This window comes from Pantoea sp. EABMAA-21, assembly GCF_030053335.1.
GTDB lineage: Bacteria > Pseudomonadota > Gammaproteobacteria > Enterobacterales > Enterobacteriaceae > Pantoea > Pantoea communis.
The window spans coordinates 57,004-114,674 of the sequence record NZ_JASGBX010000007.1; the positions used below are offsets into that span (position 1 = coordinate 57,004).

Consider the following 57,671-nt stretch of genomic DNA (forward strand, 5'->3'; position numbering starts at 1 on the left):
TAATTTTCTACGGATAACCCACAGCTCGATGGTATTTCTTCTTATCGCCGTTTGAGTATATCGGGCACTTCCCTGGCGCATTCATAAGCGACATTTTATTCCCTTACCCTTCCCTGTTCAGACCTGAAACGGGCGAATCTCAGTTAATTTAAAACCAATAAAAAACAATATCTTATTTCGATTTTAATGCCGAATATTCTCTGCTCCCGGCATTCATTTCAGAAAAAATCATTGACTAGGTAGAACGATCGTTCTACCTTTAAATCACAGACAGGACGCCGCGCGATATCAAAGGGGAATCCCTGAATTTGTTGAAAGGTCTCCTATCAGAACGGTATTGATGCCACCGATGTGAGCCTTCTGGTCAAGGCATCAAAAGTAGCGAAGTTTTTGCTGGAACAGGTCTTTCACTGAGTCCTAAGTCACGAGAACGATCTTTAGACTGAAACTAAATTTACAGGAGTTTTACCATGACTGATTCACAAGTTCGTCCACCGCTCCCGCCTTTCACATTGGAAACGGCCATCGAGAAAGTCCGTCTGGCTGAAGACGGCTGGAATAGCCGCGATGCTGCAAAAGTAGCTCTGGCTTACTCACTGGACACCAAATGGCGTAACCGCGCCGAGTTCGCCAACAATCGTGAAGAAGCGCAGAGCTTCCTCGACCGTAAATGGAAGAAAGAGCACGATTACCGCCTGATTAAGGAACTATGGGCATTTGGCGGTAACCGCATCGCCGTCCGCTACGCTTACGAATGGCACGATGACTCCGGCAATTGGTTCCGCTCCTACGGAAACGAAAACTGGGAGTTTGGCGCTGATGGCCTGATGGAGCGTCGTTTCGCCTGCATCAACGACATGCCGATTAAAGAGAGCGACCGTAAATATTTCTGGCCGCTGGGCCGTCGTCCGGACGATCATCCTGGCCTGTCAGATCTGGGGCTGTAAGTCATTTCGAGAAAACGCTCCCGCTTGGATTAAGCGGGATATCGTCGCCAAAAACGCCGATCCTGTGTTCATTCCTTACCAGAAATTTTGAGATAAGAGTTCTTATAACCAGATGCACCACGCTCAGGTTTAGATTTATTTCACACCCGTTCCGTTTACTTCCCAGGCGCTGTGCCAGGCTTACACCTGAAGACACATCAATGGAGAATGAAATGAATAAGGTCGCCTGGATTGCAGTGATGTTACCTCTGAGCGTCGGTGCATATGCCGAAACGGGAGGATATGAAGCCGGAAAGTCGCCCCCACCTCAGAATAAGGAAGATGCCGGGTATAAGGGGTCGGAAGATACGGCAGAAACACCGGTTACGCTGATCAAAGATTTTCGTCAGGGGGGCTATGTCACGCTTGAGGGCTATATCGTCAAAAAGATCAAAGGCGACACTTATCAGTTCCGTGACAGCTCAGGCACGGTCAACATCGATGCTCCGGCCAGCACTTTCAAAGGCAAAACGTACAGTGCAGAAGACAAGGTCCGCGTAAGCGGGAAAGTCTACGGTAAAGGCGAAAGCGCGCATCTCAAAGTTTCCCGTATCGACGAACCTTAAGGTGCTGTTCAGGGCCCCCGCTAAAGTCACTGCAGGGGGCCGGAATGCTTTATCTTCAAAATCCAAAGGCTAAGCGTTAACTTCATCTCCTCCCGCCCTTAGCAACTTTGCGGCATCTAATGCAAACGCCTTTACCTGCAGGTCTGATGACCCCGCAGCGATGCGTTCAAGTTCAATGATGATACTCACCCTGCTAAGCGGTACTCCTTTTGCGGCCAGTTCGACTACAGCCGATCCGATGGCACATCCAATCATTCCTGCGCGATTTGAATTCATGTCGTTCATATCAAGTAAAGAAAACGCCGGTTTGGTTTAAGTACAAAGTTAGTCGGAAAATATGAACTTTCAAATATACCTAACGTCATAACTTATATGGAGATTATCCCATGTAACGAATTTCGCCCGCCGATGCGGGCCTTTTTTTGCCCGATGAAGTTCAAACGGGTGAAGAATCCGACACGTTCAAAGCGCTCACTTCATGCGTCACCAGCCCCACAACGATCACATCCTCAAGCAAATCATCCTCAAGAAGCAGCCCGTCTTCAGTCAGGATACGGTTTGGATAAAACATCGTCACTCCATTCCAGCCTCCCCGCCACCTTTAGAAGCACGGTGCTATCGTTACCCGGCCGCCGGAGTTCATCCACAATGCAGCATCGCCCTCTTAACTCGACCAGATACCGGCTTACCACGCAGATCAGGCCTGAACACTGTCTCGCAACTGGCGTAAAAAGAGTTCACATCCACCAGGGCAAACATTAACGGCCCATCGTCTTAATGGAGTGCCGGACCACGCCGAAGATTTCAAACTGATCGGCATCGGGGATCGGGATAATGGCGTGCGCGGCGTTCATCGGTTTTAGGTGCAGGAAAGGCCGGGTCATCAGTTGCTTCACGGTGAACTCGCCGGAAATCGCGGCCACGATGATATCCCCATGCTCCGCGGTGACGGAGCTGTCCACCACCAGCATGTCGCCATCATTAATACCACCCTCAATCATCGAATCTCCGCTGACCCGGATGAAGTAGGTTGAGCTGGGATGACTGACCAGCAGATTATTAAGATCCAGCCGCTGTTCGACATAGTCCTGAGCCGGAGACGGAAAGCCACACGGAACTCTGGCAATGAAAAGCGGTAACTCCAGAATGGCGCGGATTTCCGCAGGTCTGAAAAACTCCATGATGATAGCCCTGACAAATACTGTATATATAAACAGCAATCGTAAGCAGTACAATCGATCAAGTCGGGCATGAAGACTTTTTCCAAACGCGTTGTTGGCAAAGGGGATTTAATCTGAGGTGGACATGGCATTTCAGTATGACCGGGCCGGTTGCCATAAGCGCAGGCGTTTTAGATTTGAGCATTTTTAGGCCGACATAAACCAGAAATAATCAGAAGCATTCTCTTGCCGCTTCGGTTAACTCTCTGAAATTTAGTTTATAAATCGTTAATTAATATAACTTACTGGAAATTACTGGAATTTTATCGCTTTTGTTAACACATCCTACCACACAGTAATTATTGGTCTAAGGTATGGGGGTCAGTTGTTGACTGGCAGCACAGCACACAGGATGCGTTTCATACGAGAGAGACATTCCTTAGCCACTGCTTTTTTGCCCGCCTTGAGCGGGCTTTTTTTAGCTTACCTTTCCCCTGAAACGCGCGGTTGAAAACCAACTACTCGTTCGAGTGGCGTTTAGCTGTGAGGCTGCCCGTCAATTTCCGTACCTTATTAAAAACCCCCTGACTTCGCTATACGGCTACGCTTTTGGTCTGTGAAGACCTGCACTACGCTTAATGAGCAAAATGCCTGTGCGGTAACGCTGGGATACATGCTGCGTGCTCAGTCGGTGAATTATCAGCACGGCAGTGTCGGTGATTTCAGCGATGACCAACTGGCCACCAGCCCGATGTCGTGTTTTGCCTGATACCGCTCGTTTACCTGAGGTGACTTATGGATGTTTCACCAGGATTCGTTGTTGTACTGAATATCGTGGCCATTGCGGTGTTGGCGATAGGTTTACCGAAATATCTGAACGGGTTTTAAAGCGCTTAGCCCGGCGCTTTGCAGGCCATTACACGACGTAAGTATCCATCGCTAAACCGCCGATGTCATTGAACGGTCGGTGATGAATAAGGGCGGGTTTTTCATCGTTTCAAATTCTCGTGGTCAGACAGACAGGAGATTGAACATGCGATACCTGATCATACCGGCCGTCACCACTTTACTGGTTCTGGTGATTGTGTTTCTGGTACAAACCCAGTGGGGACCCACGCCCTGGTGACTCGACGCATCAGAGCGGGCAAATAAAAAGAAAACTGAGTAGTCAGCACTCTGCATGAACCGGACTCACGTCTGGTTCATGCTTTTTTTTTGCTGGCGATGAGCCGCTAGTCCCTACCGACAGTTATCAGGATGATTGCTCAGCACCCGTTGGGATTGAACACCTTGAGAGATTACTCATCCACACAGTAGCCATCCCTGAATGTTATCTGGTGCATCTCGATCTACTTTTCCTAAATACCTGCAACTCGTTTCATGTAGCCGAAAGCAGAACCTGAAACAAGTTAAAGCACTCGGGTTGCGTTGACAGGAGAGATACGTTTCTCGCTAACGCTTGTAGGCCGTCCTGCGCGGGCATTTCAAATGGCAATGTCTCGTTTCCATACGACTCCCTCTGCCAGGGTGGAGGTATGTCGTACAGGTGTTGTCATTATTCTGCCGGGGGTTCGAGGCGATCACTGATGACATTGTACCCCTGCTCGATAAAATCATCAGGGTGAACGGGCAGACTTCGGCTTGGCTTGAACCATCCTCCCCCTTCACCATCGGCGAAGTACCAGACTTCAGGTTGAGTCTCGCCCTTCTGGACCCAATAAAAACCCTGTTCCATTTGTTCACTCCCAACGAAATTAATGTTCGTCCAGTCTCAGAAAAAACAGACAATATGTTTCGTCTACGAATAGGTGAATGATTCATGAATGAAGTACGGGAAGATGGAGGTGTCGGAAAGCGACATCAGATCAGAAGTGTCAGTCACCGCGCAATTCGGTGCGCAACAGGTTTTTGACCTTTGAGATTTCATATTTGCCCCTTGTCAGAGGGGGAATGGCCCAGGCATAGCACCGGGGAAGAGATTAAAGCATGCGCTAAAAGGACGTAAAAGGACAGGACGTTTGGGTGTTACTAAACAGAATTGTTATCTGAGCCGCTTAATAATCAGGCATCCACCAACTTATCTTACCGGTCGGTCACCTGAACGCTTTTTGTGTCTGACCTCTGGTGAATCCGTTGCTTTTACCGTGTCATCCTCTACACAGAGAATTTTAAAGAGATTTACGCAAGTACTTTGAGGTGTGCCATGGGTGGCAACAGGATCTGCACAGTAACATGTTCCGCCACTTATGTTCGGGAAAGTATCAACCAGACCAGCTAAATGTATGGATACAAAGATGGACGAGAAGATCATACTTCCTCCTGTTTATGTTTTTCAAAGCAAGGCCGGTATAACTCAACCCGGCCGGCTGTCTGGCTAATTAACTTTCCTCAGTTGCCGCTTTGCGCCTGCGGCTGATTTGTCCGCCCTTGCGACCGGCTTCAACAGCGCGATCTGGACAATTTTTGAAGTTTCCCCCGCTTGCACTTCCTCCTTTACGCCCGGCTTCACGCGCGCGGTCCGCATCCTCAGCAAAATTACCGGCCCCACCTCTTCTTGATGGCATGTATCCCCCTTATATATCAGTCGAATATTAAGCGTGCTAACGTTCCAATGAGAAATAATATGGCTCAATTTTTCGATAAAACCACATTTAAAATACATGTTTACCGCTTCGCTTGTTTCTGTTTAAAACAACGAGTTAACCGTTACGCTTATATTCAATTGCTTTTAAAAGGGAAATTTTTGAAGTTGTACAAAACCAAAACAAGCTGTACATAATTGTTGGATTTGCCTTTTTGTGACATATATCACGGTTTTAAATTTTATAATTATATTGATCTGGATTTTTCATTTATTTCAGAAAGATAGGGAAATTAATGTCTCGCTGTTCATGATTTAGTCCCATTGAAAAACTCATAATCAATTGCCTGCTACGGGGTGTACCCAATTGAGCGTGGCACACGTTGCTCAATTCCTTCCGTTCGGATTAAAGACCTGAAACATGCGTTCTTCACCCTCACTTGTCGAAATATCCCTGAACGTTGTTGTGTACATCTCGATCCATTTGTTGGCGGCGCGTAGCGAGTAGCGCCAGTTCAGGCGATCGAGTTCTTTCACAAAGTCGAGAGTGCTGACGGTGTAGCGACCAGCGGCATCGCGTTTTATCGCCTGCCTGAAGGCAATCATGATTTCATAGTCACGGGGCATATCGGTGCCCTCCCAAAACTAAACTGTATATATATACAGTAATTGCAATCTCTGAGAGTGAGCAAGTGCTTTAAGGGCGTTTTATCAGAACTCATTGGCAGTAAAAAGGATTTACTTTTCCGGCTTCGCTTTCATATGTGGACAGATGTGACCAGGCTTTGTAAGCAACGCTGGGTTGCCTGATTTCTGGAAAGGAATGTTATGAAGAGTTTTTTAGGTGGAATTTTTATCGTTGCAAGTCTGATGACTCTGGCAGGCTGTCAAGAACCCGGTCCTGCAGTAGGGCCGGATGGCCGTCCTCACGCACCAAGCCAGCAATCCGTGCCCGGAGGTCCTCAGGGCCAGGGTCCCATCGGTCAGCCACAGTCATAAAAAAGTCCGGCCGGTGTGCCGGACTGTATTAACTAAGTAACGACATCAACTGTTCAAATTAATGAAATCCACTTCCTTCCCTGTATTATCTCCTCCCACACATTCTATGTCGAATTAAGTCATTTAAGTGAACAACCATTCATTTAACTTGTCCTGCGTCTCTCATGAAAGAGACTTAACTAATTATCCTCATTTTTATTTTACGCCAAGATAAACAATGCCACTCAATCAAGGGGTAAGTTTTTATCCTATTAGTTGTAGAGGGGTGTGAATGGGTCGGCAGGTTTTTTGAATCAGTTTGCATTGAGCGCGGACGCAACTTTTTTATTTCTATCATGCTTCATGAACTGTTTAAGGTATAGAAGCGAACCGTTATAAAAATAAAATATTGTGAGCCATAATGAATAAACGAATCGCCAAATCATCACTTTAAAGGAGAAAACCTTCATTAATTTTTCACCTTTGATTTTAAAACCCAAAGCCCGTTTGAAACTTCCCACTCACTCCTATTCAAGTTAATCCCTTGATTGAAAGCTGTCCGGCTATAATTTATAGAGTACGTTTCTGAGAATCTGGACCGGCTGAACATTTCAGAAGATGAGTTTCTGATGGAGTTACGCCTTAAAGGGGCCGAACACCTTGGTCAGATACGGCTGGGGCTGGTAGAGGTCGATGGCCAGCTCAGCCTCTACTTTTATCCGTACGAAGAAGTGCGGGCCGGGTTATCTGTACTTCCTGAAGCACTTCGTCAATGTTTCACCCAAATCCCTGAAACAGGTTTATATGCCTGTAACCGCTGCGGCACTACTCGAGAGATACCTGGATATGAAGAACCTAGATGTCCTAAATGCGGACGCAATACCTGGTCACTCGCATTGAACAAAAAGCGGGTCTGAAGCCCAAGTGCAGCATATTTTTCGATATCTCATAACATTCTGAACCAGCGTCCAGCCACTCAGGAAACTTCTTTTTCTGGCGCTTTAACCTACCTACCACCATAAAAATTTTATGCATTTGCACCCAACTGAGTCGACTCCAGCTATATATCGGCTCTGCATGTGACTTTGACCGATAAAGAGCGTTGAGACTGTCAGGGACTAACATGGATGTATGCACTGAAGATGTACCTGATATCTTTTTCAAGGTGGTCAGGAAAGCGTCCTTGCATTGCATAACCGAAATCATACGCATTTTGAAGAATTGTTAGGGGAACGTTGATTGCTCCCCGTTTAGATATTAAGCCTGTTTGGGTTGGCCATTAGACGCCGTCAGCCCGCCGTCTACGGGCAGGTTCACTCCTGTGATATAACGCGCATCATCGCTGGCAATAAAGGCGATTGCACTGGCGATATCTTCAGCCTGGCCAGCCCGCTGGAGGGGAATGCGGTCATAGAACTTGTTTAACAGTTCATGATTGTCCTTCATATCTTCGGTAAGATCGGTCAGCGTAAATCCAGGGCAGATGGCATTCACGCGAACACCGTCCGCACCATAATCCATCGCCAGCGCGCGCGTAAAATTGGTCACGCCGCCCTTCGCAGCGTTATAAACGCTCATTCCCCAGTCTCCACCCAGTCCTGAAACCGAAGACGTGTTCACCACATTCCCTTGGGTTTTGAGCAATGAAGGCATGAAGTAATGAACACAATGAAATACCCCATCCAGATCAGCCCCCATCAGCTTTTTCCAGTCTTCAACGGCCACTTCATGTATTTTTCCCTGAACGACACTCCCCGCATTGTTCACCAGGACGTTGACTCTGCCATAGGTTTGTTCGACCAGTTCCGCCAGCTGTTTAACCTGGACGGAATCAGACACATCACAAGGCGCGATAAGATGCTCTCCCTTGGGAAGGGCATGAAGCGTGGTTTCGAGTTTTTCACGGGTTCTTCCCACCAGCACCACCGAAGCACCTTCACTGGCAAAACGCTTTGCTGAGGCCGCCCCAATTCCTGAACCCGCACCGGTGATCACGACAACTTTTTCCAAAAAACGTGACATCGTTATTCTCCTTTAGGCCTTTTTAATGAGTGATAAGCCTGGCAGCCATGAGAGGATGATCAAGCGAAGCAGGATCGCCAGGATGGGACATCAATGGAAGTGGATACCCGCGGGCATACCCGGTAAGCCCTTAACCTTTTGAACAAGGTAAGGGCTTATCGAAAACCTAAAGAGCTGGGTTTATGGTTTAAGAATAACTTTTGTTCAGCCGGGCGCTCGGCTGTCAAAATTTTTATAGCCTTCAGGAGCCTCATCGAGGCTCAGACGATGCGAGATAATCCGGCCAGGGTTGGCTTTATCATGGTGAATAAGCCGTGCGAGCTGCCGGTTATAGGCCTTCACGTTTGCCTGACCAGTGCGGATGGACTGCCCCTTGAACCAGAAGCTGCCAAAATCAAACGGCATTTTCCCCTCTTTTGCCAGGTCGCTTTCCGCTGCAGGATCCTGGGGCACGAAGACCCCCACCACGCCTATTCCGCCTGTCGCCTTGGTGGAGGCGACCAGGCTTTTCATAGTTGCACTGTTGTCTTCATGGCCGTGTTTATTGCAGCACTGGTAACCAACACATTCACAACCGCAGTCTGTACCCCTGCCGTCAGTCAGCTCAAGGATTTTCTGTACGGCTTCATCCCCGGCAGCATTAACCGGTGTGGCACCGAATTGCTCAGCAAGGGCCAGACGATCGCTGTGAGTATCAATAACAAAGACCTGGGAGGCCCCTTTGATGATGGCAGAATGCGCGGCCATCAGTCCCACCGGCCCCGCCCCGTAGATGGCGACGCTTTCTCCCGGACGCAGCCCCGCCAGTTCGGTTGCATGCCAGCCGGTCGGGAAGATATCTGAAAGCATGACGTAATCTTCTTCTTTCTCCGCCGCATCCTCTGGGAGGACCAGACAGTTGAAATCGGCAAAAGGAACCCGCAACAATTCCGCCTGACCACCGTCCCACGGCCCCATTTCAGTAAAACCATAAGCGGCGCCCGCACTCCCCGGGTTAGCTGTCAGACAAAATCCGGTCAGGCCTTTTTCACAGTTTTCACAGAAGCCGCAGCCTACATTGAAGGGCATACATACGCGGTCACCCACTTTGATACGCTCGACTCCCAGGCCAACTTCAACGACCTCGCCCATGTTTTCATGGCCAAAAATCCGTCCTTCTTCGAAGCTGGTACGTCCTTCATACATATGCAGATCCGAACCGCATATATTCGTGGTGGTTATCCGGCTTAATGCATCTTCGGGACGCTCAATTATTGCATCAGGAACATTTTTTACCGTTACGTTAAATGGGCCGTTGTAAATAATTGCTTTCATAAGATCGCCTTAGCCATTATCTGAGTAGTTACAAAGTTAACTGAAGTATTAAATCGTTGCGCTTATATCTTTTTACCTGTCAATTCTCCACAACAAATATGGCACATATTCCAGATTATGATTTAAATGGTGCCGACGCGCTTGCATGAAGTTGATTGTGAATTACGATTAAAATGCTATATGCATATTTTCACTTAATCATCACGATAACAGTTCATGTAGAGGAAATATTATGGCTCAACATAGAGGCGGTTCAGGAAACTTTGCAGAAGACCCCAAAAGAGCATCTGAAGCTGGAAGGAAAGGTGGTCAGGCAAGCGGTGGTAATTTCAAAAATGATCGTGAGAGAGCTTCCACAGCGGGTAAGAAAGGTGGCCAGAACAGACATAAAAGTTCGTGATAATCCTAATAATATCGTTAGGAATCAAAGAAGCCATTTTCAATAATTAAATATTTTAATCTTCGACTTATCAATTCAAACATATTTTGCCCTTTACCTCAGACGGAAATTTCCAATTCGTCAAGAACTCGCTGGAGTTTACCTTATGAAAGTTAAAACACTTCTCGATTTATTTATCCATGACCTGTCCGATGTTTATAGTGCTGAAAAACAAATCACCCGCGCCCTGCCAAAAATGATCCGTGCTGCATCCGAGCCAAAACTTAAAGAGGCCTTTCAGCATCACCTTGAAGAAACCCAGGGTCAGATTGAGCGTCTCGACCAACTTGTGGAAGCACATGAGGAGGTGCGCATAGTGCGTATGAAATGCCATGCGCTTGAAGGCCTGGTTGAAGAAGCGCAGGAATTGATCGAAGCGACTGAACCTGGTCCCGTCAGAGATGCAGGCCTCATTGGAGCCGCCCAGAAAGTGGAACATTACGAAATCGCGACGTACGGCACGCTGATTGCACTGGCCATCAAGCTTCAGCTTGGAGAAGCCTCCTCGCTTTTGAAAGAGACGCTGGATGAAGAAAAAAATACCGATCACAAACTGACATCTATCGCTGAAAGACAGTGATATGAGGTGGGGAGCTACACCAGTCTTATCTGCGCGACCAAGCGCGTCGGCGACACGGCAAGCGTCCCTGTACTGAAGCAAATATGCGAGCAGGAACTGGCGATGTCTGACTGGCTGATCAGTCATTTGCCGGAGTTAACCGAACAGTTCCTGACGCTGAGTGAGGATCCCGACTCAAACGCCAAGCGCTGAAATCCCTGACGTGATAAATGCCATATCTTTAAAGTGAAGCGGGTAAAAATATACCCGCTTTCATTTGGCCCAATCCCCCGTGTAAACGACTTCATCCGCCCCAAACCCAGTTGCGCACTTCAGGCACATCCTCGCCATGCTCTCTTACATAACGATGATGCTCAGCGATTCGCTCCTGCAGGTCGTCGAGGAGTTCCGGATGACGATCAGCTAAGCCCGGCACATGCCAAATGGCCGACTGAGCCAGATGATAGCGATCCAGCTCATTCAGCACCGTCATATCAAATGGTGTGGTGGTAGTACCCTCTTCATTGAAGCCATGAACATGGAAGTTACCGTGATTGTTTCTCTGATAGGTCAGGCGATGCACCAGACTTGGATAACCATGGAAGGCAAAGATGACGGGTTTATCCGTGGTGAAAAGGGCATCGAACTCTTCTTCGGCTTTGCCATGCGGATGCTGCTCCTGCGTCTGCAACGCCAGTAAATCCACCACATTGACGACCCTGATACGCAATTCCGGCAGATAGCCCTTTAGCAAATCGACTGCCGCCAGGGTTTCCATGGTAGGCACGTCCCCCGCGCAGGCCATAACAACATCAGGTTCACCCTCACAACTCGCCCAGTTCCATATACCCATACCCGCCTGACAGTGAGAAATGGCACTCTCTATATCCAGCCACTGGGGTGAAGGTTGTTTACCTGCAACAATAACATTGATCCGGTCCCATGTTCGCAGGCAGTGGTCCCCGACCCACAGCAGCGTATTAGCATCGGGTGGCAGGTATATGCGCACTATGTCGGCTTTCTTGTTCGCGACATGATCAATAAATCCCGGATCCTGATGGCTGTAGCCATTGTGATCCTGACGCCAGACGTGGGACGACAACAGATAGTTCAGCGAGGAGATCGGCTGTCGCCAGCCCAGCTTGCGGGTGACCTTCAGCCATTTAGCGTGCTGGTTAAACATCGAATCGACGATATGAATAAAGGCTTCATAGCAGTTAAACAGCCCGTGACGCCCTGTTAGCAGATAGCCCTCCAGCCAGCCCTGACACTGATGCTCACTGAGGATCTCCATGACACGACCGTCACGTGACAGCTGTTCATCATAATCCTTGATGGGTTCCATCCAGGTGCGGGAGGTGACGTCAAACACGGGTGACAGACGGTTGGATGCCGTTTCATCCGGGCCAAACAGGCGGAAGTTATCAAGATTCTTTTGGAAGACTGCACTCAGGTAACGGCCAAACTGTTCGGTGGCCTGTCCCTGTGTGCTGCCGGGCTGACCGGTCTCGAGCGCAAAGTCGTGAATATCTGGCGTAATTAGTTTACGGCGCAGCCTTCCCCCGTTGGCATAGGGGGTTGCACCCATACGCTTATTACCCTTCGGGGCAAGCGCGCGCAATTCAGGTGCAAGCGCTCCGCTTGGCTCAAACAGTTCCTGCGGCTGATAGCTGCGCAGCCATTGTTCAAGGATCTGGCGATGGCCATCATCCTCACGGCAAGCGGAAACAGGTACCTGATGGGCTCGCCAGAATCCCTCCACTTTTTTGCCATCCACCTCACGCGGGCCGGTCCATCCTTTCGGGCTGCGCAGAATAATCATGGGCCAGCGTGGCACAGCATCAGTTGCATTACCGCTGCGCGCCTGGTGCTGGATATCAGCGATGATGTCAAACGCCGTGTCCAGCGCGGTGGCCATCTGCTGATGCATGGCAAGCGGCTCGTGGCCGCTGACAAAGAGCGGGGTATATCCATAGCCACTAAATAGCTGCTGAAGATCTTCATCACTGCTGCGTCCCAGCAACGTAGGGTTTGCGATTTTATAACCGTTGAGATGGAGAATTGGCAGCACCGCCCCATCTCGTTGGGCGTTCAGAAATTTAATCCCGTGCCAGCTGGCAGCCAGTGGACCCGTCTCCGCTTCACCGTCACCGATGACACAGGGCACCACCAGTTCAGGATTATCGAAGGCCGCGCCAAACGCATGCGACAGCGAATAGCCAAGTTCGCCTCCTTCATTAATCGAGCCCGGCGTTTCAGGGGCAGCGTGGCTCGGTATCCCGCCCGGGAAAGAAAACTGTTTAAAAAGCCTCTGCATTCCCTCTTCGTCTTCACTGACGTGAGGATAAATTTCGCTATAGCTGCCTTCCAGCCAGCTGTTAGCCACCATGCCGGGGCCACCATGTCCGGGCCCGCAGACGTAAAGGAGATCACGGTCGCGCTGGCGAATAATGCGGTTGAGGTGAGCATAGATAAAGTTCAGGCCCGGCGTGGTTCCCCAGTGCCCCAGTAAACGAGGTTTGATATGTTCTGGCTTCAGGGGTCCCCGCAGAAGCGGATTTTCCATGAGATAGATTTGTCCCACAGAGAGGTAATTTGCCGCGCGCCAGTATCTGTCTATCAGAGCAAGTTCATTGGTCCCGGTGACTGTCGTCATACCTGTTCCTCCGATGTTGCGTTCGTCGTTGAGTTGTAAAGATGCGGCCCTCCTTCAGGACCGCCTTTCGTTACCTTTTTTTAGAAAACAGCTGGCTAGCCGTGTCTTTGAGTATCTGCGAGGTGCCATGATCGCCTTTTGCCATCGATGACATAAAGGCTTTAGCCTGTTTAAAGGTGATATGCGGTGGGAGCGGAGCCACTTCCGGGTCAGTTTTGACCTCCAGCAATACGGGGCGATCTGCGCTTAACGCACGTTGCCAGGCGCTGGCCAGCTGTTCCGGGTTGTCGACATAAATGCCCACCAGCCCCAGTGATTCAGCAAACTCAGCATACTTCACATCAGGCAGTTGCTGCGTGGCTTCGAAGCGGGGATTGCCCTCCATGACGCGCTGCTCCCAGGTTACTTGATTCAGATCCTGATTATTGAACACGCAGACAATCAAACGGCCATCCGCCCACTGCTGCCAGTATTTCTGGATGGTTATCAGCTCTGCCATGTTGTTCATCTGCATGGCACCATCCCCCACCAGCGCAACAACCGGACGTTCAGGGTGCGCAAATTTGGCCGCGATCGCATAAGGAACGGCTGCGCCCATGCAGGCCAGCCCGCCTGACAGTGTGGCCCGTTGTCCCTGTTTCACGCGATAATCGCGCGCAAACCAGTTTGCACAGGATCCGGAGTCAGAAGTGACGATAGCGTTATCCGGCAGCTGCGGAGACATCTCCCACACCACTCGCTGGGGATTAACGGGATTGGCTGGTGCCAGCGCTCGCTCTTCCATCTGCTTCCACCAGTCCTGAACCTGCACGGCAATTTCTTCCTGCCAGCTGCGGTCCTCTTTGTGATCCAGCAATGGCAGGAGTGCACGCAGGGTTTCAGCAGCATCGCCGTGAAGATTCACCTCACAGGGATAGCGTAAGCCGAGCATGGCCGGGTCGATATCGATTTGCACGGCACGTGCCTGCCCCTCTTTTGGCAGGAACTCTGTCCAGGGAAAACCGCTGCCAATCATCAGCAGCGTGTCGCAGTTCTGCATCAACTCCCAGGAAGGTTTAGTGCCCAGCAGACCTATCGAGCCGGTTACAAAAGGGGCGTCATCGGGGAGCACATCTTTGCCCAGTAACGCTTTGGCGACGCCTGCACCCAGTTGATTTGCTGCCTGGACGACCTCAACCGCCGCACCGCGTGCGCCAGAGCCAATCAGGATTGCCACTTTACTACCCGCATTAAGCACATCGGCTGCGCGCTGCAAATCGGTTTCGTAGGGGATAATTTTGGGACGCTGATAGCCACTGCCTGAATGGGTAAACCCGTGCAAATGTGGCGGTGACTGCCACTCTTCATCCTGTATATCTTTTGGGATGATTAGCACGGCAACGCCGTTCTGCGCTTTGGCAATACGCACGCCACGATCGACGAGATGGCGAACCTGAGCCGGTGCAGCCGCTTCCTGTACAAAATTCGCCACATCCGCAAACACCCGATCGAGGTTCATTTCCTGCTGATAGCTTGCGCCTCTCGCCGTTACCTCTGCCTGCCCGGCAATGGCCAGTACAGGAGCATGATCCATTTTGGCATCATAAAGCCCGGTTAAAAGGTGGGTTGCCCCCGGCCCGCCCGTGGACAGGCAGACACCCAGCTCGCCGGTAAACTTAGCGTGACCGGCGGCCATAAAGGCCGCCATTTCCTCGTGGCGCACCTGAATAAATTCAATGCCATCGCCCTTTTCATTTGCGCGTTGTATGGCACCCAGCACCCCATTGATTCCGTCCCCCGGGTAACCGTAAATGCGCGTCACGCCCCACTCTTTCAGGCGCTGAACAAAAAAATCGCTGGTCTTGATGCTCATCGTTTTTATCCCTCTTTATTCATGCAATTCGTGAAGAGAGTTAGCAAAAAGTTGTTGGGTTTCCCCAACCATTCAAAGCATTGGATTCGCATTGAAGCGCTAAACTCTGTGAAAGATTTATCTGGCAAACGTTGGCCGGTGTTAACCAGTCTGCTTCGGAAGGGATGTGACCGCTCTGTAAAGCGGCCACCTGACAAATAGAACGATGAAGATGTCTCTCAGGCCGCATTGAGAATGCGCAGCGCTTCCCGATTGAACGCAGGTAGATCATCCGGCGTGCGGCTGGTGACCAGTTTATCGTCATCCACAACGACTTCTTTATCATAAAAGTCAGCACCTGCATTACGCAGATCAATAGCGATGGCTTTTACACTGGTCATTTTGCGGCCGCGTACACCATTAGCGCTGATAAGCAACTGAGGTCCATGGCAGATGGCAAACACTGGTTTGCCACTGGCAACAAACTCTTTGGTGAAATTCACGAAACGATCATCACCGCGCAGTGAGTCAGGTGAGTGACCGCCAGGCAAAAGTAAGGCATCAAACTCTGCAGGGGTAACGTGATCGATGTCCCTGTCGATTTTGACTTCCGCATTACCCTGTTTACCTTTCACAACCTTCCCCGCCTGCATCTCAATGGTCACGACTTCGTGGCCGGCTTTGGCGTAGGCATCGGCGGGTGAGGTGAACTCTGAGTCTTCGAATTCATCGGTGATCAGGACAGCTATTTTCTTACCCATATGTTTCTCCTTGCGGTTAAAAAGGCTCAGCGTTTGGGGCTCAGTTAACCCAATAAGTCTGGTCGCCATGGCATAAAACACAAGCCAGGCGGTTGGTGCTAAGCAGAAGAAATTGAAGGAGAGGAAAATAACAGACACCTAAACACAACGAGTCATCAGATATTTATGCAGGATTTGACAACCCTTTGTATCTAAGGCGAAATTCATCACTAAAAATGTAAACAGCATTTTGATGAGCCGCCTTGTAAGGGTTAGCTCCATTTTCATGTTAAGAGTCGTCAAGGAAAAGAAATTCACGCTCTAGGTATCCCGCCTTGGCGAGATTTTGTTAGATGCGCCTTACAAGATTATTAACCGTCTCGTTTAATGCAGACTAATCCTAAAATAAATTTGGTGAGCTTTTTATTTAGTGACTACGCTAAATCATAACGTCTGTTTCGTGATGTTGGATAATTATCATAAATTACCGGAGAAATATCATGGCTGAGCCTTGGGTAAATGATGGTGCAATCGTCACAGATTCTTATGGTGGCCTGCCGCTAAAACGTATCTCATGGAGCGCGGTATTTGCGGGTGTTATCGCCGCGCTTATTGTTCATATTTTATTAGGATTACTCGGCACTGCGATTGGTGCTTCTGTCATTGACCCTCAACAGGAACGCAATCCACTTGAACATATAGGTACCGGTGCGCTGATATGGACGGGTGTCAGTATGCTTATCGCCATCATTGCCGGCGGTTACGTCGCTGGCAGGCTGGCACAACGCGAGGGCGCACTACACGGTTTACTGATGTTTGGCGTCAGTACGCTTATCACCCTCTGGCTGGCATTTTCACTGGCAACAGGGATTATCGGAGGTGCATTCAATATCCTGGGTGCCGGAGCCAGTGCGATCGGCAGTGGTGTTTCGGCCGTTGCCCCGTCTGTCGGGAACATGGCCAAAGAAAAACTTCAGGAGAATAATATTAATTTAGATTCGCTCCAGAATGAGTTACAGGCCACCCTCCGTCAGACGGGTAAGCCTGAACTTCAGCCGGATAAGCTTCAGCAGGATGTGAACAGTGAGGCAAATAGCGCACAAGATCAGGCTAAGCAAACGGCTCAGAATCCTCAAAATGCGGATAACGATATCGTGAACTGGATCCGTGGGGTTATTAATCGTCATTCTGACACCCTTCAGGCTGCCGACCGGGATGCTCTCAAAAACATCATCAAAGCCCGGACAGGTAAGAGTGATCAGGAAGCTGAGCAGATCGTTAACCAGACGGTTGAGAGTTATCAAAAAGCCGTGGCACAGTTTCAGCAACTGAAACAGCAGGCTGAGCAGAAAGCCCGTGAGGCCGCTGAAAAGGCCGCCGCTGCAACCGCCAGAGCAAGCTGGTTTACCTTCTTCGTATTGATTATTGAGGGCGTGCTGGCTGCTGTATTCGGACGCATTGGCAGACGCACTCAGCCTCATACCGTTCTGGTCGGTGAACGACCTCTCTGACATATTACGGTGAGAGAAATTCTGTTTCGATGATCAGACCCTCTCGCTAAACCCCATGCCGCCCTGTGCATTAAAATCACATGGCGGCAAGCGAGTAAGTTCTATCCCCCTTGAGGTTTAAGTTAAGGAATCTTTTCTAAGGGGTAGTTAAACAATAAAATCCTCGTTTCGGTTTATGTACAGACGAATTTGCAGCTGCTTCGGCCAGCAAGTGAGCATATAACACCGCTGGCTCATCACTTTATCCAAATACTCCAGCGTAAGCTCCAAAAGAACAAACACCACAAAGGATGACGGATAAGACTGCGGCTGACAGCGTGTAGTTCTTCATTTTCTAACCTCATATTTACGTTTAATCATTCAGCCTGGCAGGAAATTCAATGCTGTAAACCTAAAGGCATTTTCCAGGACAAATCTGTATCTTCTTGCGATTAAATTTAATCATTCATAACCCAGGCAGAAGCCTTCTGTCCGCAGTGTCATTAATGTAGGTGCTAACTTGTCTGAACCACCTGTACTTGAGTAGGATAGAAATAATTAACTGATAAATTCTCAATGTGACGAACAATGATGATTGTGACGTCAACAATCTGGATCCTAAGCAATATTCTGAAGTGAATTTTATATAACCTCATTCACTTAAATAAACGTTGAAAATTGTCACAAGTGAACCAGGCTTAAGTCTCAAATCACAGGAGGCCAACAATGCCGTATAAATCACGAGATTCCCTACCAGACAGCGTCAGGCATGTCCTCCCTGCTCATGCGCAGGATATTTATCTGGCAGCATTTAACAGTGCCTGGGATGAGTATAAGGACAAAAAGGACCGTCAGGATGACAGCTCTCGGGAGGAAGTGTCACATAAAGTGGCCTGGGCTGCAGTCAAGCATTCCTACGAAAAAGGCCGCGACGATAAATGGCATAAGAAGTCCTGATGAACTCCTCGCCGATACAGGAGGGAAACGCTCGTGCTTTAACAGAACGACGAGTGAATTTTGCCAGAATTTAAGAATTCATTTTGGGGAGGAGTTTTGGGGGAATGATTCAGGCCGCCCTTGCGGACGGCCTGTGATTCAGACCTGATTAATGCGCGGCCATCTGCGAAGGCAGGCGCAGCAGGGCTCGCTTGTCTGCCACCTCATCCGAGGTCACTGGTTTTGCCGCATTTCCCCAGCTGTTGCGCAGGTAGGTTGCCACGGCTGCCACCTGTTCGTCCGAAAGCTTCCAGGCAAATGAAGGCATCGCACCGCTTGTTGGGTTGCCTGCTGTGACCGCGCCGCGTCCCCCCTGCAGCACCGTCGTGATGATGGAAGAGGCATCATCCGCTAACAGGCCAGGGTTATTCGCCAGGCTCGCCGCGAGGTTGGGAATCCCTTTGCCGTCGCTGTTATGGCAAGCAGTGCAGTTGGCTGAATAGACATTTTCACCCATCTTCATTTGCGCATTGTCCATCGACAACGGTTGCGGCAACGTCGTGGTCGACGCAGGCACTTGCTTGAGATACACCGCAATCGCGCGCAAGTCAGCGTCGGTTAGATGCTGCGTGGAGTTAGTCACAGCTTCCGCCATCGGGCCTGAAGCGACCGCCACATGGTTACTGCCGAGCTTGAGGTAATCCTCCACCTGTTGCTCAGACCAACTTCCGATACCGGTGTGCGGGTTCGGTGTGATGTCGGGGGCATGCCATTCACCCAGATTACCGCCTTGCAGATAATCACTGCTGTCACCGCCAATCAGATTCTTAGCCGTGTGGCAGGCGGCACAGTGTTCTGGACCTTCCACCAAATAAGCACCTCGGTTCCATTCAGCACTTTTACTGCTGTCTGGCTGGAAACCTGCGTTGCGGAAAAACAGCAGGTTCCAGCCCATCATCGCCAGACGAATGTTATACGGGAAGCCCAGGTTGGTTTCCGGCACCTGATAGTGAATTGGCTTAACCGAGCGCAGGTACATCCACAGGTCGTGCATGTCCTGATCCGTCAGCTTCACATAAGCGTTGTAGGGCATCGCAGGATAAAGGTGCTCCCCTTCTTTGCCCTTACCGTGACGCACGGCGCGGAAGAAATCACGCTCTGTCCAGCTACCGATACCGGTTTCGCTATCCGGCGTGATGTTGCTCGCGTAAATACCGCCAAACGGCGTGCTGATGGAGTAGCCCCCGGCCAGCGGTAGTTTGCTTTCCGGCATGGTATGACAAGCCGTGCAGTCACTGGCAATCGCCACATAACGTCCGCGCTCAATTGCGGCACTGTCTGCCGCCGTTGGCGGTTGGCTGGTGAGTACGTTGTTGCTGGCGACATCATCCGCGGAGGTATCGCCGTTCATCCACAGCATGCCCGCTGCCACAGCCGCAGCAATCACCGCTACGCCCGCAATGAGTTTGGTTTTCTTCATCTCACACCTTCACCAACGGACCTGGGTTTTTCAGGTACTGTTCAATAATGGCTTTCGCCGTCCACAGACTCAGCGCGCCAATGGTGCCCGTCGGGTTGTATCCCGCATTGTTTGGGAAGGAAGACGCCCCCAGCACAAACACGTTGTGCGCATCCCAACACTGCTGATAACGGTTGAGCACCGACGTTTTCGGATCGTTGCCCATCACCGCACCGCCAATGGTGTGGTCGCTGGCAAAGTTATACGGCGAGTAAGCCCCCGAAGCAGAGTTGGTGCCGATGACGATTTCCGCGCCCATGGCTTTACCGATCTCGACGCTTTTCTCTTCGATAAATTTCGCTGAACGGCGATCGTTATCGTTGTAGTCGAAGGTGACGCGCAGCAGAGGATTGCCGTTGTCATCCTTGTACTCAGGATCAAGGTCAAGATAGTAATCTTCGTGTGAGAAGCTGGTGCCCTGGCCGAAAATGAAGGTGGTGTTCTGGAACGCGTGGGTATAAGCCTTCTTCCACTCTTTACCCCAGCGTGGCGAGCCCGGCGGCAGTGCATCGGCGTTGCCGATAGGACGCGCGCCACGCGCCACGACCAGAATCCCTGCGCCACCGATAAAGCCCAGACCGGTATGGTCAAAGTTATCGCCGTTCCAGTCGTCCACCTGCGAAGAAAGGGCTCCGGCACCGATATACTGATTCAGATTTTCATCTTTGAAGTGGATCGCTGCACCCGATACCGTCTGGAAGCTGTAGGCACGCCCTACCACGCCGGTTTTGGTCACCGGGTTGTAAGGCACCCCAATTTTGGACAGCAGCAGCAGACGGACGTTTTGCATTTGGAAGGCGGACAAGATCACGATGTCTGCGGGCTGTACCCACTCTTTCTTGTTCTTATCGAGATAGGTCACGCCGGTGGCGGTTTTTCCGTCTTCCGCTTTATTGACGCGAACCACTGCAGAGTCCGTTAACACCGTGAAGTTCTCACGTTGCATTAACGCTGGGATGACACAGGCGTTAGGGCTGGATTTTGAGAAGTTACCGCAGCCGTAATACAGGCAGTAGCCGCAATAGGTACAAGGCCCCATGCGCACACCCAGTGGGTTAACATAAGCGCGTGACGCCTGGCCAGCGGGAACCATGAAGGGTTTCAAGCCGATCTTCTTCGCGCCTTCGGCAAAAATATCCGTTAGACGCATACTCTCCAGCGCTGGCAAAGGGTATTCGCTTGAGCGATTGCCCTCGTAAGGGTTGCCGCCTTCAATGACTTCGCCGTTCAGCTTACCGGCCTTGCCTGACACACCGGCGATCTTTTCAAAGCGATCGTAAAACGGTTCCAGCTCGTCGTAAGTCACTCCCCAGTCTTGTAGAATCACCCCTTTGGCAATCTGCTGTTTTCCATAACGCTTCACGGTCTGGCTGTATGGCTCGAAATCGAACGGCGTAAAACGCCATGCCATCCCAGCCCAGTGGGTGCCCGAGCCTCCCACGTTGTAACCCAGCTCATTCAGGTTCCACTCACGAGTTGGCAGGGCCGTTTGCGTAGTGTTATTACGGAAAGTGGTGGTTTCGACGGCGGGCGGCAGCAGCATACTGCGGCGCGTATCCCAGCGCAGTTCATCGGTATCGACCGAGGGGGGAAAATCTGTCGCGGTTTCAAACCACGGGCCACGTTCAATGGCAACGACATTCAGACCTGCGCGGGTCAGCTCTTCGGCGATCAAAGAGCCGCACCAGCCCAGGCCGACGATGGCGACATCAGCTTTTGGACGGACGTTATTCATAGTTTATTGCTCAGCAAACAAATTAAAGGGTGTTATCAATCAGGCTGGTAGGAATGATGTTGAGCTTCTGTCCTTTTTTAGGCAGCAGATCGCGGAAGTCGTAGCGAGCGCCAGGGAAGCCAATCATTTTCCAGCTGGTCATGTCTTTGTTCCCCCCATAAATCGGGTCAGACAGGAAGCCCTCACGCACGTTCTGCAGCAACAGTTCAAAGAACACTTTGGTTTCGACCTCTTCCCCCAGATCGAGGCGATTATTTTCCATCGCCGTCAGAACCTGATCCTGCTGATCGCCACTCAGTGCGAGGAAGTTTTTGCCGAACTGCTGCTGGATAGCCTTATCCAGTGCGGCAATCCCTAAGCGATAACGTTGCGCCGGAGTGAGCGAGGATTGCGGTCCCTGCTCTGGCGTGCCCTTCACGAATTTGCCAAGGCGATAGATCGCCACTGCGTTGCCGTAATCACCCGCGAGTTGGCGGTCGATAAAGATGGCGCACCCTGCCTCTTTGCCACTGAGACTGGTTTCATCCGCTGGGATAAATCGCTCAGCGATGGCGCCTACCGTGTCAAATTCATGCTGAGTGAGATATTGCAGCCCCCCTTTTCTCGGCGGTGCGGGCGGCGTTTGGATTTTGCCGGGTTCCCAGGGCTGACCACCCTTCACCTCATCGGCCTGCGCCAATGTCGGGATCGTGGAAGCCACTCCCAATGCGGTGATGGAAGTGAGAAATTCTCTGCGTTTCATGTTTTCCCTGCTTTCACATTGCAAACCAGGTCAAATAACAGACGTATTTGTGCCTGGCATTGAGCCATATAAATAAGGTTTATTGGATAAATAATGACGCTGCCCGGTGGGCTTTTATTAGATAAATACTGAGGTAAGTTTTTACATTCAAATCACGTAATTAATTAAATATTAACAACGCAGCAAAGAGTAATGACTCCCCCTGCGCTTTGAAAGGTTTTTGTTGATGGTTTCCCATCATTGAAGTTTTTAATAAGCCGGACTGGACGATGTAGAGTGTGGTTTCGTCTCGCAACATTTAACATCTTGCCAGTCACGAAACGTTGCGCATAATACGGCGAAAATAGACGCCAGGCTGTGACCTGATGCGCACTCTGCGTAGTTGAAATAGTGAACATGAATTTTACTGGGGCTCAGAAACAAATGAAAAAACTCACCCTGATTAAAGTGGCTGAACTGGCCGGGGTTGGGATCGCCACGGTTGACCGGGTGCTGAATGAGCGTGGCGGGGTTCGTCCGGAAACGGTACGCAAAGTGCTGCGCGCCGCGCGTCAGGCTGGGTTGCAGCGTTTACTGCCGGATGACACGCAGCATCCCTGGCAGATTGAAGTTTTCCTCAGCAGTAATGGCACCTGGTTTTTTCAGCAGTTAGCCGATGAATTTGCCAACATTGCCGATCGACTGGGTTATCGTAAAATAAAATTATTTCGTACACTGGTGACGGAAAATCCACCGGAAAAACTGGCGGAAAAGATAAAAAAAAGCGGTGAGTTGCGCGACGGTATTATTGTTTATGGGCATGACTATCCTGTTATTCATGAAGCCTTATCCTGGTGTAAAGATAAAGGTGTCCCGGTGGTTTCGCTGGTTTCAGACTTACCCAATTCACATCGATTCTGCCATGTTGGAATAAATCAATATCAGGCTGGGCGTACCGCAGGCTTATTAATGAGCCAGACTATGCCCCACAAGGGTGACGTGATCATGGTTAGCGGGCGTTTTGATTTCAGCGCACATATTCAACGTATTTCAGGTTTTCGTGATGCCATCACCCAACGCGCCCCCTGGTTACAGTTGCGTGAAGTATTGGCGGGAGAAGATGAACGGCACAAAATCCGAACGCTGCTGAATCACTCGTTACAGCAATCAAGTAATGTGGTCGGTTTGTATAACTCTGGCGACAACAACAGCGATATCAGTGCTGTATTGCAGCAACACCAGTTGTTGGGCCGCTGCTGCTACATCACCCACGAATTGTATGATGTGACGAAAGATCTGCTGCAAAGTGGCACGCTCTCCTACACGCTGGATCAAAACGCCCGTCAGCACGCCGTGCTGGCCACTGACCTGCTGATACGACATCTGGAACAGGGCTTTGAACCCGATCTGTATCAGGACGGCCGCGTTGAGCTGCGCATTGTGACGGCGGAGAATCTGGATTAGTCAGTCATGACGCGTTCAACAAATGCGGCAAACTGACGTGCTTTTGCCGTCGCCATGCGTCCACCAGGAAAAACGGCCCACAGGTCAATATCTGGCAAAGCCCAATCGCTGACCAGACGCTCGACGCTACCGTCAGCTATCTCCTGGGAAAACATCCAATCTGATGCCACCGTGATGCCCATATGCGCCAGCACGGCAGTGCGAATCCCCTCCGCTGCACTGAGATGAAGTCGCCCGTTCAGGACAACATTTTCGACTTCAGCTGCGCGCTTAAACTGCCAGGTATCATTGAGTTGGCTAAAAATCAGCGCTTCATGCTGGCTGAGGTCATGGGGATGCTGCGGATAACCATGGCGCGTCAGATAGTCGGAGGTGGCCAATACAGAACGTCGTGAGGTGGCGATTTTGCGCGCCACCGCGCCGGAATCCTGCAATGTGCCCATGCGCAGGCAAATATCGATCCCTTCGGCAATCAGATCGATGGGGCGATCGTCGAGCCGAATGTCCACCTTGAGTTGCGGGTGCTGCTCCATAAATTGGTCAAGATGTGGAATCACATGTAATCGGGCAAAAGTCGGAGCTGCCGCCACGCGCAGAATACCGGTAAGCCCTTTGTCCGCACCTCGCGCCGCCATCTCCGCTTCATCTGCCTGCTGCAGCGTAATGCGTACACGCTCATAAAATCGCAGCCCTGCTTCTGTGGGCGTGAGTCCATGCGTGGTGCGCAGCAGTAAACGTACATCCAGATGCTTTTCCAACTGGGCGATAGTCTTTGATACCGCCGGTTGCCCGATATCCAAAATGCGCGCTGCTGCCGAAAACGACCCCGCATCAACTACCTGTACATACATCTGCATCGCCTGAAAGCGATCCATGGTATTCCTCCTGGGAATAGTAATTATGGTTTTTGGCCCTCTGCCATTACCAACCGACCTTAGCAGATACTCCTTATCAACAACAGCGGGCAAACGTCACTGCCCAGCTAAACAGTCACTAAGGAGCCGGATGATGTACGAACTTTATGCCTTTGCTACTCCAAACAGTATTAAACCCGCCATCTTGCTGGAAGAACTCGCACAGCCATGGCACCTGCGTGCCGTAAACATCCGCCAGGGTGAACAGCAGGAAGCAGATTTCTTACAGTTAAATCCGAACGGCAAAGTGCCGGTGCTGGTGGATAGCGACAACGGTGAAGTGCTAAGTGAGTCTGCAGCCATTTTGGTTTACCTGGCCGAAAAGCACGGGAGTTTGTTGCCTGCAAACGGACTGAAACGCGCCTGAGTGTTTGAGCAGCTTTTCTTCCACGCCTCAGGGCTATGCCCCGCTTATGGACAAGCCGGATTTTTTACCCGCCTGACGAGTGAACCTCAACCATTGGCGCAGCAGCGCTTTAGCACTGAAGCCAATCGAGTCACCAGCCTGCTGGAACGTCAATTAGAAAAAACGGCGTGGCTAGCAGGGCATGAATACACCATCGCGGATATTGCGCATTTCGGCTGGATGTGGCGACGCGAGTTCGCTGGCGTCAGCTTTGAAACGCTTCCCAACCTCAGCCGATGGTATGCCGCCGTCTCTGCGCGCCCTGCGGTCATGTGTGCCATTACCAAATTAAATGCCTTAATCGAAAACTAATCATTCAAAAGGAAATCACTATGTCTCGCTTCGAAAACTATCGTCACAGCTTTAACAACGCACGCCTTACCCGCTCGCCCACCGGTGTATTGGAAGTGATGTTTCATACTGATGGCGGCTCACTGTTGTTCAATGGGCATACCCACGAAGAGTTTGTTGAACTGTTTCATCAAATTGGCTCCGATCCAGATAATCGCGTGGTGATTCTGACTGGCGCTGGAGAGGCTTTTATGGAGAACATCAGTCCGGAAGGTTTTGATTTCTTCACGCCGCGCGGTTACGACAAAATTTTCCGCGAAGGCAAAAAAGTTCTGATGAATCTGCTGGATATTGAAGTGCCGGTCATCGCTGCTTTAAACGGACCGGTGCGCCTGCACTCGGAATACGCTTTGCTGGCGGACATCGTGTTGGCCACGCCCGATACTGTTTTCCAGGACAAACCCCATTTCGACTTTGGCATCGTCCCAGGGGATGGCGTGAACCTGTTGTGGCCAGAAGTCATCGGTAGCATTCGTGGCCGCTATTTCCTGTTAACGCGTCAGGAATTGGACGCTGAAACCGCCAAAGGTTGGGGTGTGGTGAATGAAATTCTGCCACGCGATACCTTGCTGACACGGGCTCATGAGCTGGCAGAATCGCTCGCGGCGTTACCTCCACTCACCAGCCGCTATACACGCATCGCGCTGACGCAAAAACTGCGGCGCATCATTGATGAAGGTGCGGGGTACGGCCTGGCATTGGAAGGCATTAGTGCAGCCGATGTCGCTCTGCAAGCAGCTTCAGCCTCATAAATCACCTTTAACCGTTTTATCCTCTCCGGCGCAGACATCTGCGCCGGTTTTTGTCGTTAAACGCAGGAGTAAAATATGCAACCGCAAAGAACATTTTTGATTACCGGTGCCAGCAAAGGGATTGGCCTGGCTTTATCCCAGCGTCTGGCTGATGCAGGCCATCTCGTGATCGGTATTGCACGACATCAGCCTGAGCAAAGCTTCCCGGGACACTTTGTCTCACTCGACCTCGCAGATACGCTCGCAACAAAACAGAAGCTGGAGCAAATCAATGCGGAGTTCGATGTAGATGGCATCATTAACAATGTCGGTTTAGTACGTCCGCAATGGTTACCCGAAGTCTCGACGGCAACGCTGGATGAAGTATTACGCGTCAACTTGCATCCTGCCCTGTTAGCAGTGCAAACCGCCTTACCCGGTATGCAAGCCCGTGGCTGGGGAAGAGTCATCAATATTGCTAGCCTGACGGTCCTCGGCGTTCCGCAGCGCACGTCCTATGCTGCTGCAAAGGCAGCTTTGATCAGCTTTACACGTAGCTGGGCGCTGGAACTGGCGACTCAGGGGATTACCGTAAACGCTGTTGCCCCCGGCCCGACAGAGACAGAACTGTTTCGAGCTAGCAACGCACCAGGCAGTGAGGGTGAACAACGTTATCTGGATAGCGTACCCATGAAGCGTTTTGGCAAACCGGAGGAGATTGCCGCCACTATCCAGTTCCTGTTATCTGAGGACGCGGGCTTTATGACCGGACAAACACTGTATGTTGATGGCGGTGCTTCTGTAGGGGTTTCTCAGATTTAAGACGTATTAGCCAGTGCGGAACCGCACTGGCTTGATAGTGGTTTTAGAGCCTGGAGAAAGGTGATTGAGGCGAGCGTTTATTGATCGAGGCAAAAGCGGCCAGACGGCCGCTCTTATAAAGATTAACTCGCCTTGCTACTGCGCATAGGCAGGAAAATCCGTATAGCCTTTAGCATCTCCACCGAAAAATGCGTCACGCTGATAGTGAGCTAACGGATAGCCATGTTGGATCCTTGCAGGTAAATCGGGATTCGAGGTAAACAAACGACCAAATGCGATCAAGTCTGCCTCACCCGCTTCGAGCATTTTCTCCCCCGCCTCAGGTTTAAAGCCTCCCGCCGCGATAAGGGGGCCATGGTAAAACTCGCGCAGATGTCGGCTGGCTACCGGTTCCTCATAATGCCCGCCTTCCCTGTCTTCCGGTCCGACAATGCGCGGCTCAATAATGTGCAGGTACGCCAGCGCCATATCATTGAGCTTGTCGGCCAAATAGCTGAACGTCGCTGCCGGGTCACTATCATGCATATCACCATAAATGCCACTTGGAGAAATTCGGACGCTAACCCGTCCCGGTCCATACACTTCCGTCAGAGCTGCCACCACCTCCAGTAAAAAGCGCGCCCGATTAGCCAGGCTTCCACCCCAGCTGTCCTGACGTTTATTGCTGCCATCCAGCAGAAATTGTTCAGGTAAGTACCCGTTAGCAGCATGCAGCTCAACTCCGTCAAAATCCGCCGACTTTGCCCTTATCGCAGCCTGTCGATACGCTTCAATAAGTTGTGGAATTTCTTCTTCTTGCAATTCACGTGGTTCAGGGAACAACTTTCCTTCATAAATACCATCGGCATTCTTGCCCACGCCGTAGGTCTCTCGCGCAGTCAAAGCCGAAGGTGCAACCGGCTGGTAACCTTCTGACAGTTCTGGCAATGACTGACGCCCTGGGTGCCACAATTGCAGCACTATCTGACCGCCCTGCTTATGCACCGCATCAACCACCTGCTTCCATCCCGCCTGTTGAGCGTCATTGAAAATGCCCGGCGCATCGGCATAGGCATTCGCATGGGGCGAAATCGCGGTGGCTTCCGCAATCAGCAACCCACCGGGACTGGTGCGCTGTCGATAATACTCAACCATCAACTGACCCGGCACGCCGCCATTTTCACTGCGCATACGGGTTGTCGGTGCCATCACGACACGATGCTGAAGACGTAATTGTCCGGCAGTAATAGGCGTAAATAGTGTGTTCATTTGTCGCTCTCTCATTGAATGATGGGAGAAGCATAAACAGGCCCATACCCGGCAGAAATACGTCCAGCCGCATAACCGCTATGCTATGGAGGAATGGGCTTGATATTAAATGCCCCGCAATACTCTTAAAGCGATTAAGAAAATTATCGGATAAGCGAACCGCAACAATTTAATATTCACTTGTTCAGCATGATTATTCTGCACATAAAGGACAGAGCGGTTTACACTGGCAGGCCACCATTCAGGAAGAAGAGGTCATTGTGCTGTCGAAGATCCCCGATTATGAAACCGATCGCGAAGGCTATCTGGAGTTCATGACCCGCAGTAACGTGCTGCGCATGGAGCTACTGATTTTGTCGGAAAAGTTTGTTGAGGTGCACGGCTCTTATGAAGCGGGCATGGCGGAACTCGGAGAATGGCTACTTAATTATGCCGATAATGCCATGATTCAGAAGTTAAGTTCCGGCCCCATCAGCAAAGAATGGTTGTTTGATGAGTTGAAAAGACGCCACAAATAGTCGTCTGGTTCTATAAGTTAACGCCAACATTAACGCAGGGTCTTCAACCTTAGATCTCATTAGCACGGTAATGATCTCCTGCTGTAAATGTAATCTATAGTAATCAGTCAAACCAAAATGTGACAAATTTATGGCAGAAATAAAACTCAAACTGGCGAATCCGCCGCTGCGAAAGAATCAAATAACCTATTGTTTTTAATGATAAAAAAACAAATATCGATTTTATTGCATCTCAAAAATTTCATTTATATGACTAAATTTTGACAGTTCCGTCATAAAGCTTTCATAAATTTTCTATATGTTAGCCGCACATATCGTTGTGCTTATGCTGCTTTAGCGATCTATAGGAAATTTTCACTAATGAGTGATTACGTTACGCCTCAGACTTTACATGTTGCCGCTTCACCGCTGTCTTCCGCGATTCAACTCCCTGCAAAAAACAGTAAGAAACCGCTTTTCCTGTTCGGCATGGTTTTACTCACCGGCATTCTCTTTGCGGGAACGCAATTAATCGGTGATATCCAACAAACCGGGGTCACATTTAGCAGTGTGCTACCGCTGATGCTCCTGGGGTTTGCCTTGTTAGCGGCATTGGGTTTCGAGTTCGTCAATGGTTTCCATGACACGGCCAACGCGATACGACGGTGATCGCCGCGCTGGCTCAGGTCAGTGGCAACATCGGCGCCACGCTGAAGCAATATGGCGCGTTGCAGGCTATCCCGGCCGAGCAGAAACAAGCCGTGCGTAATGAGATGTATCTGGCAGCTGAAACCATCAAACGTCTGCAAGCCGATCACTCGCTGATTTTGCCGTCTGCCACCCAGCAAAATCTGCAGGCGCTGAAAACCGCGCTGAACGGTGCAACGCAATTTATCCCGACCTGGGTCAAAGTCGCGGTGGCACTGGCTTTGGGATTAGGCACCATGGTGGGCTGGCGTCGCATTGTCACCACGCTGGGTGAGAAGATCGGCAAAAGCCAGCTCAACTATGCGCAAGGCATCAGTGCGCAGATGGTGGCGATGGGCACCATTTGCGCAGCGGATGCCTTTGGTCTTCCGGTCTCCACCACACACGTGCTCTCTTCGGGGATTGCGGGCACCATGGCCGCCAATCGCAGCGGCTTATAGTTCGGTACGCTGCGCAATATGGTCTTGGCCTGGGTGCTCACCTTGCCTGCCGCCACGCTGCTCTCTGCCGCCCTCTACTGGATCATGACTTCACTGTAACGCTCGCTTCGACAGGGATAAGACGATGTCTGCACACGAAATGAATAATAACAATATGTTTGATGCGCGCTTTTTACAGGAATTCTATGACAGCTATGACGAATCGCTGGATATGGAGTTAGCGGATTTTGGTCTGGCGGCCAATAACGATCCGCAGGAGATGGCGTGGCGTCGCCGCTATTTTATGGAGTTACTGCATCTTCAGGGCGAATTGGTGAAGCTGCAAAACTGGGTGATTCGCACCGGCCATCGACTGGTGGTGATTTTTGAAGGCCGCGACGCGGCAGGCAAAGGCGGCGTGATTAAACGCATCATGCAGCGACTCAATCCGCGCTATTGCCGCGTGGCGGCACTGCCCGCACCAAATGAACGTGAGCGCACGCAGTGGTATTTTCAACGTTACGTCTCTCATCTGCCGTCAGCGGGAGAGATCGTGTTGTTCGACCGCAGCTGGTACAACCGCGCGGGCGTCGAAAAGGTGATGGGATTTTGCAGCGATGCGGAGTACGAAGAGTTCTTCCACAGCACGCCAGAGTTTGAACGCATGCTGGTGCGCAGCGGCATTCAGATCGTGAAATACTGGATCTCCATCACCGATGAAGAGCAGGAAATGCGTTTCCTCAGCCGCATCCATGACCCGCTGAAGCAGTGGAAGCTGAGTCCGATGGATTTGGAAAGCCGTCGCCGCTGGGAGGATTACACCGCCGCCAAAGAGATGATGCTGGAGCGCACCAACATTTCTGAGGCGCCATGGTGGGTGGTGCAAGGCGTTGATAAGAAGAAAGCGCGTCTGAACTGTATTTCCCATCTCTTGCAACAGGTGCCGTATGAAGCCGCAGATGGCGAGCAGATTTCATTACCTTCCCGCATTCATCATGAAAATTATGCCCGTCACCCGGTGCCGCAGAGCATGATCGTGCCTGATAGCTACTGAACTATACTTTGACCAGTCGATGAATATCTGGAGGGATTATGGCAGGCGGCTGGTCTGAAGATGGTGCAGTGCAAAAGCAGATTGATGCGACCGTGGATGATGCGATTGCGCGCGCCAGGAGTCACCTCAACCACGGCGAAAGTGCAGCGTATTGCGACGAGTGCGGGGAACCGATTCCCGAAGCGCGTCGCAGCGCGTTGCCTGGGGTGCGTTACTGCGTGAAGTGCCAAACTGCGTTAGATAAACAAGAAGCCAGCCACAGCGGGTATAACCGCCGTGGCAGCAAAGATAGTCAGTTACGGTAGGTTTGATGCCTTGAGATAAATCTGCGCCTGGAAGTAATTGCAGACCTGATATTACAGGCGAAAAGAGACCCGTAACGCAGAACCAGACAAAGGCTACAGCTGTAGCCTTATAGAGTAAATAGCGGCTTAAATAGCTTCCGCAATCACCGACTTAAACTGGGCATGCCACATGGCATAGAATTTACCCTGAGTTTTGATCAGTGATTCAAACGTCCCGTCTTCAATGACTTTGCCTCCCGCCATGACAACGATTCTGTCAAATTCTTTAATATTACCCAGTCGGTGAGTCACAGCAATCACCGTGGTGGTTAGAGAAAGGATCTCATTAAACAGTCGGTGTTCTGTTTCCGGATCAAGTGAGGATGAGAACTCATCGAATATAAACAGGCTGGCTTTTCTGTAGAGCGCACGCGCTATCGCCAGTCTCTGCCACTGGCCAATCGACAACTCATCGCCACCAAATTGCTTGCCCAGCCGGGTGTCCTGCGGATAAGGGAATTCGACAGTGTTCAGTAACGCCTCAAGTTTCGCATGCTGGGTCTCCGCATCGTAATGGCTAAGTGCGATGTTTTCCCCGACTGAAAATTCATATTTACCGTAATCCTGAAATACAGTGGCAATTTGCGTACGGTATTGCTCAATATCCAGCGATTCAATCGATTTCCCAGATACGGATATCGATCCCTCGTTAAAGGCATACATGCGTAACATCAGTTTGATAAGGGTGGTTTTACCGCTACCGTTGTCTCCGAGAATAGCGACCTTTTCACCGGGTAATATTCTCAGAGTGACATTATTGAGCGCGTTCTGCTCCCGGCCTTCATAACGGAAACTGAGATTATCGATATTGATTGAGAATGGGCTGTTACCGGCTAGCATCTCCTCGCCATTTTTTACCGACTCGATCTCATCCGTCATGAAAGCGTGGTAGCGATTAAAAAAACCGCTCATGGAGGTTAAATTTCCGCCGTAATTTGCTATCTCATCCAGGTGTGACTTCATCATCACAATCGACTGGAACACCATAACCAGCGCACCTACCGCGATCTCACTGCTGCGCAGGTTGCTCAGGAAAAGATAGACCCCGGCGAAAAGCATCATCAGGCTAAGTATCATTGCAGGAACTGGCGTAATCAGTGCGCGCAGGCGCTGTTGATGCATGCGTTTGTAGGTGTTGGTGGCTGAGTCCGTAAATTTTTTTAACAGATAGCGACCCAACCCATACAACCTGATTTCCTGCAGAAAACTTTTATCCATACTGACGCCATAGGCATAGCGCATCGCAATGGCATCTTTGGAATTTTTAAAAAGCTCCTTGAGGTATTTTCGCTGTATGCGGATATTAATAATTATCATGGGTATGGCGGAGAGTGCACAAATGGCAGCACCGATACCTGAATAAGTAATCAATACCAGCAACAGACTTGCGGCCATAACGGTCGCTCTGAAGGCGTAAATAATGCAGATAATAAAGTTCAGCGGACGATACGCCGCTTCGTTTTTAAGAAATTCCAGCTGCTCATATCGTTCTTTGTTATCAAAGATGCTTAGCGTGGTGGACTCATTCATACGCTGCATAATATTGGCGCTGAAATAATGGGTGGAAATTTCCGTCACATCTCCTCTGATAAGATTGACCAGCGGCTCCATGAGTTGCATGCCCAATAAGGACACACACCAAACACCAATACTTAGCATAAGCGCACTGTCGCTGATTTGTGGCGCGTGGAGCGTATTAATGATTTGCCCTGTCATGAACACGTTAAGTGCCGGAACTAATCCCTGGAGAAGTATGATTGCGGTAAGTGTGGAAATACGAATCGGACAAGATGCAAAGACGTACCTGATTGCCAATAACACTGACTGCCTCCCTTGTTGCAGTTGGAATGGATCATGTTTGTCGCAAGCAATCATAGTTGAGAATGACATTCATTTACAGTTGAGTTGCGCTTTGTTCTCCTTTCGTACATCTCGTCGCGACACATCACCCGAATAATTAGACTCTGTTCTGATTATTCGGGCGCTGAAAGTCTTCGTTAAATGAGTGGCCCCCATTAGCGGGGCCAGTAAACATCAGAAGCTGTAATTCACGCTGACCGAATAGTTTCGTGGCTCGTTGAATGCCACACCGCCTGACGGATTGGTGTTGTATTCACGATCGAACAGGTTTTTGATGTTGCCCTGTACCGATAGCTCTTTCGTCACCTGATAACGGGCAAAGAGGTTCGCCAGCGGATAACTTCCCTGATAAATGCGCTCGGTTTCACCTGACGGATTGGTTGCTTCCTTGTAAGTGCGGTTCTGCCAGTTAATACCGCCACCCACAGTAAGAAGAGGCATAAACGGCAGGTTATAGCTGGTGAAGAGCTTCAGGCTGGTCTGCGGCATGTAAGGGTTGGTACGATCGCCATCGGCGTCCTTCGCCACATAGCGCGTGGCACCAAATGTCACCTTAAGGTTATCAGTCACCGCACCGTTGATTTCGAAATCAACCCCGCGGCTAACCACGCCTTTAGATGCTCTGTAAGCATTTTCGCTGCTGTTGTTCACATAGGTGTTGCTCTGAATCTGACCCAGGTTGTCCTGCTCAATGCGGAACACTGAAAGGCTCGCCGTGATGCGGCTGTTGTCCCAGTCCCCTTTGATCCCCGCTTCGTAATCTTTACCGGTCACGGGCTTCAGGTAGTTACCCTGCTGATCACGATAGGTCTGCGGCTGGAAGATCGAGGTATAGCTCGCAAACGCAGAGTAGTTTTCGTTGATGTCATAAACCAGACCGCCGTATGGCGTGAGGTTGTTTTTCTCCATGTCAGCCGACGTGCCGTGCGCGCTGTACTGGGTATAACGTGCGCCAACGATCAGGGATAGCGGATCGGCTAACGAGAATCGCGCCGCGGCATAGCCCGATTTCTGACGGATGGTATCTTCTGACGATAGCGCCCACGCTGGCCAGTCTGGTTCTGCCACATCACCGTTCCAACTGTTCAGATCACCGAGTTGAGCAGGCGACATAATTGAGGAAGAGTACAGATAGCGGTTGCGCTGACGGCTGTAATCTACCCCGGCAACCAGCTGATGCTGACGCCCGAATAGCTCAAAGGGTCCGCTGGCATAGGCGTCAACCGCAGTTTGGGTGCGCAGGCCTTTGTACCACCCCGCAAAGCCGTACCCGCTGCTGTCCAGAATGCCGGTGGTCTGGTCAGGATAGCCGGTTACGTAAAGCAGCTTGCTGTCAAAATCGGACTCCGTATGCGATCCATTAACGCGGACCTGCCAGCCGTTGTCGAAGTTTGTCGTCAGGTTGGCGAACACCTTACGCGACAGAATGTTGTAATGCGTCCAGTCAGCTGACGGGTTCGCGCTGCGGTCGTATTGAATGCGGTTGCCGTTGCTATACCAGGTTGGCAAACCGCCCCACGTCGGGCCATCGGTGTCGCGAGATTGGTAATCGTATCCCAGATCCAGCGTGGTGTTATCGGTGATATCTGCCGCAACGGTGGCGTAAAGGAACTTCTTACGCTTGTGGTAGCGGTCAACCCAACTGTCCTGATCCTGATATCCCGTGACCACGCGTCCGCGCAGCGTGCCAGAGTCATTCAGCGGCCCGGACAGATCTGCAACATAGCGCTGGTTGTCCCAGCTTCCGTAGCTCGCGGAGAGATTACCGGCGAAGGTTTTGCTGTCTGCCTTTTTGCGGATCATGTTGATAGCCGCGCCCGGGTTACCCGTACCGGTCATCAATCCCGTTGAGCCGCGAACCACATCAATGCGCTCATAAATGGCAGAGTCGCCGTCGGTTTCACCGAAGTTCCAGGCACCTGTCTGAGTAGAAGGGATATCGTCGTAGGTGTAATTGTTGACGTAGAAACCACGGGAGTAGAAATCCACGCGTTCGGAGTCATTCTGTGATGCTGAGATGCCCGTGACATTCGCCAGAGCGTCACCCACGTTCTGAAGGTTCTGGTCTTTAATGCGCTGCTGGGTGAGCACGCTGACCGACTGCGGAATATCCCGCTGCGTCAGGTTCAGTTTAGTCCCGGCGCGCGTAGCCGGAACGGTATAGGACTGAGCCGGATCTGAACCCGTACCATCGCTGGTATCGGCGGTGACCACCAGCGACTGTTCTTTGCTGGTATTCACCGGTGCGGCAACGCTGTCTGCCGCGCTGGCAGCATTAATACTGACGGCATTCGCAATACAAAGCGTCAGTAATGAAAAACAAAACGTCTTACTAACCCCTGACGCACCCGGTATGGCGCTGGCATGATGGCCCGCAACCCTCTTGAAAGACATGCAAATACCTCATCATTTTAATGTTTATGCTTTTAGCTGGCCTGTTATCAATGCGCCTCAAAAGAGAGCGGATAAACGCAGGTAAATCGGCAAATTGAATCCAGCATAGTAAATACAAATGAGATTGATTTCTATTATTATTATCTTTATTGGATTAGTAGATTTTCTTTGTTTCACCTTAAGCGGCCTGTTAAGCATGCTTCACGACCTGTTTTAATAAAGTTAGTAACGGACAGGTTTCCGTGCCGTTCGCCATAACATCCCAGCAGAAAGGTAAGAAATGTGCCCTTCGTGGTTAGACAAAGGTTTGAGAGGAGCAGGAGGGAGCAAAAAAAAGTTTTTAGTGGGAATGGCGGCTGCGTGCCAAAAGCGAACAAATTTACGCCATACGGTGACAAATAATTCCACACAGCTATCATGGCTATACAATGTCAATTTATGGACTATAAGATCATGATAAATATGGAAGTGGGTACCCCAATTGATTACCCGATCTTACTGAAGGTCTGGGAATCATCCGTACGTGCTACGCATGATTTTTTACAGGAGCAGGATATCCAGGCGCTACGCCCCCTTATACTGCATACTTATCTGCCTGGCCTGACTATTACGCTCGCGCGCCTGAGCTGTGACCATTCGATCGTGGGCTTTACTGGGGTAAGCGAAAATCGTATTGAAATGCTCTTTGTAGATGCAGATCAACGCGGTAAGGGCATCGGGAAACGACTTCTGCTGCAAGCTACCAACGAGCAGAGTGCTGATGAACTTGATGTAAACGAACAGAATATTCAGGCTATTAGCTTTTATAAAAAACGTGGTTTTGAAATTGTTGGTCGTTCTGAAGTTGACGGTCAGGGCAAGCCATATCCTTTGTTGCATATGAAGCTACGGGGAACATAATCTTCACATAAAAATCAAGTCTGCTCTTCGCTCACTGCTGTCCTTGGGCTTGACTAAGAATATGGTTTGCCAGAATCAGTCGTTCAACCAGCAATGCCTTAATTGCTAGATCAACCGCGTTTGTTTACGTCAGTTACATGCTCACTCCACAGCTAACCAAAGGACTTAGCCCAGGCAGGTTCATCACCGCAGCGCGCTTAAGCGACGTAAAAAACGTGGCTGCAACTGAACGACGACTACGTTCCTGACGTGCCACTGGCTTCATTTTCCCGTTACGGGGTGCCAGCACGGTTGGCTGGCTGAGAGCTGACTCCGCAATAAATTCAATGGGACACGTTGAACGGAGACATATCGCTTGCGGGCCCGTTATGCGTGGAGGCCGTAAAGTCCAGATCAGCCGGTTTCGCCGCGCAGCCGGTGACGATAATGTTTCAGGACGACGTGTGTCACAATCTGACCGTACACAAAGCCGCCCAGCCCGGCCAAAACTACGATGCCGGCAATACCAAAAAAATACGATCCTACGTAGCCGAAGGCCCCACAGATGGCGAGGCCCGCCCAAGTCTGCCAGTGACGGAAAGCTGATTTATATGCGCTCCGCCACCTTGTTCCGCGCTCCCACAGGGTTAGGCCGGCCAGTTCGGGAATGCTTTTAAGGGTCCAGTAGATTTTCACGTGCTCTCCTTTCACAATTGGTTAAATGATAATAATTATCACCTTCGTGTCAATTTTTACCCACCCACACCCATTCCTGCCCCAAAACCCAATTATTGCTATCACAAACGACGGAAGAATAGTTCCTGTGCGGACGATTGACGTGAATGGGATCTTAAATTGCACCCAGTGAGCAGTAAGGTTGGGAGTTCAAAGAATTTGGATAAAGAAGTGATCGTGAAAATTGGAAATTCAGCAGATACCTGAATCAAACAACGTTTTACTGCCTGACCTTTTATTTACCATCGGACCCACGCCCACTGGCCCGAAATGCATTCTTATACGGTTCAGCGAAGCTTAACGGGGGTTGACCCTGACCCCGAATATGATCCATGCATAATCAGGAATAACCGGCTTCAGGTTGGTTGCTTATTCTGGCAACCGGCAGATTTTTCGGCGAATTCGAATGGGGTCATCCAGCCCAGCGCAGAATGGGGACGACTCTGGTTATAGTGTATGCGCCAGGCCTCGATTTTGCACCGGGCATCCTCCATGGACATAAACCAGTTCTCGTTCAGGCACTCCTGACGCAACCTGCCGTTGAATGATTCCACCGTGGCATTATCCGTGGGCGTACCTTGCCGTGAGAAGTCAATCCGGATATCACGTTCGTACACCCACTTATCCAGCATTTTTCCCGCAAATTCAGAGCCATTGTCTGTTTTCAGGAGCTGTGGTAACGGACGTCTCAACGCGATGATATTCAGCATTTCAGCCACTTCTGAAGAGCGCAGGTTCTGGCCTACGCAGATCCCCAGACATTCGCGCGTGTAGAGATCGATTACCGTCAGAAGGCGAAGCCGGCGACCGTCAAACAGCGCATCGGAGACAAAGTCCATCCCCCATACGTGATTGGGATACAGCCCCTGCGGCTGTGGCTGACGTTTCAGCGCAGATTTATTGCGACGGGGGCGTTTCAGCCGCAGCGATAATCCCTGCTCGCGGTAAAGCCGGTAAATACGCTTGTGATTATCGCGCCAGCCTTCCCGTTTCAGCATGACGTGAACCCTGCGGTAGCCATAGTGGACGCGGGTTTCGGTTATTTCCCTGATGCGCAGCCGCAGTGCGCTGTCGTCAGCCGCAACTGAGCGGTAACGGTATGAACTGCGGCTGATCTTAAGCGCGAAGCAGACCTGTCTTTCACTGGCACCGTAGCGGGTCTGCAAGTCCCTGACCCATTCGCGCAGGCGTGCCAGCGTCAGCTCTTTTTTGCCAGAACGTCCTGCAGCATGGCCTTGTCGAGGCTCAGATCGGCAACCAGCTTCTTCAGGCGTAGGTTTTCCTCCTCGAGCTACCGCATATGCTTCAGTTCTGAAGGAGGAATCCCGCCGTAATTTTTTCGCCAGGTGTAGAACGTGGCATCGGAGATGCCCAGCTTGCAGCAGACTTCCGGTACGGGCGTACCCAGCTCAGCCTGCTTCAGGGCAAAGACAATCTGCTCTTCGGTGAATCGTGACTTTTTCATCGGCACAACCTCCGCTCAGGGGAGTCATTATCATGCCGGAATTCTGTTTCTGAATGGAGCAGGATTTCGGGTCAGGGTCAGGGTCAGGGTCAGGGTCAGGGTCAGGGTCAGGGTCAGCACTAACACACTAACCGTCATACAAGACAGTTAGGAAAGCTTGCCAAATCGATCTTGATCGATCATAAAATTGCATAATCGAGCATAATATATCATTATCAGTCCTCATTTCATGCTGAGGAATTGCTAATGAGCCTTGAACTTCCTGCGACCAGTTTCCTGCACGAACTTGCTGACGCCGCTGAAAAAAGAACCCTTGAGGGTTATCTAAATAACCATGTCATTGATATTGAAACCAAGCCCAAGGACGGCTTTCGGTTTGATCCTGTCACCAGCGTTGACCGCGAAACTGAACGAGTTCTCAGGGACATTATCTCGGAGCGTTTCCCCGAGCACGCCATACTTGGCGAGGAATTTGGTGAAAGCGGCAGGAGTAACCTGCAATGGGTTATTGACCCTATTGATGGTACGCGGCCATTTCTGTGCGGCCTGCCTGTATGGGGCTGCCTGATTGGTTTACTCGAAAACGGCAGAGCCGTTATGGGGATGATGAGTCAGCCTTATACTGGCGACAGATTCTGGTCTGACGGACAGCAGTCATGGTTCTCCGGGCGCTTCGGAAAAAAGGTCATTAAAACCCGCCAGACGCGTGAACTTCACCAGGCGATAGTACATACAACCTCTCCGGAGTCGGTAGCTCTGTATGAAAGGAATAATTTTAGTGAACTCTGCGATCAAGTGCTGATGACCCGATACGGGGGAGAATGCTATGCCATGGCGATGCTTGCTGCAGGCCATATCGACATCTGCGTTGAATATTCACTTCAACCTTACGATATCGTACCGCTAATCCCGGTTATTGAGCAGGCCGGTGGGGTTGTCACAACGCTTGACGGGAAAAGGGCAGAGAACGGCGGTGCCATTTTAGCCAGCGCAAATTCTGTCCTGCACGAAAAAACGCTGACGCTGCTTAACAACCGGCGATAAAGGAAAGCCAGAGATGAACGAAAGACTCGCGACACGGATGATATTTTTTATCGCAGGCCTTGTGACTGCTGCCTGGGCCGTGATTGTGCCCTTTGCACGATTTAATACCGGCGTAGATGAGGGAGTGCTGGGCACATTACTGTTATGCCTTGGCTTTGGCGCGATGATGGCTATGCCGGTAACGGGTGCGCTGACATCCCGCTTTGGCTGCAGGGCGGTCATAGTCGCCGCCGTTGCTGTTATTATCCTTTCATTGCCTTTTCTGGCTTTTGTAAGCACGCCCCTGCTGCTAGGCGTCGCCCTGTTCATTTTTGGCATTGGCATCGGGGTAACCGACTGCGCCATGAACGTCCAGGCAATCCTTGTGGAAAAAAACGCGGACAGGCCGTTGATGTCAGGCTTTCATGGGATGTACAGCGCAGGAGGAATAGCCGGCGCCGGCGCCATGACAGGCTTACTCTCTCTGGGACTCAGTATCGTTTCTTCCACGCTTTTAATCCTGGCGGCGGTCTTTATGATTTTTCTGCTCAGCTACAGAAAGCTGCTCCCCTACGCTAATCCTGCTGAAGGACCGGCTTTTGCCGTGCCTAAAGGAACCGTACTGATACTGGGGCTTATCTGCTTCATCATCTTTATGGCTGAGGGAACTGTACTGGACTGGAGTGCAGTTTATCTTGTGGACAGCCGGGGCATTTCTTCATCGTTGGGCGGGCTCGGTTTTGCGGCGTTTGCCACAGCCATGACCGCAGGGAGGCTAGGTGGAGACTACATCGTTCAGCGGGCAGGCGCGCTTGTGGTCGTGGTAGCTGGTGCAGCCGCGGCCGTAGCGGGATTTCTGATAATCATTTACAGCACTCCGCTGCCGCTGCTGCTCTCCGGATATCTGCTTATCGGCATCGGCTGCGCGAATATCGTTCCGGTCATGTTCTCGCAGATTGGTAAACAGGACAGCATGCCTCAGATGGTGGCGGTTCCGGCTGTCACGACGCTGGGTTACATTGGCGTTCTTGCCGGCCCCGCCGTAATCGGGTATATCGCACATCACGCTTCGCTATCTCACGGTTTTGTTTTTGTCATTGCGTTGCTGCTGATGGCGCTGCTGCTTTCATTCAGTATTCGTCACCTGTTAAGGCCCGAGCGGCAGGCCTGATATTGACCGCAGAATTATCACTACCCTGCATCCAGGCCGCATGGCTTCGTGCAGGGCTCCCACCCTTTGAAAATGAATTATCATGTATTAAGAATCTGGCACCCCACCAAGTCATCATAAATTAACACAATGTCGCACATTCGAGCATGAGATGCTAAAGTCTATTTCGCAGCGTAGCTGCTGCGTCGAAAGAATGCTGTCTGGTGTTGGCAGCGTAGTCATAATCTCTTGAATGAAGGTGGCATGATGATAAAGCTGGTTATCACTGATCTGGACGGCACTTTTCTCAACAGCCAGGGCGACTATGACAGAGCGTTATTTGCCGAAGTCAGGCAACTCATGGCAGACAAGAACGTGCAGTTTGCAGCCTGCACCGGTAAGCAGTGTGAGAGGGTCGAGGAACTGTTTGGCGAACTGAGTGAGGATATCTGGATCGTCGGCGACAGCGCAACGCGCATTAAATACAATGGCGGGTTTATGTTTCAGTTTTTAATCGCCAATGTCCTCGGACTTGCCATCATTAATACACTCAGAAACGTCAGCCAGAGCCATGTTGTTATTGCCTGTACGCCGGAAGGCGCGATCGTGCATGCTGACACGCCCCAGCGGCTGAAAGACAAAATAAGACGATCCTACACGCGACTGACCGAAACCCACGACTTCAGTTCCGTGATAAGCGACTTTGTAAAAATCACGGTATTCGATGAAGAAGGAAACTGTCCCGCCACGCGCCCGCATCTCGCTCCCTTCGAAGAAGAAGTTTACATTGTGGTATCAGAGGCGGCATGGATTGATATTGCTGGTTACGGTATCCATAAAGGCACCACCGTCCGTAAGCTGCAGCAGATGCTGAACGTAACGGCAGAACAGACGATGGCTTTTGGGGACGGTTATAACGATATAGAGCTGCTGGAACAGGCCGGTTACAGCTTCGCCATGCGTAACGCTTTCGACGAGACCAAAGCGAAGGCGCGTTTTATTACCGGTACGAACGATGAGAACGCCGTTCTGGAAACGATAAAACGTATGCTCGCGCTTCAGAGTTAAGCCAGCATAGATTGTGTATTATTCTGCGACCAGCAGCTGCACGTTAATATGAGAAAATGACGACGGGTTCGTTGAGCTGCTGACCACAATAATATCGATGTCATCGCACGGTGCAACCTTGTAGCGCGCTACCTGAGGCATTTTATCTGCGATGACGGCCGCGACAATTTCATTACCCTGCTTCAGCAGTTCTTTTTTGAAACAGGCATCCTCATAGTACACTGCGGTCAGGCCGGCTTCAGGATCGAGGCCGCATACGCCAATGAAAATCTGGTCAAACAAAATGTCCCTGACCTGGCTAATCGGCTCAGCTCCCAGTACGCTTCCCGTCTGCGGATAAACCTTTCCTCCCAAAAGAATAAGCTCAATTTGATCACGGCCGCTAAGTGAAGCTGCAATCTGCGGCGAATTTGTGACAATGGTGAGAGACATCTGCGCCGGAATAAAATCAACCATTGAGAGGTACGTGGAACCCGCATCGATGAAAATGCATGTATCGGATCTGATTAGCCCGGCGCAGCACTGTGCAACATTTGCCTTCTCGTTAACGCTCTGCAGTACACGGGTATCGAAGCTGGCAGATTGTTTGAACTGGCTGACGGCACCGCCATAGACTTTTTTGCACACACCAAGCCTCGCCAGCTCCTGGAGATCCCTGCGTATGGTATGTTCAGACACACCTAACTGTCGGGCAATATCCGCCCCTACCACCCTGCCTGACTCTTCAAGTATGTTTCGGATCAATGCCTGCCGTTGCTCCGGAAATACATCGTAATCGCTCATGTTTTCGCCCTGAAATCGCATGATTTTCCATAAAGTAACATAATCATGCATTCATTGCTGGCAGCCCGCTGGAGTTTACACCTTGAGGTCATTGGTGTCAGGAACCACGCTGTTGATAAATCTAAGTACGGATTTGATAGCCTGTTTGGAAGAGAGCGAGTCTTTTAGATGCGCCTTGCGAATCCACAGTCCATCGATCAGCGCATGGACGTCAAAAGCCAGCCTGCCGGCATGCGCAATAGAATGCTGCTTCCGGTAGTCTCAGGCATGATTCTGGGATATTTAGTCATAACAATTGTCGTTGGGGCGGGCGTCGGAGCAATGTTATCCCGCGTGCCGTTATTCCTGACGGTGCTCACCTACGCCGGAGCGTCCTATCTACTGTGGCTAGGGGTGAGCGTAGTGTGTGATCGTCCGATTACTTCTTTGGCCATTTTATTAGGCATTAAACTGGTTTCGTACGCTGATTAAAGGGTTTGGCATAAGTGGGTTCAATCCGAATGCGCTATTATTTTTCCTGGGGCTTATGCCGCAGTTCACAAGCCGTTACGCGGGCTTCCTGCTGGTGCGCAAATTTTCTTTATGAGGCTAATACAGATATTCAACTGCGCAGTGATCTACAGTGCTGTTGGGATCGGCTCGAAAGCGATTCTGCGCACGAGGCCTGCGGCGGCGCGAAGAGTCAGCCAGTTCTCGGACATAGTCATGATTGTCATTGCCTTCCTGCTCATCGATGATCAGGTCACTATCGCTATGAAATAACAACATCAGAAATTTAAGATTCAACAGAGGTCTGCTTCACGCCCTGAGACATTCGACAAGCTTTTATGGCTTCAGTCAGTCCGCTTTGTGCTGTGAGTTCAATGGCTCGATGCAACGCTATCCTTAATCAAGGGGGACGTTGCCTGAACTCGTTTCGAGTAACGTCGTCAACAGGCAAGCCGCGCAGCGGTACGACAGCAGAATTTAATAGTTACAATGAACTAATGCGATTAAATAACAGGCGCAAGATTAGGCCGGCGAGCCGGCCTGAGGCATTATCAGATGGCGCAATAAACGCGCGCTTCTCGTGGAGTGTAGATACCAAACGTCACCACACTCAGTAAGCCATTAACAAACGTCTGCTGAACTTCAACCCGACTAACTTTTTCCTGGCCGCCGCACACCTGCGCCGCATCAATGCTCTTACGCTGACCGATACCTGAAATAAAGAACGGCTGGCTGGTGGTTTTCGTCGCCGCGCCAACTTGATTCTGTTTCATTACGAAAGTCTGCTGCGCACAGCCGGTTAAACTCAGAGCCAACAACGCCGCAACACAAAGCTTGTTCATAAATATCCTTATCGCCTGAAATGAAAAAATAAATGCTGAGTGAAATCATCACTCAGCCAGCAATCAGGTTATCGACAACGAAAGCGGAAACATGAGAAAGAATTTCAAGTACGCCTAACGGATACGTTTTGCATAATAGTACAGCTATAAAAAAACCTGCACAGCAGGGGGCTTTTTATGTTTACCGCAGCGTTTCCGCTTAGCGAATCAAATGGTAGAAGAACTTTTTGACACCATCGAGAAAGCTTTTGAATGAGGACTGTTCTTCTCACCCGCCGCACCAACAAAGCTCTATTCCAGCTCACGAAGCAGCGACTTATGCTGCTCGCTCACAGCGGTTCTTTCCGTCTCATCCCCACATCTCTTTCACGTCAGACATGCATCCTACGCAATATCTCCGCCCTACACTCTAATGCACCGAAGCAACGGCCAATTCCGGCCGTTCCTCCCAAAATCTCATTCAGTTTGTGGCTGCATCTGGCTAACATCGCCATTCAAAAACGACTCAACTGCTTCGGAAAATCGCTCAGGCTGATCGAGCATAACAAAGTGAAAACTGTCATCGATCCGTTTGAAGTGGATATCGGGTGCAGAAGCATAGGCTTGACGGTACATCGTATCCACGCTGGCTGCAGGTACGCCAAATACAGTGTCATACGCATATACGACCTCAATCGGCGCTTTAATGCGGCCAAGCTCAGGACGCAAATCGGTGATCATCACTTCATACACGGCATCGGCAATGGTTTTACGATCGGAATCAATTCCCGCAGCCACCAGTGCAGGCCTCACCGCCTCGGTCTTCGCTAAACGGGCGATGGATGCTTTCTGAAACTCCGTGAATTGCTCCGGCGACTGCCCCAAAATTAAATTTCGCGTCGCAGTGGCCTGCGGGGCGACCGTTTCGCTGGTCGCCGCTGGATTGAACATCAATGAATAGAACGGCAACGCATCAACGATCATCACGCGCCCCACCAGGTCAGGATGACGAGCAGCCAGCATCAATGCCATTTCTCCCCCAAGGGAATGGCCAATGATCGTCGGGGCTTTGATGTGCTGGACGTGAATATATGCAGCGATGGCGTCAACTGCCGGTGCCATGATTTTCCCGTCCGGGTTGGCAATGGCAGCCGTATTCGCGAAGCCTGCAAGCTCGATAAGATGAATGCGATGGTTCTTGCGTAATTTTGCAGATAAATCGGCCCAAACGTCGCGCGATGACGCCAGCCCCGGAATCAATATGACATCTGTTCCCGTTCCTTGCGTCTCCACGGAGATTCGCTGTGAGTTCGGATGTTCTGGAGGTACAGGCAATGGCTGAGCGGCAGACGCCGATACTAAGCTCGACGCCATTAAAAGCGTTCCACCGATGACGGCACGGATAGTTGCGGCATTCATTAAACCTCCCTGTTTATGTTAAGCGGCGTTAGCAAATTGATAAATCAGTGATCAGACTAACGCTAACCCATCGTGCTGCCAACAATATCAGCGTTCGGCCCCCGTCATCCCATCACCAACCCACCATCAACATACAGCGTTTGCCCGGTGACAAACTCGCTCCATTCTGAGGCTAAAAACATCACCGGACCGGCGACATCCACTGGCTCGGCAATTCGGCGCAGCGGCGTTTGTGCGGTGATAAAATCGCGCACGTCTTCTCGCGTCGCACTGCTGGCATCCGTGGGATAGACCAGACCCGGCGCAACACAGTTCACGCGAATCCCCAGCGGCCCCAGTTCAGCGGCGAGTGAACGGCTAAAGCCTATTAATGCGGATTTCGCCGTGACGTAATCGTGGTAAGGAACAGAGGGACGGGCCACCAGATCGCTGGAAAGATTGATAATGCTGCCGCGTGTGCGTGAGCGCATCAGCGGCAACGCAGCCTGGCAGACGTTGTAGGCCGCGCCGACGGCACCGTCAAACTGGCTTTGGTAGCCCTGCCATGAGGTTTCCCAAAAGCGCTGTCGATTATCAGTATCGAAAACATAGGGTGCGAAAGCATTGTTCACCACCGCATCCAGACGACCCGTGGTGTTAGCGATCTGCTCCATCATCACCGCTACCTGCTCTGCTGAGGTGACATCGGCTCGAAAGGCGATGGCCGAACCGCCCAGTGCTTCACAGCTTTTTACCACTTCCATCGCTGCTGCTTCACTGCGCAGGTAGTTCACCACCACCAGCGCGCCTTCTGCGGCGAACGCTTTTGCGATAGCCGCGCCAATTCCCCGGCTTGCGCCCGTCACCAAAATCGTTTGATCAGCAAATTTCATCGGTTACCTCCTGTAAAATACGTGGGTTCAATCCGCATACGGCGCATAGCGCTCGGCGGCAGTTTCTGCAGATGCCTCTATTTCCGTGATAGTGACCAGATCCAGCAGGCTGAAGCGGCCATCGTGGTGCCATCCGGCGGCGGGCGAGGTCATGCTGCCAAAGGCGGTAATGCGGGTAATGCCTGCTTGCCCTAGCCGCGCGGCGAGATCAAATAGCTCGCGCGGAGTGGCCGCCACCGCCGCGGTTTGCAGATAAATTTTCTGCTGCGAAATCAATGCAATCGCATCCTCAATCTCATCAACGGCCACCACTTTAAGCGTGCGTCCGAGTGCCGACGGCATCAGAGCTTCGGGGCCATCTACTACCACCACCGACCAGCTGTCCGTTGGCTCGCCGAACAGGATGCGATCGTCCTGCAACGCGCGAATCTCTTCACGGCTGCGCCACGCCGCCACGCTGTTCACCTCAGCCGAAGAGAGCGCGCGACGCGGGTATTTGCGCGCCAGCGCACGCAGTTCATGGGCGATATACTCCGCGAATTCCTGCGGCGTAATGCGTCCGCCGCGTTCGACAAACAGCATTTGCGGTGAGTAACAGCCCGCCTGGTCATAACGCATCACGTCATAGGCCGCGCGCTGCGCCAAATCGACGCCCTGCCTTGTATCCAGCGCCGAACGCGCCACCAGTCCCACGCTGATTTTATGGCCGTGCGGCAGAAAACGCGTGGTGACCGGCAGTTGCTGTTTGAGGGCAGCCAGCGCGGCATTACCACCGTAAGCCATCACCACGTCAGGCTGTGTTAACCAGTGTTTTTCTGCTTCGGCTTCGCCGCCTTTCCACCACACTACCGCCAGGCATTCGCCAAGCTGGGGATCGATCTCAGCCAGCAGTTGTGCGAACCAGCCCGCCATCAGCGGTTCAGCACCTGGCAATTTGCCCACGCTGCCCGCTTTCACCAGCAATCCACAAATCAGACTCCACAGCGGTAGACCCGGCACATTTCCTGCCCAGATATGCATGAGCAGATCTGGGCCAAATGCCCGTGCGAAGCCGCCATTAGGTCGAGGCTGAAAATCATCCAGCAGCTGTGGATCGTTAAAGTCCTCGGCTAAAAAGCGCTTGAGCTGCGGCTGTCGAAAAGTTTTAAGGTATCCGGTCAGCCCAAGGCGAATCATCTCAGCGTCATAACCGGTGACAATCGGCAGCAGCATTTCGGCCTTGCGGCGCAGTGGATGGCTTCGATCCAGCAAACGTGCAATGACCTCATCAATAATCGCCACGATCTTCGCCACGCTCAGCGTCTTAAGATAAGCGCGAGCGTGATCGCGCAGATGTGCGCTGAGAAGTGTAATTTGTGCCGGATTCAGATCGGGCACGTCGACATCCAGGTGCTGGCCGTGATGGCTAAAACTCAGCGTGCGCCACTGCACCTCTTCAGGTGATAAACATCCCGGTAGATAACCCGCGACCTCTTTCACACTGCACCCTGCGCAGCAGCCAGGAACTCTTCCATCGCCAGCGAACAGCCCTTCGCATCCGCTCCGGTGACCCGGCCCAGCAGGTGGAAGCCGCCCGCCACTGCCCGGCCAGCATCTTCCGTCAGCAATGCAGACACCGAATTGAAGTGGGCCAGATCGTGGTGCACCAGCACGCCAATCTCACCTTGCGGCACCTCTTCGCCCGTCAGCGGATTGACCACGCGCGTGCGGATCCAGTGCGGGCCGGATTTCACCGAGGGACAGGCAACGTTGCCGTCATCATAAAACTGGCTGCTCAGTTCGGTCATGCCGTACATGTTGATGCAGTGCGTGCGCGGCACGCCCAACGACGCACTGAGTTCGGCGTAAAACTGCTCGGCCTCAATCTCACGGGATTGTCCCTTAAATCCACCGGTATCCAAAATTCGGCTGCCAGCGGGTAATGCAAAATGTCGCCCCTGGCGCTGCAGTTCGTCGAGCAGATGGACAAAGCTGTAGCTCGCGCCCAGCAGCGCATAAGGTTCGCCCTGCGCTTCAGCCTGCTCCAACGCAGCAAACAGGCGATCCATCGCGATACCGCGGTCATCCAGCAGCACTTCGCTCTCGGCGGTGCCAAATTTTTCCACCGCTAACGTCAGGTAATGGGCCAGCGAAGAGTTGGGCAGCGCCCGATTATCAGGGAACAAAATGCCCATGCGAATCCGCTCTTCGCCCGCCATAAAGCGCTGGCGGAAATTCTGCATCATTGAGCATTTCCAGACATCGAGTGTCGGATGATAGCTGCGACCTTTCACCGTGCCGGTCGTACCGCTGGTCATAAACATCGCTTCGACGTCATCGGTGGCATGGCAGCTCAGCGTCAGATCCTTAAACGCAGTAATGGGAATCGCCGGGATGGCGCGCCAGTTTTTCACCGTAAAGGGTGTGCGGCCGCGTTGCATGGCGAAGCGGCGATAAGGGGTATTGTGTTCGAATTGATAAGCGAAGATGGCGAGCGCCAGGCGGTTAAAATCGTCGTCGGTTGTGTCCTGACGCTGAAGAAAGGTCAGCAAAGCGTCGATCAAAGCAGCTTCAGTCATATGCGGGTCCACCAGTTGCGATTGCGCGAAATTTCTCAGGCCGGGCCTGATGAGTAGAGTCTGTCCGCTACAAGCACAAAGATGGGATCAGGACGCAGTGTCGCCCTGTGTTCCGCTCCCTACGCCGGTATTAGCCGGATCAGGTTCGTAGGGTCACCACGTTGCCAACGCGAAAACGCTGGCGGGTAGAATCTCAGCCCGCTAACCGGGCACCCCCTGGAACAGGTCGCAGTCAATCAAAAGGCCGCTCAATAAAACCTCAATCAACTCACTGATTTTATTAAGCTTACTTTAAATCTACTGCAGACGGTCGTTAAAGGTTAAACCATTTGCTGTTTTAACACACTGATCTTTTTATCTGACCAGATGCACGACGAGCGTTTCAGCTTCGCGGTGATTCATTGATTAATGTGAATAGTCCTGCTGAATGAGTGAGCTGTGAGTTTTTATCATCAGATACTTCTGACCTCAGCATTAATGTAGGAAAAAATGTCATGAGAATGCCATAACTCTACCATTAACAAGTTATTAACCAGGATATTTGATGTACTTTGGCTTTAATGCCCGTTTTATTTGTTCGAGTCCCTCTTCAATAAATCTCACAGGATTTTTTTGTGATACGTAATATTCAGATTTTATCCCAACCATTATCAGATAATGACCAGGCGACATCGGCAATACACATCAATTCATTTCATCAAATAAACCAAAAATACTATTGATTTTCCGCTAGTTAGACCGGAGACTGTTTGTGAAGCACTTAAGGGAATTTAAAATGAAGACTTCCGCTAAGGTTGGAGCACTCAGTGCCCTGGGGATTTTTTTTGTCTGCGTCGGGTTATGAGGTATATTTGCGGAGCGTAGAGAACCAAAAAAGATGAAATAGCCTGTGTGACCGTTCACAGTCGTGATGCGGTTATTGCCGTAGAAAAAGATCTCCTCAATAAATCCGATACCGAGATGTTTGGGAAAAATAGAATCACCCTGGGCTCTCTTCTGGTCCACAATGAAGGCGTAGCAAAAAAATGGTACACGTATTATCGTTCCGTTTACTTTGGCGAGCCATCGTGGGCAAACTGAGTTTCAGGCCGTAGTGAGATGTTCAAATTTACAAGATATTGAATACGATAAACTTTAATGAGTCCATTGACTCACGCAGCAAACGGATAAAAACCATGTATAAGGCAACGAAATATTACGTCTGCGATCACGCCCGCAGGGGCTTGCTGTTGCATACCGCAGGATGTGAACAATTACCCGGTATCGATTCACGGGCGTTTATTGGCAGTATGTATAACCACAGCCAGGCATTAACCGTCGCCGCAGCGCAATATACGAATGTTCATTACTGCTCGTGCTGTATCACTGTGAATAAGACTACCGAGCCAGAAAAATCCAAGGCAGCTATGCCAGCACTGTGCAGGGCGACAAAACCAAAGAGAAAGAAACCGGTGAAGATTGTCGAACCCGTGCGACACTTTCCTCTCTGACTTGATGACAGCAAATGTCCTGCAACGTTTAAATCCCATCTTTTGGCTCGAAATCTACATGTATCGTCTTAAACACCGCCCGCCTCGCTGACACCAGCGTGACGGGCGGCAGCAGACTCAAGCCGTTCTGAATCGCCGGGTAAGTGGTTTCTCGACTTCAACAATTAGGAACATCACGAAACCGATGATGAAGGTAATGACCCAATAACGGAATGGCAGTCCAGTGGTACCGAATAGCAGCTGCATAAATGGCGCATAGATGATCAGCAGTTGCAGCACCAGCAGCACCGCGCTAACGATCCAAATACCTTTGTTCATCAGCAACCCTTTACTCAGAGAGAAGCCGTCCGACACACGGCAATTGAGCATATAGAACCACTGCGCGGTAACCAGCGTCTGTAACAGCACGGTGCGGATAAACTCAGGGGAATAGCCACGCGGCTGCAGCCAGGCTTCCAGCACAAACGCACTTATCGCAATCATTGAACCAACAAACACCACGCGCCAGATGGCGAATCCATCCATCACATGCAATTTGGGATCGCGCGGCGGTCGGCGCATGATGTTTTTTTCACCCTCTTCAAATGCCAGACCAAACGACAGCGTGGCCGACGTCGCCATGTTCATCCATAGAATCAGTACCGGCGTGAGCGGAATGAGATTCCCTGCCAGCAGCGCGATGATGATCAACAATCCCTGCGCGAGGTTGGTGGGCATAATAAACAAGATGGTTTTTTTCAGATTGTCATAAACCCGGCGCCCTTCCCTTACTGCGCTGGCAATGGTGGCGAAGTTGTCATCCGTGAGCACCATATCGGCGGCTTCCTTGGTCACTTCGGTGCCTTTAATACCCATCGCGATACCGACATCGGCGCGCTTCAGGGCGGGCGCATCGTTCACGCCGTCCCCGGTCATACCGACCACCTCTTGCTTACTCTGCAACGCCTGAACCAGACGGAATTTATCCTCCGGACTGGTGCGGGCAAAGATGTCGTAGGCCTGCGCGGCATCACTCAACTGGTGATCGTCCATCACTTCCAGTTCACGCCCGGTGATGGCTGAGCCTGCATTGCCAATCCCCAGCATCTGCCCAATGCTCATCGCGGTTTGCGGGTGGTCTCCGGTGATCATTTTGACGCGTATGCCGGCTTGCAGACAGTCACGAATCGCGGTGATGGCTTCAGGGCGCGGCGGGTCCATCATTCCGGCAATGCCGAGCAGAATGACGCCCTGTTGCAGATCCTGATGGGTGAGTTCAGTTTGTCCCGGTAACGCCGGTTTCCAGGCTGCCGCCACCATGCGCAGCCCTTCGCGCGCATACTCTTCAATCTTGCCTTCCCACCAGCTGATATCGAGCGGTTGCAGGCCGTGCTCGGTTTGCTGCTGCTGACAAAGCCGGAACAGCACATCCGGCGCGCCGGTGATCAGCACGCGCTCTTCGTCACCAATGCGGTACAACGTCGACATGTATTTGTATTGCGAATCAAACGGAATTTTACTGCGTAACTCGGTGGTGACCACCGGCAACTGCCCTTTGGCGGCCAGTACCTTGAGTGCGCCTTCTGTCGGCCCTCCGGTGATCTTCCAGAAGCCGCTCTCATCCTTAATCAACTGACTGTCATTACACAGATCGATGGTGCGCAGATATTGTTCAAGCAAGGACCCGCCCGTGACGGTAATCGGCACGGCGTCATCCGCTTTATGAATGGCACCAACCGGTTCATAGCTGTCACCGTCTACCCGATAGATATGGTCGGCGGTGATCACCGCTTTGACCGTCATCTCATTCATGGTCAACGTGCCGGTTTTATCTGAGCAGATCACCGTCATCGCACCCAGCGTTTCCACCGTCGGCAGCTTGCGAATGATCGCCTGCTGCTTCGCCATGGTCTGCACGCCAAGTGAGAGGATGATGGAGATGATGGCGGGTAAACCTTCGGGCACCGACGCCACCGCCAGACTGATCAATGACAGCATCAGTTCAGAGACCGGCATATCGCGGAACAGCAGGCTGAAGACGAACAGTGCCGCCATCATCGCGAGAATAATCAGGAAGATGGCTTTCCCTAACTTGTCCATTTGCACCAGCAACGGCGTGCGGTGTTTTTCGATATCGGACATCATCTGGTTGATGTGCCCCAGTTCGGTCTCTCCACCTGTAGCCACCACCAGCCCTTTACCGCCACCAGAACTGACCGTTGTTCCCGAAAACAGTAAATTGGTGCGGTCGCCTAACGGAAGTTCGCCCGCAAGCGCATCGGTGGTTTTCTCTACCACCGTGGATTCCCCGGTGAGTATCGCCTCTTCGACGCGCAGATTGTGGGCTTCGATCACGCGCAGGTCGGCAGGAATACGATCCCCGGCGCGGATCACCACCACATCACCCGGCACCAGCGCGGTGGTCGGCAAGGTTTCATGGTTACCGGCGCGGATCACCACCGTTTCACTGGAGAGCATATTGCGTATGCTTTGCAGGGATTTTTCCGCGTTACTTTCCTGGATATGACCAATCAACGCGTTGACCACTGCCACACCGAGAATGACCAGTGTATCGACCCAATGGCCCATCACTGCCGTCAGCAGCGCGGCAGCGAGTAACACGTAAATCAGTACATCGTTAAAATGGGCGAGGAAGCGCAGCCATGCTGGCTTGCCCGGTTTTTGTGGCAGGGCATTTTCACCGTACTGTTGTAAGCGGGCCGTGGCTTCACTACCCGAGATACCTTCGAGTGAACTCTCTGTCTGGCTCAAGGTTTCATCGACAGAAAGCTGATAGTACGACCTTTCCGATTTAGCAGTATTCATCGCTTTCTCCTCAAATCCTGTTTCGGAAATCAAGGCGGTGACATCGCGTTATTAACAGATCCACTTCAAATACAAAGACAAACATCTACGCACTGCCTGAGGTGAGTCCCGTTTATAACTGAAAGACATGTCATTAATGGCTGCTCAACGAAATTGAGCAGGGAAATAATCTATACGACAAACTTTTGACAAGAGAAATGAACGTTATAAACGTAGCACAGGCTATTCAACTCATTCTGCTTTTATGAGGAAAGTCATCCGTAATCAAAAAACAATTTTTAGCGTAAATTTAAACCAAAGATAAATAAGCCGTTTTTAACGAAAATAAATTAACCCGCCCCTATGTTAATGAAATGGCGAGAAAAGCCACACTTTGTGTTTATGTTGTTAATGTGGTTTAAAGCTCTATTTAAATCAAACAAATCAGATTTAAATTCCATGAGTTGCGATAAAGTTATTGCGTTTATCAAACTTTACATTTTTGGATATCCACAGCTATGCTCATCCTTAACAAATAAACCTTAACCGTCACTCCTATCCGTCCGCAGTGAGATGACTCTATTTCGCCCACTGTTAATGGAGGTAACGATGCCGGACTATAGTCTGCTGCGCCTGAGTCTTTATGTGGTTATCGCTATTGTAACCTGTTCTGCCGTGGGGTTATTTACCTACGCCGTCGTTTCAATGCTCGGCGAATAAGAACCTCGCTAATAATAACGCCAATAATTAATTCAATATTGCTGATTGAGGACAAACTCGTGACGCGTTATTTTCCGCTGATCGCCATTGTTATATTGATAACAACAGGTTGCGATCAAAAAAAAACGGAAGTTACTCCTTTGCCGCGCATGGTGAAAGTGGTTCAGGTAGTGGCTTCCGGTGAGGCTCAGCAACGCATCTTCCCCGCACGCATTGAATCGGGGGATTCCACCGACCTCTCCTTTAAACGAGGTGGACAGATCGACGCCCTGGAAATTCGCCAGGGCAACAATGTGACACAGGGACAAGTGATCGCCAGACTGGTAGCACGAGAGGCGCAGCAGCGCGTTAACGAACGACAGACCGCCGCCACCCTCGCTCAGCGACAGTTTGCACGATTCCAGACGCTATCTGGCCGCCAGGCGATCTCACAGGCTGAAATGGACGTGCAGCGCGCGAACCGCGATGCTGCCAACGCGGCCTTGCAAATTGCCCGTGAAGAGTTAAGCCAGATGACCTTAACCGCGCCTTTTAGCGGCACCGCGGCGACGGTCAATGTGCGTAATCATCAGGTGATTGCGGCGGGCCAGACCATCGCCACGTTAACGCGCACCGACCTGCTTGATGTGGTGTTTAACGTGCCGGAAAACCTGTTCACCGCGCTGGATATCCGCAACATGACGTATCGCCCGGTAGTGAGGATTAACACGCTGCCGGATCGCGAATTTCAGGCTGAATACAAAGAGCACACCGGTAGCAGTAGCAGCAACACACTGACCTGGCAGGTGATCTTAACCATGCCGCGCCCTGCCGATTTTCCGGCCGTGGGCGGTGTCAGTGGTACTGTCACCATCAATCTGGCCAATCTTCCCGCCAATGTGAATCACGCTGCGCTGGTCGTTCCGGTCGAAGCGGTGTTTAACCCCGACAGCCACCAGCGCAATGAGCCTCATGTCTGGGTGGTGCAAGGCAGCGGCGATCAGCTGAAGCTGGAAGATCGTAAGGTCGTCGTCGGCGATGTCACAAACCAGGGCGTGGTGATCACCGGTGGACTGAAAGCCGGTGAACGCGTGGTCGCAGCAGGCGTCAATGAGTTACATGCGCAACAGCCGGTACGCATCTGGACGCGTGAGCGAGGGCTGTAATGGACATCTCCAAACAGTTTATCGATAACCCGATTCGCGTCTGGCTGGCGATTTTGCTATTAGGGCTAGGGGGTATTTTTGCCCTGCTGAATATTGGTCGCCTGGAAGACCCCGCTTTTACCATTAAAACCGCCGTGGTGGTCACACAATACCCTGGCGCATCTGCGCAGCAGGTGGAAGAAGAGGTGACGCTGCCGCTGGAAAATGCCCTGCAGCAGTTGCCCTATCTGGACAGCGTCAGTTCCATCTCCTCCAACGGCCTGTCACAAATTACGGTGAATATTGCGTCACGCTATCACTCTAACGAACTGCCACAAATCTGGGATGAGCTGCGGCGGCGCGTCGGTGATGCATCACGCTTCTTCCCGCCCGGCGTGGCGGCGCCTTTCGTTAACGATGATTTTGGCGACGTGTTCGGCTTTTTCTTCGCCATTTCCGGTGACAACTTCAGCAATCCTGAATTAGTGCAATATGCCGAACAGCTGCGGCGAGAACTGGTTCTGGTGCCCGGCGTAGGCAAGGTGGCGATTGGCGGCGCGATTCCGCAGCAAATCAACGTTGATGTTTCGCTGACAAAAATGGCGGCGCGCGGTATCACTCCGGCGCAACTCTCCGCCGCACTGAGCCGTCTGAACGTGGTTTCCAGCGCGGGAGAGATCAAATCCGGCTCCGAATCGATTCGTCTGCATCCTACCGGGGAATTTAAAAATATCGATGAGCTGAGCGATCTGCTTATCAGCCCCGTTGGCGACACTGCCACCACCCGCTTGCGCGACATCGCCACGCTGTCTCGCGGGTTGAGCGAATCCCCTTCCAGCATCTATCACGCCAACGGCCGTCCGGCGGTCACCATGGGCGTCTCCTATATCCCTGGCGTCAACGTGATTGACGTAGGTCGTGCACTGGAAGCCAAACTGCAGCAGATGTCGGCAGAAAAACCAGCCGGTATCCAAATCAATACGTTTTACGATCAGGCTGCGGAAGTGGCGCACTCCGTCAACGGCTTTATCACCAACTTCCTGATGGCGCTGGCGATTGTGGTGGGCGTGCTGCTGATCTTTATGGGCGTACGCAGCGGCATCATTATTGCGCTCTCGCTGGCGCTGAACGTGCTGGGCACCCTGCTAATCATGTATTTGTGGGGCATTGAGCTACAGCGTATTTCACTGGGAGCGCTGATTATCGCCCTCAGTATGTTGGTGGATAACGCGATTGTGATCGTCGAAGGGGTATTGATTGCACGTCAGCAAGGCTCATCGCGTACCTCGGCGATCAACTTTGTTATCCGGCGCTCGGCCTTCCCGCTTCTGGGAGCCACGGTAATCGCAATACTGGCGTTTGCGCCGATTGGTTTGTCGCAGGATTCCACCGGTGAGTACTGCAAATCGCTGTTCCAGGTGTTGCTGATTTCGCTGATGTTGAGTTGGTTCTCGGCGTTAACCATCACGCCGGTGTTGATCAAATGGTGGCTGTTTAAAACGAGTAGCACGGCAACACCCGCCGCTGAAGCCTCGCCCTATGATGGCGGTTTTTATCGACTCTACCAACGCACGCTCAACGCGCTGCTACAGCAGAAAACCCTCACGCTTTCAGTGATGGCCGTTCTGCTGGCACTGGCGATTTGGGGTTTTGGTGGCGTGCGGCAAAACTTCTTCCCCTCGTCTAATACGCCGATCTTCTTTGTCGATTTGTGGTTGCCATACGGCACGGACATCAAAGCCACCGAGCAAATGGCCAGCGATATTGAAAAGTCGATCACCGGGCAGCAAGGCGTGGTGTCTACGGTCACCACCGTCGGCCAGGGCAGCATGCGCTTTATCCTCACTTACAATGGACAGCGCCAATACAGCAACTATGCGCAAATCATGGTGCGCATGGACGATCAGCGCAATATCGCCGCGCTGTCGCGCCGTGTGGATAACTATATTGCCCGCCAGTATCCGCAGGTGAATGCCAGCACCAAACGGGTGATGTTTGGTCCTTCCGGCGGCAGCGCCATTGAAGTACGCATCAAAGGCCCCGATCCCGACCGCATGCGACTGATTGCCAGTGAAGTGGGTGATATCCTCGCGCAGGATCCCGCCACCGACAGCGTGCGCAATGACTGGCAAAACCGCAGCAAGGTTATCCGTCCACAGTTTAATCCGGCGCTGGGCCGCGAGCTGGGGGTGGATAAACAGGAAATCGATAACGCGCTGCAAATGAATTTCACCGGCAGCCGGGTGGGCTTATATCGTGAAGGCGCAGATTTACTGCCAGTGGTGGTGCGCCCGCCCGCCAGCGAACGCCAGAATGCCAATCATCTGAACAACGTGCTGGTGTGGAGCCAAAGCCAGCAGCATTACATTCCGCTGAGTAATGTAGTGAGTGGCTTTAATCTTGAATGGGAAGATCCATTAATTCTGCGTCGCGATCGCAGTCGCGTGCTGACGGTGATGACCGATCCCAGCCCGCTCAGCAGCGATACCTCCGGTGATATTCTGTCACGCGTGCGACCGCAAATTGATCAGCTCCCACTGCCGCACGGCTACAGCATTGAATGGGGCGGCGATGCCGAAAACTCCAGCGAAGCGCAGCAAGGCGTGTTCACCACGTTGCCGTTGGGCTATCTGGTGATGTTTGTCATTACCGTGCTGATGTTTAGCTCCGTAAAAAATGCCGTGGCGATCTGGCTAACGGTGCCATTGGCGCTAATCGGCGTGACGCCGGGCTTTTTGCTCACCGGTATTCCGTTTGGCTTTATGGCACTGATCGGCTTGCTGAGCCTGAGCGGCATGCTGATCCGCAATGGCATTGTGTTGGTGGAAGAGATTGAACAGCAAAAA

General features: G+C 51.4%; 48 protein-coding genes, 4 pseudogenes and 1 riboswitch (1 of these 53 running past the window's edge). Of the genes and pseudogenes, 25 read left to right on the top strand and 27 right to left on the bottom strand.

Features of this window, described 5'->3' with window-relative positions; all coding sequences use genetic code 11:
• Positions 1-470: 470 nt before the first annotated feature.
• Positions 471-947, top strand: coding sequence for a nuclear transport factor 2 family protein (locus QMZ65_RS12215; RefSeq protein WP_283216056.1), 477 nt, complete (start codon positions 471-473; stop codon positions 945-947).
• A gap of 212 nt (positions 948-1,159) precedes the next feature.
• On the top strand, positions 1,160-1,552 hold the full coding sequence (locus QMZ65_RS12220; RefSeq protein WP_283216057.1) for a YgiW/YdeI family stress tolerance OB fold protein: 393 nt from the start codon (positions 1,160-1,162) through the stop codon (positions 1,550-1,552).
• Positions 1,553-1,988: 436 nt separating this feature from the next.
• Here QMZ65_RS12220 and QMZ65_RS12225 read toward each other — a convergent pair whose 3' ends face one another.
• The 3 genes and pseudogenes from QMZ65_RS12225 to umuD form a co-directional block, all read right to left on the bottom strand.
• Positions 1,989-2,123, bottom strand: a complete 135-nt coding sequence (locus tag QMZ65_RS12225) for a hypothetical protein (RefSeq protein WP_283216058.1) — start codon at positions 2,121-2,123, stop codon at positions 1,989-1,991.
• A 107-nt stretch (positions 2,124-2,230) separates the two neighbouring features.
• Positions 2,231-2,311, bottom strand: a pseudogene (locus QMZ65_RS25250) (Y-family DNA polymerase); the annotation flags it as partial.
• A complete protein-coding gene (umuD, locus tag QMZ65_RS12230) occupies positions 2,311-2,733 on the bottom strand; it encodes a translesion error-prone DNA polymerase V autoproteolytic subunit (RefSeq protein WP_058961188.1) in 423 nt (140 codons plus the stop codon). The gene umuD and the pseudogene QMZ65_RS25250, both read right to left, overlap by 1 nt.
• Positions 2,734-3,328: 595 nt before the next feature.
• Between umuD and QMZ65_RS12235 the strand changes: the two genes are divergently transcribed.
• Positions 3,329-3,481: a hypothetical protein gene (locus QMZ65_RS12235; RefSeq protein ID WP_283216059.1), complete on the top strand. Its 153-nt coding sequence runs from the start codon at positions 3,329-3,331 to the stop codon at positions 3,479-3,481.
• Between the two features lie 786 nt (positions 3,482-4,267).
• On the opposite strand, the gene QMZ65_RS12240 is transcribed toward QMZ65_RS12235, so the two are convergent.
• The 5 genes from QMZ65_RS12240 to QMZ65_RS12260 all read right to left on the bottom strand — a co-directional run bounded on the left by QMZ65_RS12240 (position 4,268) and on the right by QMZ65_RS12260 (position 9,607).
• Positions 4,268-4,447, bottom strand: a complete 180-nt coding sequence (locus QMZ65_RS12240) for a hypothetical protein (protein ID WP_097117740.1) — start codon at positions 4,445-4,447, stop codon at positions 4,268-4,270.
• A 643-nt stretch (positions 4,448-5,090) separates the two neighbouring features.
• Positions 5,091-5,276 (bottom strand): con-10 family general stress protein, encoded by a 186-nt coding sequence (locus QMZ65_RS12245; RefSeq protein WP_097117739.1) that lies wholly within the window; start codon positions 5,274-5,276, stop codon positions 5,091-5,093.
• A gap of 404 nt (positions 5,277-5,680) precedes the next feature.
• The gene (locus QMZ65_RS12250; protein ID WP_283216060.1) at positions 5,681-5,920 is read right to left on the bottom strand and encodes a DNA polymerase V; all 240 of its coding nucleotides are present in this window, start codon (positions 5,918-5,920) and stop codon (positions 5,681-5,683) included.
• A gap of 1,608 nt (positions 5,921-7,528) precedes the next feature.
• Positions 7,529-8,293: a meso-2,3-butanediol dehydrogenase gene (gene budC / locus QMZ65_RS12255; protein ID WP_283216061.1), complete on the bottom strand. Its 765-nt coding sequence runs from the start codon at positions 8,291-8,293 to the stop codon at positions 7,529-7,531.
• A gap of 204 nt (positions 8,294-8,497) precedes the next feature.
• Complete coding sequence (locus tag QMZ65_RS12260) at positions 8,498-9,607, bottom strand: glutathione-independent formaldehyde dehydrogenase (RefSeq protein ID WP_283216062.1); 1,110 nt, start codon at positions 9,605-9,607, stop codon at positions 8,498-8,500.
• Between the two features lie 232 nt (positions 9,608-9,839).
• Here QMZ65_RS12260 and QMZ65_RS12265 point away from each other — a divergent pair, with 232 nt between their 5' ends.
• Entirely contained in the window at positions 9,840-10,007 is a 168-nt protein-coding gene (locus QMZ65_RS12265) for a con-10 family general stress protein (protein ID WP_097117734.1), read from the top strand.
• Positions 10,008-10,152: 145 nt separating this feature from the next.
• A pseudogene (locus tag QMZ65_RS12270) lies at positions 10,153-10,818 on the top strand (YciE/YciF ferroxidase family protein).
• A 91-nt stretch (positions 10,819-10,909) separates the two neighbouring features.
• Here QMZ65_RS12270 and QMZ65_RS12275 read toward each other — a convergent pair.
• The 3 genes from QMZ65_RS12275 to QMZ65_RS12285 all read right to left on the bottom strand — a co-directional run bounded on the left by QMZ65_RS12275 (position 10,910) and on the right by QMZ65_RS12285 (position 15,853).
• Positions 10,910-13,261, bottom strand: a complete 2,352-nt coding sequence (locus QMZ65_RS12275; protein WP_097117731.1) for a phosphoketolase family protein — start codon at positions 13,259-13,261, stop codon at positions 10,910-10,912.
• Positions 13,262-13,331: 70 nt separating this feature from the next.
• Positions 13,332-15,113: a thiamine pyrophosphate-requiring protein gene (locus QMZ65_RS12280; protein WP_097117730.1), complete on the bottom strand. Its 1,782-nt coding sequence runs from the start codon at positions 15,111-15,113 to the stop codon at positions 13,332-13,334.
• A 218-nt stretch (positions 15,114-15,331) separates the two neighbouring features.
• On the bottom strand, positions 15,332-15,853 hold the full coding sequence (locus QMZ65_RS12285) for a type 1 glutamine amidotransferase domain-containing protein (RefSeq protein ID WP_034822610.1): 522 nt from the start codon (positions 15,851-15,853) through the stop codon (positions 15,332-15,334).
• 479 nt (positions 15,854-16,332) lie between these two features.
• On the opposite strand from QMZ65_RS12285, the gene QMZ65_RS12290 reads away from it, so the two are divergent.
• Positions 16,333-17,343, top strand: a complete 1,011-nt coding sequence (locus tag QMZ65_RS12290; protein ID WP_097117729.1) for a TIGR04086 family membrane protein — start codon at positions 16,333-16,335, stop codon at positions 17,341-17,343.
• 705 nt (positions 17,344-18,048) lie between these two features.
• Entirely contained in the window at positions 18,049-18,279 is a 231-nt protein-coding gene (chaB, locus tag QMZ65_RS12295; protein WP_097117728.1) for a putative cation transport regulator ChaB, read from the top strand.
• A 148-nt stretch (positions 18,280-18,427) separates the two neighbouring features.
• Here chaB and QMZ65_RS12300 read toward each other — a convergent pair whose 3' ends face one another.
• From QMZ65_RS12300 to QMZ65_RS12310, 3 genes are read right to left on the bottom strand one after another with little or no spacing between them, the layout of a single operon-like run.
• On the bottom strand, positions 18,428-19,738 hold the full coding sequence (locus tag QMZ65_RS12300) for a c-type cytochrome (protein WP_097117727.1): 1,311 nt from the start codon (positions 19,736-19,738) through the stop codon (positions 18,428-18,430).
• Position 19,739: 1 nt separating this feature from the next.
• Entirely contained in the window at positions 19,740-21,512 is a 1,773-nt protein-coding gene (locus tag QMZ65_RS12305; protein WP_034822602.1) for a GMC family oxidoreductase, read from the bottom strand.
• 22 nt (positions 21,513-21,534) lie between these two features.
• Positions 21,535-22,254, bottom strand: coding sequence for a gluconate 2-dehydrogenase subunit 3 family protein (locus QMZ65_RS12310; RefSeq protein WP_097117726.1), 720 nt, complete (start codon positions 22,252-22,254; stop codon positions 21,535-21,537).
• Between the two features lie 423 nt (positions 22,255-22,677).
• Here QMZ65_RS12310 and QMZ65_RS12315 point away from each other — a divergent pair, with 423 nt between their 5' ends.
• Positions 22,678-23,697, top strand: coding sequence for a LacI family DNA-binding transcriptional regulator (locus QMZ65_RS12315; RefSeq protein WP_097117725.1), 1,020 nt, complete (start codon positions 22,678-22,680; stop codon positions 23,695-23,697).
• Here QMZ65_RS12315 and QMZ65_RS12320 read toward each other — a convergent pair.
• On the bottom strand, positions 23,694-24,572 hold the full coding sequence (locus QMZ65_RS12320; RefSeq protein WP_283216063.1) for a LysR family transcriptional regulator: 879 nt from the start codon (positions 24,570-24,572) through the stop codon (positions 23,694-23,696). The two genes, QMZ65_RS12315 and QMZ65_RS12320, sit on opposite strands and share 4 nt — an antisense overlap.
• Before the next feature lie 130 nt (positions 24,573-24,702).
• Between QMZ65_RS12320 and QMZ65_RS12325 the strand changes: the two genes are divergently transcribed.
• From QMZ65_RS12325 to QMZ65_RS12340, 4 genes are all read left to right on the top strand, one after another.
• Entirely contained in the window at positions 24,703-24,978 is a 276-nt protein-coding gene (locus QMZ65_RS12325; RefSeq protein WP_283216064.1) for a glutathione S-transferase N-terminal domain-containing protein, read from the top strand.
• Positions 24,979-25,329 (top strand): glutathione binding-like protein, encoded by a 351-nt coding sequence (locus QMZ65_RS12330; protein WP_283216065.1) that lies wholly within the window; start codon positions 24,979-24,981, stop codon positions 25,327-25,329.
• A gap of 20 nt (positions 25,330-25,349) precedes the next feature.
• Positions 25,350-26,120, top strand: coding sequence for an enoyl-CoA hydratase/isomerase family protein (locus tag QMZ65_RS12335; RefSeq protein WP_211728809.1), 771 nt, complete (start codon positions 25,350-25,352; stop codon positions 26,118-26,120).
• 75 nt (positions 26,121-26,195) lie between these two features.
• Complete coding sequence (locus QMZ65_RS12340) at positions 26,196-26,921, top strand: SDR family oxidoreductase (protein WP_160833202.1); 726 nt, start codon at positions 26,196-26,198, stop codon at positions 26,919-26,921.
• A 135-nt stretch (positions 26,922-27,056) separates the two neighbouring features.
• Here the strand turns inward: QMZ65_RS12340 and QMZ65_RS12345 are convergent, their stop codons facing one another.
• Positions 27,057-28,169 carry an alkene reductase gene (locus tag QMZ65_RS12345; RefSeq protein WP_283216066.1) on the bottom strand — a complete coding sequence of 371 codons (1,113 nt, stop codon included), beginning with the start codon at positions 28,167-28,169 and terminating at the stop codon, positions 27,057-27,059.
• Positions 28,170-28,429: 260 nt separating this feature from the next.
• On the opposite strand from QMZ65_RS12345, the gene QMZ65_RS12350 reads away from it, so the two are divergent.
• The 5 genes and pseudogenes from QMZ65_RS12350 to QMZ65_RS12370 all read left to right on the top strand — a co-directional run bounded on the left by QMZ65_RS12350 (position 28,430) and on the right by QMZ65_RS12370 (position 31,152).
• Positions 28,430-28,687 carry a hypothetical protein gene (locus QMZ65_RS12350; RefSeq protein WP_283216067.1) on the top strand — a complete coding sequence of 86 codons (258 nt, stop codon included), beginning with the start codon at positions 28,430-28,432 and terminating at the stop codon, positions 28,685-28,687.
• A gap of 360 nt (positions 28,688-29,047) precedes the next feature.
• Positions 29,048-29,335 (top strand): hypothetical protein, encoded by a 288-nt coding sequence (locus QMZ65_RS12355; protein ID WP_283216068.1) that lies wholly within the window; start codon positions 29,048-29,050, stop codon positions 29,333-29,335.
• Positions 29,332-29,913 (top strand): annotated as a pseudogene (locus QMZ65_RS12360) (inorganic phosphate transporter); the annotation flags it as partial. The gene QMZ65_RS12355 and the pseudogene QMZ65_RS12360, both read left to right, overlap by 4 nt.
• Before the next feature lie 25 nt (positions 29,914-29,938).
• Positions 29,939-30,847 (top strand): polyphosphate kinase 2, encoded by a 909-nt coding sequence (gene ppk2 / locus QMZ65_RS12365; protein ID WP_283216070.1) that lies wholly within the window; start codon positions 29,939-29,941, stop codon positions 30,845-30,847.
• 38 nt (positions 30,848-30,885) lie between these two features.
• Entirely contained in the window at positions 30,886-31,152 is a 267-nt protein-coding gene (locus QMZ65_RS12370) for a DksA/TraR family C4-type zinc finger protein (protein WP_097117722.1), read from the top strand.
• 126 nt (positions 31,153-31,278) lie between these two features.
• Here the strand turns inward: QMZ65_RS12370 and QMZ65_RS12375 are convergent, their stop codons facing one another.
• Both QMZ65_RS12375 and fhuE read right to left on the bottom strand, forming a co-directional pair.
• A complete protein-coding gene (locus QMZ65_RS12375) occupies positions 31,279-33,012 on the bottom strand; it encodes an ABC transporter ATP-binding protein (RefSeq protein ID WP_283216071.1) in 1,734 nt (577 codons plus the stop codon).
• 213 nt (positions 33,013-33,225) lie between these two features.
• The gene (gene fhuE / locus QMZ65_RS12380; RefSeq protein WP_283216072.1) at positions 33,226-35,445 is read right to left on the bottom strand and encodes a ferric-rhodotorulic acid/ferric-coprogen receptor FhuE; all 2,220 of its coding nucleotides are present in this window, start codon (positions 35,443-35,445) and stop codon (positions 33,226-33,228) included.
• 456 nt (positions 35,446-35,901) lie between these two features.
• Here fhuE and QMZ65_RS12385 point away from each other — a divergent pair, with 456 nt between their 5' ends.
• Positions 35,902-36,345 (top strand): GNAT family N-acetyltransferase, encoded by a 444-nt coding sequence (locus QMZ65_RS12385; RefSeq protein ID WP_370523042.1) that lies wholly within the window; start codon positions 35,902-35,904, stop codon positions 36,343-36,345.
• 393 nt (positions 36,346-36,738) lie between these two features.
• Here the strand turns inward: QMZ65_RS12385 and QMZ65_RS12390 are convergent, their stop codons facing one another.
• Both QMZ65_RS12390 and QMZ65_RS12395 read right to left on the bottom strand, forming a co-directional pair.
• Positions 36,739-37,020 (bottom strand): hypothetical protein, encoded by a 282-nt coding sequence (locus tag QMZ65_RS12390; RefSeq protein ID WP_283216073.1) that lies wholly within the window; start codon positions 37,018-37,020, stop codon positions 36,739-36,741.
• 395 nt (positions 37,021-37,415) lie between these two features.
• A pseudogene (locus QMZ65_RS12395) lies at positions 37,416-38,524 on the bottom strand (IS3 family transposase).
• Positions 38,525-38,770: 246 nt separating this feature from the next.
• On the opposite strand from QMZ65_RS12395, the gene hisN reads away from it, so the two are divergent.
• The 3 genes from hisN (at position 38,771) to QMZ65_RS12410 (ending at position 41,765) form a co-directional block, all read left to right on the top strand.
• Positions 38,771-39,568, top strand: a complete 798-nt coding sequence (gene hisN / locus QMZ65_RS12400) for a histidinol-phosphatase (protein ID WP_160833195.1) — start codon at positions 38,771-38,773, stop codon at positions 39,566-39,568.
• Positions 39,569-39,581: 13 nt separating this feature from the next.
• Positions 39,582-40,718, top strand: a complete 1,137-nt coding sequence (locus QMZ65_RS12405) for an MFS transporter (protein ID WP_160833194.1) — start codon at positions 39,582-39,584, stop codon at positions 40,716-40,718.
• Positions 40,719-40,964: 246 nt separating this feature from the next.
• Positions 40,965-41,765, top strand: coding sequence for an HAD-IIB family hydrolase (locus tag QMZ65_RS12410; RefSeq protein ID WP_097117934.1), 801 nt, complete (start codon positions 40,965-40,967; stop codon positions 41,763-41,765).
• A gap of 18 nt (positions 41,766-41,783) precedes the next feature.
• On the opposite strand, the gene QMZ65_RS12415 is transcribed toward QMZ65_RS12410, so the two are convergent.
• Entirely contained in the window at positions 41,784-42,548 is a 765-nt protein-coding gene (locus tag QMZ65_RS12415) for a DeoR/GlpR family DNA-binding transcription regulator (protein WP_097117933.1), read from the bottom strand.
• A gap of 243 nt (positions 42,549-42,791) precedes the next feature.
• Between QMZ65_RS12415 and QMZ65_RS25350 the strand changes: the two genes are divergently transcribed.
• Positions 42,792-43,019, top strand: a complete 228-nt coding sequence (locus QMZ65_RS25350) for a LysE family transporter (protein ID WP_502921526.1) — start codon at positions 42,792-42,794, stop codon at positions 43,017-43,019.
• A gap of 569 nt (positions 43,020-43,588) precedes the next feature.
• Here QMZ65_RS25350 and QMZ65_RS12420 read toward each other — a convergent pair.
• The 5 genes from QMZ65_RS12420 to QMZ65_RS12440 all read right to left on the bottom strand — a co-directional run bounded on the left by QMZ65_RS12420 (position 43,589) and on the right by QMZ65_RS12440 (position 48,707).
• The gene (locus QMZ65_RS12420; protein WP_160833193.1) at positions 43,589-43,879 is read right to left on the bottom strand and encodes a Bor family protein; all 291 of its coding nucleotides are present in this window, start codon (positions 43,877-43,879) and stop codon (positions 43,589-43,591) included.
• A 456-nt stretch (positions 43,880-44,335) separates the two neighbouring features.
• Positions 44,336-45,277: an alpha/beta fold hydrolase gene (locus tag QMZ65_RS12425; protein ID WP_283216074.1), complete on the bottom strand. Its 942-nt coding sequence runs from the start codon at positions 45,275-45,277 to the stop codon at positions 44,336-44,338.
• A gap of 104 nt (positions 45,278-45,381) precedes the next feature.
• On the bottom strand, positions 45,382-46,149 hold the full coding sequence (locus QMZ65_RS12430) for a 3-oxoacyl-ACP reductase (protein ID WP_283216075.1): 768 nt from the start codon (positions 46,147-46,149) through the stop codon (positions 45,382-45,384).
• Between the two features lie 27 nt (positions 46,150-46,176).
• Positions 46,177-47,628: an acyl-CoA reductase gene (locus tag QMZ65_RS12435; RefSeq protein ID WP_283216076.1), complete on the bottom strand. Its 1,452-nt coding sequence runs from the start codon at positions 47,626-47,628 to the stop codon at positions 46,177-46,179.
• Complete coding sequence (locus tag QMZ65_RS12440; protein WP_283216077.1) at positions 47,625-48,707, bottom strand: LuxE/PaaK family acyltransferase; 1,083 nt, start codon at positions 48,705-48,707, stop codon at positions 47,625-47,627. Before QMZ65_RS12440 ends, QMZ65_RS12435 begins: the two co-directional genes overlap by 4 nt.
• Before the next feature lie 98 nt (positions 48,708-48,805).
• A riboswitch (TPP riboswitch) is annotated at positions 48,806-48,934 on the bottom strand.
• Positions 48,935-49,882: 948 nt separating this feature from the next.
• On the opposite strand from QMZ65_RS12440, the gene QMZ65_RS12445 reads away from it, so the two are divergent.
• Positions 49,883-50,197, top strand: a complete 315-nt coding sequence (locus tag QMZ65_RS12445) for a hypothetical protein (protein ID WP_283216078.1) — start codon at positions 49,883-49,885, stop codon at positions 50,195-50,197.
• A gap of 117 nt (positions 50,198-50,314) precedes the next feature.
• Here the strand turns inward: QMZ65_RS12445 and QMZ65_RS12450 are convergent, their stop codons facing one another.
• The gene (locus QMZ65_RS12450) at positions 50,315-53,002 is read right to left on the bottom strand and encodes a cation-transporting P-type ATPase (RefSeq protein ID WP_097117709.1); all 2,688 of its coding nucleotides are present in this window, start codon (positions 53,000-53,002) and stop codon (positions 50,315-50,317) included.
• A gap of 758 nt (positions 53,003-53,760) precedes the next feature.
• On the opposite strand from QMZ65_RS12450, the gene QMZ65_RS12455 reads away from it, so the two are divergent.
• Together QMZ65_RS12455 and QMZ65_RS12460 are read left to right on the top strand one after the other, a co-directional pair.
• The gene (locus QMZ65_RS12455) at positions 53,761-54,846 is read left to right on the top strand and encodes an efflux RND transporter periplasmic adaptor subunit (protein WP_283216079.1); all 1,086 of its coding nucleotides are present in this window, start codon (positions 53,761-53,763) and stop codon (positions 54,844-54,846) included.
• On the top strand, positions 54,846-57,671 hold the 5' portion of the coding sequence (locus QMZ65_RS12460) for an efflux RND transporter permease subunit (protein ID WP_283216080.1). It continues 237 nt past the right edge of the window; only the first 2,826 of its 3,063 coding nucleotides appear in the window; the start codon lies at positions 54,846-54,848; its stop codon lies off the right edge, out of view. Before QMZ65_RS12455 ends, QMZ65_RS12460 begins: the two co-directional genes overlap by 1 nt.

Coding starts and splice junctions, on each gene's coding strand:
- QMZ65_RS12215 (WP_283216056.1), top strand. CDS start 471: ATGACTGATTCACAAGTTCGTCCACCGCTCCCGCCTTTCACATTGGAA.
- QMZ65_RS12220 (WP_283216057.1), top strand. CDS start 1,160: ATGAATAAGGTCGCCTGGATTGCAGTGATGTTACCTCTGAGCGTCGGT.
- QMZ65_RS12225 (WP_283216058.1), bottom strand. CDS start 2,123: ATGTTTTATCCAAACCGTATCCTGACTGAAGACGGGCTGCTTCTTGAG.
- umuD (WP_058961188.1), bottom strand. CDS start 2,733: ATGGAGTTTTTCAGACCTGCGGAAATCCGCGCCATTCTGGAGTTACCG.
- QMZ65_RS12240 (WP_097117740.1), bottom strand. CDS start 4,447: ATGGAACAGGGTTTTTATTGGGTCCAGAAGGGCGAGACTCAACCTGAA.
- QMZ65_RS12245 (WP_097117739.1), bottom strand. CDS start 5,276: ATGCCATCAAGAAGAGGTGGGGCCGGTAATTTTGCTGAGGATGCGGAC.
- QMZ65_RS12250 (WP_283216060.1), bottom strand. CDS start 5,920: ATGCCCCGTGACTATGAAATCATGATTGCCTTCAGGCAGGCGATAAAA.
- budC (WP_283216061.1), bottom strand. CDS start 8,293: ATGTCACGTTTTTTGGAAAAAGTTGTCGTGATCACCGGTGCGGGTTCA.
- QMZ65_RS12260 (WP_283216062.1), bottom strand. CDS start 9,607: ATGAAAGCAATTATTTACAACGGCCCATTTAACGTAACGGTAAAAAAT.
- QMZ65_RS12265 (WP_097117734.1), top strand. CDS start 9,840: ATGGCTCAACATAGAGGCGGTTCAGGAAACTTTGCAGAAGACCCCAAA.
- QMZ65_RS12275 (WP_097117731.1), bottom strand. CDS start 13,261: ATGACGACAGTCACCGGGACCAATGAACTTGCTCTGATAGACAGATAC.
- QMZ65_RS12280 (WP_097117730.1), bottom strand. CDS start 15,113: ATGAGCATCAAGACCAGCGATTTTTTTGTTCAGCGCCTGAAAGAGTGG.
- QMZ65_RS12285 (WP_034822610.1), bottom strand. CDS start 15,853: ATGGGTAAGAAAATAGCTGTCCTGATCACCGATGAATTCGAAGACTCA.
- QMZ65_RS12290 (WP_097117729.1), top strand. CDS start 16,333: ATGGCTGAGCCTTGGGTAAATGATGGTGCAATCGTCACAGATTCTTAT.
- chaB (WP_097117728.1), top strand. CDS start 18,049: ATGCCGTATAAATCACGAGATTCCCTACCAGACAGCGTCAGGCATGTC.
- QMZ65_RS12300 (WP_097117727.1), bottom strand. CDS start 19,738: ATGAAGAAAACCAAACTCATTGCGGGCGTAGCGGTGATTGCTGCGGCT.
- QMZ65_RS12305 (WP_034822602.1), bottom strand. CDS start 21,512: ATGAATAACGTCCGTCCAAAAGCTGATGTCGCCATCGTCGGCCTGGGC.
- QMZ65_RS12310 (WP_097117726.1), bottom strand. CDS start 22,254: ATGAAACGCAGAGAATTTCTCACTTCCATCACCGCATTGGGAGTGGCT.
- QMZ65_RS12315 (WP_097117725.1), top strand. CDS start 22,678: ATGAAAAAACTCACCCTGATTAAAGTGGCTGAACTGGCCGGGGTTGGG.
- QMZ65_RS12320 (WP_283216063.1), bottom strand. CDS start 24,572: ATGGATCGCTTTCAGGCGATGCAGATGTATGTACAGGTAGTTGATGCG.
- QMZ65_RS12325 (WP_283216064.1), top strand. CDS start 24,703: ATGATGTACGAACTTTATGCCTTTGCTACTCCAAACAGTATTAAACCC.
- QMZ65_RS12335 (WP_211728809.1), top strand. CDS start 25,350: ATGTCTCGCTTCGAAAACTATCGTCACAGCTTTAACAACGCACGCCTT.
- QMZ65_RS12340 (WP_160833202.1), top strand. CDS start 26,196: ATGCAACCGCAAAGAACATTTTTGATTACCGGTGCCAGCAAAGGGATT.
- QMZ65_RS12345 (WP_283216066.1), bottom strand. CDS start 28,169: ATGAACACACTATTTACGCCTATTACTGCCGGACAATTACGTCTTCAG.
- QMZ65_RS12355 (WP_283216068.1), top strand. CDS start 29,048: ATGAGTGATTACGTTACGCCTCAGACTTTACATGTTGCCGCTTCACCG.
- ppk2 (WP_283216070.1), top strand. CDS start 29,939: ATGTCTGCACACGAAATGAATAATAACAATATGTTTGATGCGCGCTTT.
- QMZ65_RS12370 (WP_097117722.1), top strand. CDS start 30,886: ATGGCAGGCGGCTGGTCTGAAGATGGTGCAGTGCAAAAGCAGATTGAT.
- fhuE (WP_283216072.1), bottom strand. CDS start 35,445: ATGTCTTTCAAGAGGGTTGCGGGCCATCATGCCAGCGCCATACCGGGT.
- hisN (WP_160833195.1), top strand. CDS start 38,771: ATGAGCCTTGAACTTCCTGCGACCAGTTTCCTGCACGAACTTGCTGAC.
- QMZ65_RS12405 (WP_160833194.1), top strand. CDS start 39,582: ATGAACGAAAGACTCGCGACACGGATGATATTTTTTATCGCAGGCCTT.
- QMZ65_RS12410 (WP_097117934.1), top strand. CDS start 40,965: ATGATAAAGCTGGTTATCACTGATCTGGACGGCACTTTTCTCAACAGC.
- QMZ65_RS12415 (WP_097117933.1), bottom strand. CDS start 42,548: ATGAGCGATTACGATGTATTTCCGGAGCAACGGCAGGCATTGATCCGA.
- QMZ65_RS25350 (WP_502921526.1), top strand. CDS start 42,792: ATGCTGCTTCCGGTAGTCTCAGGCATGATTCTGGGATATTTAGTCATA.
- QMZ65_RS12420 (WP_160833193.1), bottom strand. CDS start 43,879: ATGAACAAGCTTTGTGTTGCGGCGTTGTTGGCTCTGAGTTTAACCGGC.
- QMZ65_RS12425 (WP_283216074.1), bottom strand. CDS start 45,277: ATGAATGCCGCAACTATCCGTGCCGTCATCGGTGGAACGCTTTTAATG.
- QMZ65_RS12430 (WP_283216075.1), bottom strand. CDS start 46,149: ATGAAATTTGCTGATCAAACGATTTTGGTGACGGGCGCAAGCCGGGGA.
- QMZ65_RS12440 (WP_283216077.1), bottom strand. CDS start 48,707: ATGACTGAAGCTGCTTTGATCGACGCTTTGCTGACCTTTCTTCAGCGT.
- QMZ65_RS12445 (WP_283216078.1), top strand. CDS start 49,883: ATGTATAAGGCAACGAAATATTACGTCTGCGATCACGCCCGCAGGGGC.
- QMZ65_RS12450 (WP_097117709.1), bottom strand. CDS start 53,002: ATGAATACTGCTAAATCGGAAAGGTCGTACTATCAGCTTTCTGTCGAT.